The following is a 57,671-nucleotide window of genomic DNA, read 5'->3' as shown; positions in this document are numbered from 1 at the left end:
AGCTCACGCGCGAGCCGTCGGGAGCGACCTTGGGTTTCATCAGCGTCGGGCCGGACAACGGCAACGGGCCGGTGATGGCATCGAGGGTGAGTTTTTCGGCGTGGGCGGTGGTGATCGTGCTGAGCATGAGGGCAAGGGCGGCGAACAGGGCGCGCATCGAAGATCCTGTCTTGAGATAACGCACAGGATGCGGGCGCGTGGGGTGTTTGAGAAGCGCGGCGGGTGATGGCGCGCGTGGACGTCCTGCCATTGGTGCACGCGGCGCTAAAGCGCGCGGACCGTACCCTCACCCCAACCCCTCTCCCGGGGGGAGAGGGGCTCAAGGCGCCCGGGTTTGTATCGCACCCGGTTGATGCAAGCGCGTGCCGCTGCTAACTCCTGATGCTGTTTGCTGTTGTTGTTGCTGCGCAGTTGCAATAGTTGTCGCTATCGCCGCATGTACTGTTACGCCACAGTTCCTGCCGCCTTGCCTCAGCGCTTGCCGAACAGATGCTTGCGCTCTTCCTCGCTCAGCGGCTTGTCGGCATCGGGGTTGACCTGCTCCTTGAGCGCATACGCACGTTGCGTGGCCGGGCGCGCGGCGATGGCGTCGTGCCAGCGCTTGAGATGCGGGAAGTCGGCGTAATCGGGGCGGATGCCGGCGTAGACCTCGATCCAGGGATAGCTGGCCATATCGGCGATGCCGTATTCGGGGCCGGCCAGGAACGCATGCTCGGCCAGGCGCTTGTCGAGCACGCCATGCAGGCGACGCACCTCGGCGTTGTAGCGTTCGATGGCGTAGGGAATCTTTTCCGGCGCGTAGACGTTGAAGTGGCCCATCTGGCCGCTCATCGGCCCCAGCCCGCCCATCTGCCAGAACAGCCATTCCAGCGCAGCGATGCGGCCACGCGCATCGCGCGGCAGGAAGCGGCTGGTCTTCTCGGCCAGGTACAACAGGATGGCGCCGGATTCGAACACGCTCTGCGCGGGGCCGCCGTCAGCCGGTGCGTGGTCGACAATCGCCGGCATCTTGTTGTTGGGCGAGATCTGCAGGAAGGCCGGCTCGAACTGCTCGCCCTTGCCGATGTTGACCGGCTTGAGCGTGTAGTCCAGCCCGGCTTCTTCCAGGAACAAGGTGACCTTGTGGCCGTTGGGGGTGGGCCAGTAGTACAGGTCGATCATCGTGCGCTCCAGTTCGGCAGGGGATGGCACGCGGCTGCGCGCCTTGACGACCGATGGTACGACCAAGCCCGCGACCTGCGCGTGCGCTGGCCATGGTGCTGACTGGAACGATGTGTGACGCGATTGCTCGCGGCCGATGCTGCAGTGCAAGTTGACTTGGTTAAGGCTGCGCTCACAAATGCTCCATTGTTTCATCGACCTTCGCCTGTCCCGCCTGGGGCCGGCTTATCTTCACTTGGGGAAGAATCATCGTGAGAGAGCCACGCACCCTGCCGCGCACGCGGCGTCTGACGTCTGCCCTGCTGTTTGCCTTGTCGACGCCGCTGGCCGCGCAGACCGCACCGGCGCCACAGTCCGCCTCCACCGTCCCGGGCGCGAGCCAGGCCGATCCGGCCACGCTCGATGCGGTCCAGGTCACCGGCATCCGCGGCAGCCTCACCTCGTCGATGAACGTCAAGCGCGATGCGCAAGGCATCGTCGACGGCATCGTGGCCGAGGACATCGGCAAGTTCCCCGATACCAATCTGGCCGAATCGCTGCAACGCATCAGCGGCGTGTCGATCGACCGTTCGCTGGGCGAAGGCTCGCGCGTCACCGTGCGCGGCGTCGGCCCGGACTTCAACCTGGTGCTGTTGAACGGTCGGCAGATGCCGGGCGCCAGCATCGAGGAATCCAACGCCTCCAACTCGCGCGCGTTCGACTTCGCCAACCTGGCGTCGGAGTCGATCTCCGGCATCGAGGTGTTCAAGACCAGCCGCGCCAGCACGCCCACCGGCGGCATCGGTGCGACCATCAACATCAAGACCAGCCGGCCGCTGGACAACCCGGGCCTGCATGCCAACGTCGGCCTCAAGGGCGTGCACGACAGTTCCAACGAAAACCTGCCCGGACGCCTGCAGGGCGATGCGCTGACACCGGAAATCTCCGGCATCTTCAGCAACACCTCGGCCGATGGGCGCTTTGGCGTGTCGCTGAGCGGCAGCTACCAAGAACGCGACTTCGGCTATAGCCAGGTCGGCGTGCCCAACGGCTGGCGTTCGTTCCGCGGCGATTCCACCGCCTACGGCACCATCCCGCAGCCGGGTGCGCCGGGCTCGGAGAACATCGTCAACCGCCCTGGCCCGAACGATATCTATTCGGTGCCGCAGAACCTCAACTACCGCGTGGTCGGCGTGGAGCGCCAGCGCACCAACGGTCAGTTGACGCTGCAGTACAAGCCGCTGGACAACGTCACCACGACGCTGGATTACACCTATTCGGAAAACAAGATCCAGCAGCAGCGCAACGAGATGTCGGTGTGGTTCAACTACGGGCCCTCGGCCAGCGCCTGGACCAACGGCCCGGTCGCCGGGCCGGTGACCTATTCGGAAATCGTCGATCCGGCCACCAGCGATCTGGCCACCGCCGGCTCCAATGCGGCCACGCGCAACCAGAACAAGTCGCTGGGCTTCAACGTCGATTGGGCGGTCAACGATCAGTTCAAGCTCAACTTCGACATCCACCGCTCCACCGCCGAAGCCGGTGCGGACAGCCCGTACGGCTCGAGCAATTCGCTGGGCGTCTCGGGCTTTTACCGCGGCACCTCGGTGGTGGATTTCAGCAAGGATTTCCCGGTGTTGCAGCAGCAACTGGGCTTTGGCCTGAACGGCCTGGATCCGTCGCGCACCTTGGTCACCGGCTCGGCATTCCGCAACAGCTACATGAAGTCGGAGATCGACCAGGCCCAGGTCAACGGCGACTTCACCTTCGAAAATTATTCGCAGTTGAAGTTCGGTATCGGCAGCACCGAGGTCAAGAACCGCTCGGCGTTCTCCAACGTGCAGCGCGATACCTGGGGCGGCAACGGCACCGCGGCCGATTATCCGGACGATCTGTGGATTCCGAGCTCGTTCGCGCAGTATTTCGATGCGATCGATGGCAGCGGCAACCCGGCGCAGTTCGATCAACTGTTCCTGTTCGACTTCGAACGCGCCCGCCAAGCGGCTGCACAGGTGGCCGGCGACGATGCGCTGTACCGCACCTCGCCGGTGTTCACTACCGACCGCCGCGTGACCGAAAAATCCAAGAATGCCTACCTGCAGTGGAACAACAGCTGGGACGAGTTGCGCGTGCCGATCAGCCTGGCCGCCGGTGTGCGTTACGAAGAAACCAAGGTGGACGCGCAGGCGCTGGTGCCGGTGGCGGTGGGGATCGACTGGGTCGCCAACAACGAGTTGCCGATCCGCCTGGCCGACTCGGCATTCGCCAGCGGCAGCGGCAAGTACGAATACTGGCTGCCCAGCCTGGACCTGAGCTTCAAGCTCACCGAGGACCTGGTGCTGCGCGGCAGCTACGGCGAAACCATCGGCCGGCCCGGTTGGGGCGACATCCAGGGTGGGCAGACGCTCAACCAGATCGCGCGCCTGGAAGGCGGCACCGGCCAGGAGGGCAACCCCGGCCTCAAGCCGCTGCTCTCGCACAACATCGATTTCTCGCTGGAGTGGTACTACAGCGATGCCAGCTACGCCTCGGTGGGCTTCTTCCGCAAGAACATCGACAACTACATCGGCGTGACCACGCGCAACGACACCTCGCTGGGATTGAACACCCCGGTGGGCGGTACGTACTGGAACGAAGCGCTGGGCAACGGCTGCGCCTCGGCCGACCTGACCTGTATCCGCAACTACATCTTCCGCAACCGCGGCGGCGCGCCCGGCGTGGTGCGCGGAGCCGACGATGCCAACGGCAACGCCACCGGTGTGATCAGCGGGCAGCCGGGCGACCCGGTGGCCAACTTCGCCATCACCGCGCCGGCCAACCAGCGCTCGGCCTCGCTGGATGGCTGGGAGTTCAACCTGCAGCACATGTTCGGAGACAGCGGCTTCGGCGTGTCGGCCAACTACACCATGGTCGACTCCGGGCTGACCTACAACAACGCAGTGATCGGCGAGCAATTCGCGTTGGAAGGCTTAAGCGATTCGGCCAACGTGGTCGGCTTCTACGACCGGGACAAGTGGCAGGTGCGTGCGGCCTACAACTGGCGCGACGAATTCTTGGCCGCGCGTTTCGACGGCAGCGGCCAGCCCAATCCGGTCTATACCGAAGCCTACGGCCAGCTGGATCTGAGCATCGGCTACCAATGGACCGAGAACCTGTCGTTGAGCCTGGAGGCGATCAACCTCACCGACGAGGTGCAGCGTCAGCACGGCCGTCACCCGAACCAGATCATCTACGCCACCCAGACCGGCCCGCGCTACATGCTGGGTGTGCGCTACAAGTTCTGGTGATGCAGCGCTGTGGTCATGCAGTGATGTTCTTTTTTTAAGCGCTCCCGGCAGTGAGTCTGCCGGGGCGTTTCGCACGGCTCTCTCGTGGCGTTTCCCGGATGTGTCGCATCCGGGACTTGCCATGCCGAAGCAACTGTCCAAGCATGGGCCACGCGCCCCGCGTGATGTGTCTTTCCCCCATGACCAATGCCGTGTTGTTGAACAACCTCGATCACCGCGACCTGCGCGTGATCACTGCGCACGGCGCCGCCTACGGCGACGACGTGATGTCGGCTGCGACCTTTCCGCAGGAATTTCGCCAACTGCAGGCGCAATACCCGATCGTGTTCCATCGCAGCGGCGAGCGCAGTTTTCAGCCGCTGGCATTGCTGGGATTACGCCTGGGCGAGAACCTGTTCCTGGACGGCGCGCGCTGGGATGCGCCGTATGTGCCGCTGGCGATCCAGCGGCAACCGTTTCTGATCGGCGAGCAGGCGGACGGACCGATGGTGCACGTGGATCTGGACAGCCCGCGCATCAGCCGCAGCGAAGGCGAGGTGCTGTTTCGCGAACACGGCGGCACCACCGCGTTTCTCGACCACATCAGCCAGGTGTTGCGCACCTTGCACGATGGCCTGACCGCGAGCGAGGCCTTCGTCGCACGCTTGCTCAGCTACGATCTGCTGGAACCGTTCGTGTTCGAGGCCACGCTGGAAAACGGCCTGGAATGCCGCCTGGCAGGGCTCTACGCAGTGCACGAAGAACGCCTGCGCGCGCTCGACGATGCGGCGTTGCTCAAGTTGCACCGGCACGGCGATCTGGAACCGCTGTACATGGCGGTGGCCTCGATCGCGCAGTTCCGCCACCTGCTCGACCGCCTGCAGCGCCGCCATGCTGGCTGAGCCGCGCGCCATCGAAGAATTGCACGGACTGGACCCGCAACAGCTGGACCCGGCCGTGCTGCGCTCGACAACGCCGTTGGTATTGCGCGGGCTGGTCCGCGCCTGGCCATTGGCGCAGGCCGGCGCCACCTCTGCACACGCGGCGGCCGCGTATCTGCGCGGTTTCGATCGCGGCGAGGCAGTGGTGGCGCAGGTCGGTCCGCCGGACATCGGTGGGCGCTTCTTCTACAACGCGGACATGAGCGGCTTCAATTTTCGCCCCGAACGCGTGCCGCTGAGCGTGGTGCTGGAGACCTTGCTGCGCGATCTGCACAACCCGCAACCACCGGCGATCTATGTCGGTTCCACCACGCTGGACACCTACCTGCCGGGCCTGCGCGCGCACAACCCGATCGCGCTGCCGCAGCGCGAGCCGCTGGCCAGCATCTGGATCGGCAACCGCACCCGCATCGCCGCCCACCAGGACCTGCCCGACAACCTGGCCTGCGTGGTCGCCGGGCGCCGCCGCTTTACCCTGTTTCCACCGCAGCAGCTGGTCAATCTGTATATCGGCCCGCTCGATCTCACCCCGGCCGGGCAGCCGGTCAGCCTGGTCGATATCGCCGCGCCGGATCTGCAGCGCTTTCCACGCTATGCGCAGGCGCTGGAACACGCGCTGGTGGCCGAGCTGGAACCGGGCGATGCATTGTTCATTCCCAGCATGTGGTGGCATCACGTCGAAGCGCTGACACCGTTCAACGTGCTGGTGAATTTCTGGTGGCGGCAGAGCCCGGCCTACATGGATTCGCCGATGAACGCGCTGATGCTGGCGCTGCTCACCCTCCGCGACCTGCCCGCCGAACAGCGCGCCATCTGGCAGGACGTGTTCGACCATTACGTGTTCGATGCCGACACCGACACCGCCGCCCACATGCCGGAGTCTGCGCGCGGCGTCCTGGCGCCGATGGACGAGACCCGTGCCCGCAGCCTGCGCGCGCGGTTGCTGCAACGCCTGAATCGCTGAGGATCTGACGCCATGACCGACACCGCCCCTTCCGACCCACAACAGCGCCCGGTGCGCCGCGTCGTCGTCGCCGGTGGCGGCACCGCCGGCTGGATGGCCGCCGCCGCGTTATCCAAGGTGCTGGGCCGGCACCTGCAGATCACCCTGGTGGAATCGGACGAGATCGGCACGGTGGGCGTGGGCGAAGCCACCATCCCCAGCCTGGTCACCTTCCACCGCTTGCTGGAGATCGACGAGGCCGCGTTCATGGCCGCCACCCAGGCCACCATCAAGCTCGGCATCGGCTTCGAACACTGGCGCGATGTCGACCGGCACTACATCCACTCCTTCGGCCATACCGGCACCGATCACTGGAGCGCCGGCTTCCAGCATTTCTGGTTGAAGGGCCGGCAGCGTGGCGTGGCACGCGACTTCGGCGACTACTGTCTCGAGCTGCGCGCCGCGCAGGAAGGCCGCTTCGCGCATCTGCCCAACGGCGGCATGAATTACGCCTATCACTTGGATGCCGGCCTGTATGCGCGCTTCCTGCGCCGCTTCAGCGAAGGCTTCGGCGTACAGCGCATCGAAGGCCGCATCGGCCGCGTGGAGACCGATGCGCACAGCGGCTATCTCACCGCGCTGACGCTGGACAACGGCACGCGGGTGGAAGGCGATCTGTTCCTGGATTGCACCGGCTTTGCCGGCCTGCTGATCGGCAAGACGCTGGGCGTGGGCACGGACGATTGGTCGCAGTGGCTGTTTGCCGACAGCGCGCTGGCGGTGCAGACCGAATCGGTCGGCGCGCCGGTGCCTTACACCCGCTCGCGCGCCGATCAGGCCGGCTGGATGTGGCGCATTCCGCTGCAGCACCGGGTCGGCAACGGCATCGTGTACTCCAGCCGCTACATGGACCAGGACAGCGCCGCGCAGGTGCTGCAGCGCAATCTCAGCGGCTGGGCACTGACCCAGCCGCGCGCACTGCGCTTCACGCCCAATCAGCGGCATCGGGTGTGGGAAAAGAACTGCGTGGCGCTGGGGCTGGCCAGCGGCTTTCTGGAGCCATTGGAATCGACCAACATCCATCTGATCCAGCGCGGCATCATCCGGCTGATGCAGACCTTTCCGCAGGTCATCAACGCGGTCGACATCGCCGAATACAACCGCCAGGCCGCCGCCGAAATCACCCATATCCGCGATTTCGTGATCCTGCATTACCACGCCACCGACCGCCGCGACACGCCGTTCTGGCGCGATTGCGCGGCGATGGACATCCCCGACACGCTACGCCATCGGGTGGAGTTGTTCCGCCAGAGCGGGCGGGTGTTCCATCAGGCCAACGAGCTGTTCGCGGAAAATTCCTGGGTGCAGGTGATGCTGGGCCAGGGCATCACGCCGAAGCAGCACCACCCGGTGGCCGACCTGATGGGCGATGCCGAGCTGAGTCATTTTCTGGAGACCATCCGCACGCGTGTCGATGCTGCCTTGGTGCGGCTGCCTGCGCATGCGGACTTCCTGCGGCGCTATTGCCCGGCACCGCTGCCCGACCCGGCAACGCGGCTGCCGGCCGACGCGGCACTGGCCACCGGGGCGGGATGAATGTCGCGCCCGGCAGGCGCCCCCTTGGCTTAGACCGCCCCAGCAATGCTAGATTGCCGCTTTGCCGTCCATTGCGGGAACAGTGGCCGGCGCTCGCCGCAGCAACGTTATCTTTCGCACTCGGGGTAAGGGGCACGCATGTTGGATCTGACACAGGGCCGTATGGCGCGCCGGATCGCGCCGGTCATTTTGCTGGTGGGCTTGGCTGCCTGCTCCAAGCAGGACGACAAGGCCGCCACCGGCGCCACGCCTGCGGCATCGGCCGCCGCGCCGACCCCGGCCACTGCGGTGTCGCCGCAGGTGCAGTCGATGGCCGCCAACCAGCTGCGCGAATCGGCCACCAAGGCCTTGCAGGACAATCGTATGTACGCCCCGGCCGGCGACAACGCGGTGGAGTACTACCTGGCCTTGCGCGAAAAGCAACCGCAGGACGCCACCGTCAACAGCGCGCTGACCGATCTGCTGCCGTACACGCTGATCGCCGCCGAACAAAGCATCAGCCGCGAAGAATTTCCCGAAGCGCAGCGGCTGATCGCGCTGATCGAAAAGGTCGACCCCAAGGCCCCGGCACTGCCGCGCCTGAAGAGCGGCCTGGAAACCGGCATCAAGACCGCCGCCAGCCGCTCCGAGCAGGATGCCGAACAGGCCAAGAAGCTGGTCGAAGACAAGGCAAAGCAGGCGGCCGAGCAGAAGCGTCTGGCCGAGCAGCAGACCCGCGAGGCGACCGCTGCGCAGCAGATCGCCGCGCAACAGGAAGCCACGCGCCAGCAGACCGCCGAGGCCGAACGCCAGGCCGCCGCGCGCCGTCAGGCCGAAACCCCGGCGCCGGTGCAGGCCGCCCCGCGCCCGGCACCGGCGGCCGCTGCAGCCGCACCGGCCGCGCAGTCGCTGCGCCCGATCAGCACCCCGGCGCCACGTTACCCAACAGAAGCGCTACGCGCCGGCACCTCCGGCGAAGTGCTGGTGGAGATCACCGTCGGCACCGACGGCTCGATCACCGCCTCGCGCGTGCTGCGCGCCACTCCGCCGCGCGTGTTCGATCGCGAAGCGCTCAATGCGGTCAAGCGCTGGCGCTTCGAACCGGTGGCCGCACCGGTGACCACGCGGCGCACGCTGTCGTTCAACCCGGGTGGTTGAGTGGGCCGTTAGGCGATCGAGTAGTGCTGCACGCGGGCAAGTGAGTCCGCTGGTCGTCGATCGTTTGATGGCTGATGGCTGATGGCTGCCGATGATCGATGCACTGCACTCCCGGCGAATGTCGGGCGCCAGACAAAAAGCCCGCAGCGATGCGGGCTTTTTTTGTTGGCTGGTCATCCGTACCCTCATCCGCCCTTCGGGCACCTTCTCCCGAAGGGAGAAGGAATTGCTGACCCTCTCCTGCGGGAGAGGGGTTGGGGTGAGGGTACGACCACCGAAGTGAACATCACGAACGTCATAGACAACAGCCACATTCAACCATTCGCGACCAACATCGCCAACAGTAACCGTGCATTCGTACTGGCAATCCGCACCCTCATCCGGCGCTACGCGCCCCCTTTTCCCGGTGGGAGAAGGGACATCATCCGGAAATCGCCAGCCGCTCCTGGTGATAGCGCCGCACCGCCGCGTACCACAGCACCGCCGCCACACCGAAGCCCGCCAGCAGATACACCGCCCAGGTCTGCGCGTTGATCTGCTCATGGCGGATCACCTTGAGCAGCATCTGGTTCTGCGCCAGAAACGGCACCGCGAAATGCCACAGCTGCGTCTTCAACGGATACGCCATCAGCGCATAGCCCGGCAGCATCGGCAGCAGCAACAGCCAGGTCATATGCGCCTGCGCTTCTTTCATGCTCTTGGCGGCGGCGGCCAGATAGGTCAGCAGCGAGGTGCCGATGAACAGCATCGGCACCAGGATGAACAGCATCTGCAGCATCGGCACGACGCCGACGTTGAGCTGGCGCCCCAGGTTCGAGGTGGACAGCTGCGCACTCAACTTGAAGGCCAGCAGGGTCAGCAGCAACGACACCATGCCGACCACGCAGGCGGCGGCGATCTTGCCGCTGACGATGGCACTGCGCGGCGCCGGCGTGGCCAGCAAGGGTTCCAGCGACTGGCGTTCGCGCTCGCCGGCGGTGGCATCCAGAATCAACGAGGCGCCACCCAGGAACGAGGTGATCACCAGCAGCACCGGCAGCAGCATCGCCATCATCTGCCCGCGCTTGGCGTCGGCGGTGGCCAGATCCTGCGCGGCGATTTCCAGCGGCCTGCCCACCTGCGCATCGATGCCGCGCGCCAGCAGCCGCAGTGCGCCGACCTGCTGGCTATAGCTGCTGAGCGCAGCCTGCAGGCGCAGGCTCGGCACATCGGCCTCGCGCCGCGTGCTGTCCTTGATCACCTCCACCAGGGCCGGGCGCCCGGCGCGCCAATCGTCGGCGTAGCTGGCGCTGATGCGTAGTGCCACATCCACATCCTGATTGCGGATTGCGGCGGTCAGATCGGCCGGCGCATCGACCGCATTGAGCCCCTGCGCGGCCAGAAAGCGCACCAGATTGGGCGCGTTCTCGCGGCCGAGCATGGGGATCTCCAACGGCTTGTCGATCTGCGTACGCACGCGGCTTTCGCTCAATGCGCCCATGCCAAGGATCAGGATCGGATACAGCAAGGGCGACAGCAGCAAGGCCAGCGCCAGCGTGCGGCGATCGCGGCCGATGTCGCGCAATTCCCTGCGCAGCACCGTCCACAGCGTGGACAACGATAATGTGGTGCTCATGCGTGCAGCCCCTCGTCCGAGCCGATCGCCTTGACGAAGGCGTCTTCCAGATTGTCTTCACCGGTGGCGGCGCGCACTTCGTCGGCGCTGCCGCAAGCCACCACGGTGCCCTTGGCGACGATGACGATGCGATCGCACAGCGCCGCCACCTCCTGCATGATGTGGCTGGAAAAAATCACGCAGCGGCCCTCGGCCCGCAGTTGCTGCAGAAAGCCGCGCATGGCGCGCGTGGTCATCACATCCAGCCCGTTGGTGGGCTCGTCGAGGATGACGTTGCGCGGGTCGTGCACCAGCGCACGCGCAATCGCGGTCTTGGTGCGCTGGCCCTGGCTGAAGCCTTCGGTCTGGCGATCGAGAATGTCGTCCATGTCCAACGCTGCCGACAGCAGGCGCGTGCGCTCGGCGATCCGAGTGCGCGACAACCCGTGCAGCTCACCGAAATAGGCGATGTTCTCGCGCGCGGTCAGCCGCTTGTAGACGCCGCGCGCATCCGGCAACACGCCCAGCGCGCGTCGCACCCTCACCGGGTCGCGGGCGGCATCCACGCCATCGACGCTGACGCTGCCCTGGTCCGGCGACATCAGCGTGTAGAGCATACGCAAGGTGGTGGTCTTGCCGGCGCCGTTGGGGCCGAGCAGGCCGGTGATCTGGCCATCGGCAGCACTGAAGCTGACCCCATCGACCGCCTTCACCAGCCCGGTCTTGGTCTTGAACGATTTGTGCAGGTTGTCGACGACGATCATGCGTGCGCCTCCGTGGCGTGGTCGGTGCGGCTCATGGTTCCCATCCATTGAACGAGGTAAACGCGGGCACGTTGTTGAGATCGGCAACGCAGTGCGCGTCCAGCGCACCGGCGTTGGCGGTTTCCATGAACTGCGCCATCAGTTTGGGCATGCAGCCCAGCGCCATGACACTGTGTCCCTGGCCGGGCGCAACCAGATGCCGTCCATTGGGCAGTCCCTTGAGCACGGTGTCGGCATAGCGTGGCGGCGTGACCGGATCCAGCTGACCGGACAACAGCAAGGCCGGAACCTGCGAGCGCAGTGGCGCGGTGAAGTCTGCGGCACGCTTGCCGGTGGGCCACACAGGGCATGCGGCAAAGACGCTGCGTGGGACATCCTCGCCCAGCAGCAGTGACTGATGTTCGGGTGCCGGACGATAGCGGTCGGCATCTTCGGCGCACACCACCGACCATTGCATGGGCTGGTTGATCTGCATGTCCATGTGCGACAACGCCATCAACGGCGCGTAGCGACCTGCGGCGGCTTCATCCAGCACCAGCGGCAGCAGGGCAGCACTCTGCGGTGCGTAGGAGAACGTAAAGGCCAGACCGATCACCGCGTCGGCGGTCACCCGGTCGCGCTTGATGGCGTTGGTGCGCAGATCGCGATACTCCACCTCCGGCGATTCGGCCTTCAACCGGTCCATGACGGTGCGCAGCTGCGTGCGCACATCGGTGGGAAAGCGCGCGCGACAAGCGGCGATGGCACGGCATTGTTCGGACTGCAGGATCAGTGCGTCTTCGAAGGTGCGTGCAAACTCGCCGCTGATCACCAGATCGCTGGGCGCAACGCCATCGAGCACGATGGCACGCGTCTGTGCGGGATAGCGTTTGGCATAGTGCTGCGCCACGCGCGTGCCGTAAGACACACCGACCAGATCGATGCGTGGCACACCCAGAGCGGCTCTGACGGCATCCAGATCGCCGATGGCTTCGGCGGTGGTGTAGTAGCGCGGGTCGGCACGGCCTTGCAAGCCCTCGGCGCACTGCCGGGCATAGGCCATCAATGCTTCCGGACTGGACGCCATGCCGGCCTGCAACGGCTTGCCATCGGCAGTCTCGCACCGCAGTGGGTGCGATCCCCCGGTGCCGCGTTGATCGACCAGAAAGATGTCGCGCTTTTTGCGCACTTCGCGCAAGGCAGCCGCGGCGATGACGGCAACCTCGGTCGCCGACTGCCCCGGCCCACCGGCGATGAAGAACACCGGATCCGGCGTGCTGCCCGCGCCGGCATCGCTTTCCAGCCAGGCGATCTTCAAGTCGATGCTGCGCCCTGTCGGCGCGGCCGGGTTTTCCGGTACGCGCAGGCTGGCGCACTGCGCTTCGATATTGCCGGCCGCGCTGCCGGAACTCAGCGTGCACGGTGCAAATTGCAATGTGCCGTAGCGATTGCCGGCAACGGTGCCGGTCTGCGTCTTCGCTGCACGTGACTGCGCGGTACTGGGCGCAGTGGCGCCAGCCTTGGTTACGGCAGCGGCGTTTTCGGCAGGCTTGTCTGCACGCTGACATCCGGCAGCCAGCATCGCAATCAGCAATGCCGCCACCACTGTGGGTTGCTTCACCATGTCCACCATCTCTCCTGGTATTCCCTATCCCCTGACACCGCAGCCGGTCGGGTGTGACCGGTGCGACTATTGCCCGTCTTCATAAAGAAAAACGTGCTCGATCGATTCCCCGAACAAGCGCGCGATGCGGAACGCCAATGGCAGACTGGGATCGTACTTGCCGGTCTCCAGCGCATTGATGGTCTGCCGCGACACTCCCAAGCGTTCGCCCAGCTCGCCTTGCGACCAGCCGTTGGCCTCGCGCAGTTCGCGCACCCGGCTATTCATTCGAACCGTCGGGCATTGATGCTTCTGGTGACGCCGTAGATGGCGCACAACATCGGAAACACCCACAACATCGCCACCATCGCGAGGATGTCGATCAGCTCGGCGGCCTGCAGAAGTCCACCGGTCATATACGCGCCGCTGACCAGGCCGGCGGCAACGGCGATCGACTCCAGTTCGATGCGTCGCTGCATCGGTGATAGCGCCGCGCCAGCAGCGGCCGCGTGCTGTCGCGCAGGCTGCCGCGCGACAGCCAGCGCAGCAGCGCCAGCATCATGCAGGACACACCCACGCCGGCACACAGCCCGGCGAGGTGAGCACTCAGCGGCAGCCGCCGCCAATGGCAGAGCGCGCCAACGGCGAGCAGGCCCGTGCCCAGGCAGAGCGCTATCAACGCGTTGCGATTGCAGCGGGTCATGCGCAGCGACTCGCGCGCGCCAATGCACACGATGGCAGGCCAATGTCCCCGATCCGGGCATCGCTGCGCATCGGCCACTGCGCCGACCACGCCGGTGTGCAATCCCATTGCCGATGCTGCCGACGCATTCCTTTCGCCTGTCAAGTCAACTTGACAGGCACGATGCGCCTGGCACGACCATCTGTCAAGCACCCTTTACACATTCGATCGTGTGCAATCCCTCCCCATCGCCACGCAACGGTGGCGGCAGCAAGATGCAAGTACCCCCGGTCCGCGGCGCTGGGCCCGAGCTGGATATCGATTTCGTCCGCACCCTCACCCATTGAGTGCGGACGGCGCGGAGGAGCCGTAGTGCAGGCGTGGTACATGCCGATTCCGGACACCGGCCGCGCCCACCTTGCGGTGAGCGCAGTCGTTTTGATGGCCGCTCTTACTTGAGATACGTCTTGAGAATGGCGGCGATGTCGTCGACCGCCAGCTCACGCTCGCCCAGCGCCTCCGGTGCTGCGACGTGGTGCTTCAGATGCTCGCTGAGCAGCTCGACCATCAAGCCCTGCGCAGCGCCACGAAACGCCGCTACCTGCGTCAGCAACGCGGTGCAGTCCACGTCCTGCGCCAGCGCTTTCTCCAGCCCCTCTACTTGTCCACGGATCCTGCGCACGCGGGCGAGCAGTTTGGATTTGTCCTGATTCAGATGTGCCATTGCCATATACCCCCTGGGGGTATCTGAGATACCATAGGGGGGTATCGTAGCCAGAGCCCCTTCCGATGTCGATCACGCACGCCGCGCCGCACTGCGCGCAGTCGCACACCTTCGCCAGCGCCAACCCGCTCGCCGAGCGCAGCACCCGCAAGGCCGTCATCCTGACCGTGGTCATGATGGTGGTGGAGATCGTCGGCGGCTGGACGCTCAACTCCATGGCCTTGCTCGCCGATGGCTGGCATATGAGCTCGCACGCGCTGGCGCTGGGCCTGGCGTTGTTCGCCTACCGCTTCGCGCGGCGCAATGCCAACGACCTGCGTTTCAGCTTCGGCACCTGGAAAGTCGAAGTGCTCGGGGGCTACACCAGCGCGATTCTGCTGCTGGGCGTTGCCGGCCTGATGGCGTTCCAATCGGTGGAACGGCTGTTCTCGCCCAAGCCCATCCAGTACCAGGAAGCCACCGTCATCGCCGTCGTCGGCTTGCTGGTCAACCTGATCTGCGCGTGGTGGTTGCGCGACTCGCATGGCCATGCGCATGGCCATCACCACGGTCACGACCACGCGCATGACAGTCATGGTCATGGTCATGGTCATGGTCATCACCACGATGGGCATGCCGATCTCAACCTGCGCGCCGCATATCTGCACGTGGTGGCCGATGCCGCGACCTCGGTCCTGGCGATTGTCGCGCTGCTCGCCGGCATGTACTGGGGCGTGACCTGGCTGGATCCGATCATGGGCATCGTCGGCGCGGTGCTGGTCACCGTGTGGGCGTGGGGACTGCTGCGCAGTACCGGCCGCGTGCTGCTGGATGCGGAGATGGATGCGCCGGTGGTGGAAGAAGTGAAGCAGGTCATCGCCGAGCTGCCGCATGCCATCGACATCGACGACCTGCATGTCTGGCGTGTAGCCAGCGATCGTTATGCCTGCGTCGTCAGTCTGATCACTGCGGCCGACATCGATGCGGACCTGGTCCGCGCTGCCTTGCAGATCCACGAAGAACTGGTGCACATCACCGTCGAGTTGCGGCGCCCGCCAGCGGCGCGTGCTGCGGCATAGCGTTTGGCAGCGCGCTGCATTCTTCGGCCTGCGGTGCTCAGTGCGGAAGCCGGCGATACGGGCATCAGGACCTGGCCGTCGGCTCGATCTTGCGCACGGCCAAGCGCCACTGCGCGCATCGTCAGGCCGGCGCTGCCAATGCGTGGAGTCGGCATGTCGCATGTGTACGTTCCGGCTCCTGCGCGCCATCCGCCCGGTCATCGCGACGTTTTGCCGGCCACGCTGCGCATCAATCGTCTTGCTCCGAGCACCACGCCGGTCAGCGAGAAGGCCAGCCCGAGCAGCAGCGGCCCGAGTTGCACGATGCGCCTGATCACAGGATGCGACTGCAGCAGCGGAAAGTTGGTGGTATGGATGGCCAGATACAGCCAGGCATACGCGCGGCGACTGGCATCCAGCGCCAGCAACGGCGCACCGCTGGCGGGGTCGAAGTACAGCGCGGTGCGCGCGGGCGCTGCCACCGTCAGCCGTAGCGCATCGGCGGCAATCGCGTCGGCCTGGCGGTACAGCGCTTCAGCACTGCCTGGTGCCGTCGGCTCGCGATCCAGCATCCAGGCACGCGCTGCCGCATGCCGGATCGTATCGGGCGACAGCCGGGTGCCGGTGATGCGCCCGGGCATGCCTTCGCTCACCGATGGACCGGCCGGGCCGCGTCCCACCGCAACAGGACGGCCGCCGACCGCAGCGAAGTCGATCTGGGTGGCGCCGGACAGGCAGCGCACTGCACCGGCATCGATGCCTGCCAGCACCGTCGGCAAGGGCGCGCCGGCATAACGCGCGACCTGGACCGGATCCGGAATGCCCTTGGAAAACAGCCTGCCGTGATCCATCGACAGCCAGCCGCTGAAGATCCAGCCCAGCACGAACACTGCAGCGACCAGGCCCAACCCGTGATGCCAGCGAAGCCAGCCGCGGAAGCCCGACCACGCAGGCTTGGGGCTATGCGCGCGTTGCCAGCTGCGATATACGCCCAGCACCGTGCCGGCGCCGGCACTGCACAACGCCGCCAACGCCAGCCACCAGACGGTTCGATCCCACGCGGTGAAACTGCGCCGCAACTGGGTGAAATACAGCCAGTGCGGAACCGACCCGACCCAGTTCCATGCCCGTTCGCCGGCATGGGTGCGCTGCACCACTTCGCCGGTCCGCGCAGAGACGTACAGCACCGTGCCCAGGTCGTCCTGCAGCGCTGCGCGATAGAACGGCCGCCACGGATCGAACTTCTGATGCACGCTCCATTGATCGTCCTGCAGCGGGCCATCCAGTCGCTGCACCCTGGCATGGCCGAAGGCAGCGGCAATCGCGTTGGCGGCCTCTGGACTCAGCAACCCACGCACCTGTCCATCGATTCCATCGACGGCAACCGTCGCAGTCGCGCTGCCGACGACATAAGCGGGGCGCCCGCCGATCGACACCAGCCGTACTGCCGTCGCATCGCGCACGCTGCGCAGTGCCTGCGCCGGCGCAACCGTCAGCCTGGACAAGTCGATCCGCTCGGCGTCGCTCCAGCGTTGTTGGGGACTCAACGCAGGAAACGGCACGAACGCCAGCACCAGACCGCTGGCGAACCACACCGCGAACATCAGGCAGAACGCCACGCCGGTCCAGCGATGCAGCCAGACCAGCCAGAACATCTTCGGCCGGCGCCGCGCGGCCCGATCAGAAGCGTGCATGCAGGCTCAGCTCCAGCGTCCTGGGCAATCCCAGGATGACCTGGCCCGGGTAGAACACATCGGCCCACTGCACATAGTCGGTGTCGAACAGATTGTCGGCGTGCAGCGACAACGCGACCTCCGAGCTCAGATCGTAGGTCGCATACGCATTGGTCAGGGTGTACGACTCCAGCCGCAGCGTATTGGCCAGGTTTCCGTAGCGCGTTCCGACATGTCGCACCGACAGGCCCAGCTCCAGCGGCAGGCCGGCCACGTTTCTCACACTGGTCCAGGCATTGAACAGCGCTCTGGGCACGTTGGTCGGGCGATTGCCGGAGGCGTCCAGGCCGGTAGTGCTGTCGATGAACTGCGCGTACTCGGCATCGACGTAGGCGTAGTTGGCGCTCGCGCTCCACTGCGATGCCAGCTGCGCATCCACGCTGAGTTCGAACCCGCGCGAGGTTTGCTGCCCGATATTGCTGAGCGCATCCTGCGCGGTCAGCGCCAGGATGTTGTTGCGCTTGATGTCGTAGACCGCCAAGGTGCCGCTGAGCCGTTGGTCCAGGGTGGCGGCCTTGAGGCCCACTTCCACTTGCCGGGATTTGCTCAACGCAAAATCCTGCCCCGCATTGACGATGAAGATATTGGAGCCGGCCGGATCGGTGGCGGTGGTGTAGGACGCGTACGGCGTGATGGCCGGGGTGAGCGCGTAGACCAGACCGATACGTCCATTGGCGGGGCGATAGGTTCTGGAAAAACTCGACGCCGCCTGAAACTCCCCATCCGGTCCGAAGTTCTTGCGATCCAGTTCGAGAGACTCGTAGCGCCCACCGAGCACCAGTTTGGCCTTGTCGGTCACATCCAGGGCGTCTTCGACGAACAGCGCCGCGTTGGTCCACGTGGTCGGGCTGCGCCGACGCACGCGCTCGCCGAAGGCGCCACTCGGCCCTCGCGCAGCCAGCGCCACGCTGTCGCCATCGGGGAAACCGCGGTTCCTGACGAACTCCAGGCGACTGTAGTCCAGGCCCACCACCAGGCGATTTTTCATTCCGGCGATGGGCTGGTCGAACGTGGCACTGGTCTGATTCCCCCATAGCGTCTGATCGTGATACACGAAGAACCGGTCGCGATCGATCAGGCCCGTCTGCGCGTTGTAGGCGTAACTTTCCGAGTTCAGCCAGCGACGATCGGCATGAAAGTAATAGGCCATGTTCTGCAAGGTGACGGCGTCGGAAAGTTTCCACTTCACGTAGGCCTGCGGCCAGAGCTGACGCGAGTCGATGCTGGCGTCGGCCACGTTGTAGTTGTTGCGGCGGTTGGCGCCATCGACCACATCGCCGTTGGGCGCGCGCAGGATGCCGTCGAGGGGAGCGCGTGCCACCGTGGCCGGCACCAGCGGCGTGCCGAAATAGGTCGAGGGCTGATCCTTTGCATAATCCAGCGAGAATTGCGCGCTGATGTCCTGGCGCGGGTGCCAGAGCAGCGACACGGTGGCATTGAGCGCGCTGGAAGCGGCGCCATGCACATACCCATCGGACGACACCCGACTGATATCGGCGCGATAGGCCCAGTTGTCGTTGAGCCCTCCTCCGGCGCCCAGACCCCAGACCCGGCCGCCGTAGCTGGATGCCCCGGCCAGCAGTTCGTACGTGCCGGCACCGAAGGTCGGCGCCTTGTTGGTCACGTTCACCGCGCCCCCCACCGCGCCCTGGCCGTAGATCACCGACGCCGGCCCTTTCAGGACTTCGACAGATTGCAGATTGAAGCTGTTCTGTGGCCGGTTGGTCATGTTCGACGGCCCCAGATACAGGCCGTTGTGCAGGATGGTGATCTGGCCATCGGTGAAGCCCCGCATCGAGAAGGTCGCCGGGTTGCCCGGCGAGCCGCCGGTGTTCACGCCCGGCAGGCTCTCGGCCGCCTTTTCCACGCTGCGTAAACCGCGCGCGTCGATCGCGGCGGCATTGATCGCATCCAGCGTGCCCGGCGTGTCGCGCGCCGACAGATTGAGCCGGCTGCCGGTCGGGGTGAATTGTTCCAGCGACCGCAGGCGCCCGCTCACCACCACCTGGTCCAACGTGGTTGCCTTGGTGGCTTGTCCCGTTCCGGCCTGTTGCGCGCGTGCCGTTCCCATGCAGCTCAATGCGGCGGTGATCGACAAGGACAGCAGCGTGGCTTGCGTGTACGTCATGTGCGTTCTCCAGAGAGGACTGTGGAAGACCGGCTCAGCGCTCGCCTCAGCGCTGCCGCGCAACCGCGAAGCGCTGCGACAGGTACGCGCGAATCGCCGCCTCGTCGTCGATCACGCGACACTGCCCGGCCTGCTTGCTGCCGGCCGGGTGGTCCACTGCAGTGGCGGCCAGGACCAGCACCGGAAGCGATTGATACGGCTCGCCCAGCAGCGCGACCAACGCCTGCCGGGGCCGCGGGAAGGCCAGACGCCGGATGTCCAGCCCCTCGGCAATGGACGGGGACAGGCTGAGCAGCCCTTCGATGGCGATGCAGTCGCCACAGTAGAACGGGCCATCGCCGTCGACGGCGAACGCCGTCTCGGCCAGGAACAGGGTGTCGCGCACAGGGGGCTTGCTCACCGATCACTCTCCAGCGTGGGGACGAGCCAGGCAACGGCTGAGCTCGTATGACAGGACCAGGGCCATGTTGCGCAGCAGCAGGCGATGGGTGAAAGTGGCGTCAATGCCATCTATCGTGCATTTCATGCCAACTTCGAAGAAACGCCTGCGTCGCGATGCGTTGCCGCCGTTGGTGGTGGTGGTCGCGTACGACCAGCTCGGCCTGTTCGAATTCGGAATCGCTACTGAAATCTTCGGATTGCCGCGGCCGGAAGCGGGCCCGGGCTGGTATCGGTTTGCCATTGCCGCGGCCGAACCCGGCCCGCTGCGTGCGTTGGGCGGCCTACGTATCGAAGTGGATGGCGGACTCGATCTGCTCGATGCCGCCCATACCATCGTCATTCCCAGCTGGAGAGATACCAGAGCGTCGGCACCGGATGCACTGATCAAGGCGCTGCAACGTGCGCATAAACGCAAGACCCGGATCGTCTCGATCTGCGCCGGCGCCTTTGTGCTTGCCCAGGCCGGTCTGCTGCAGGGGCGCAGGGCCACCACGCATTGGCGCAACGCCGACGTGCTGGCCAGCGGCTACCCGCAGATCGCCGTGGAGCCGGGCGTGCTGTACGTGGACGAGGGCGACATCCTCACCTCCGCCGGCAGCGCCGCCGGGATCGATCTGTGCCTGCATATCGTCCGCGCCGACTTCGGCCCGGCCATCGCCAATCAGGTCGCCAAACGCCTGGTGATGCCGGTCCATCGCGATGGCGGGCAAGCCCAGTTCATCGACCGGCCGGTGCCGCCGCTGCATGAAAGTACCCGGCTTGGACCCTTGCTCGATCGCATCAATCAGGACCTCACCGCCAACCACTGCGTGGCGTCGCTGGCCGCCGCGGCGGGCATGAGCCGCAGGACCTTTCTACGGCGGTTCCAGGCCACCACCGGCATGTCGCCGGGCAAATGGGTGGCCAACGAACGCCTCAACCGCGCGCGCGAGATGCTGGAAACCTCGGGAGCCGACATCGAACAGATTGCAACACGCTGCGGCTTCGGCTCGGCCGAGACGCTCAGGCACCATTTCCGGCGCGTACTGGCGCTGTCGCCGACGCAATACCGGCGCGTGTTCGGCGGGCATCGCGATGCCGGTGACGGGCCTTGAACGCGCCGGGCGCAGGCGGACCAGGCGCGATCAGCGGTGCCGAGCAAGACCAGCTCGGCGCCTGCCCGATGACTTCAGGCCTTTGCCGGTGCCGGGCTGACGTATTTCTCGCGGCGGATCTGCGCGTTCGGCAGGCCGGCTGCCTTCAACGCCTCGATGCAGCTGTCCACCATGTCCGGGTTGCCGCACAGGTAGGCGATATCGCCTTGCGCATCGGGCGCGAACTCGGCCAGTTGCTGCTGCACGTACCCCTGCCGCACATCGGCGTGCGGCTGCTCGGGCAGTGCGCGCGAGAAACACGGCACATAGCGGAACTGCGGATGCGCATCGGCAAACGCGCGGAAGTCGTCGCCATACAACAGCTCGGCCGGCGTACGTGCGCCCTGCAGCAGCAGCACCTGCACGCCGCGGGTGGCGATCGCCTCGGCCAGCAGCGGCAGCATCGAGCGGTACGGGGTGACGCCGGTGCCAGTGGCGATCAGCACATAGCGCCGGTTGTGGTCGCCCGGCGGCAGGCAGAAACGGCCGTAGGGACCGCTGGCCTGCAACTGGTCGCCGATCTGCAGGCCTTCGAACAGCGCGGTGGCCGAGCCGCCGGGCACGAAGCTCACCGCGATATCCACCGCCTCGCCCGGTCCGAACGCATGGTCGTGGATGGTCGCCAGCGAATAGCTGCGCTTGCTCGGCGTGCCGTCGGCGGCGCTGAAATGGATCTGGATGAACTGCCCGGGCTGGAAATCCAGCGGCTGCCCGTCGTCACGCAGGAACTGGCAGTGGGCCACGGTGGGCGCAATCATGCGCCGGTCGACAAGCTTGAGGGGGAATTGAACGGGCACGAACGTATTTAGGACAGTCTGTGATCGGGGCTTGCCCCCCGCGGGCTTCTATAATAACGGCCTGCAACTCGCTGCGCCGTCACGCTGACGCGAAGGAACACCTTGAATTCCCCATCTCCGATCACCGCACCCGCGCTGCGTGTGTGCGATCTGCGCAAGACCTACGACAACGGCACCCAGGCGCTCAAGGGCGTCTCGCTGGACGTGGCGCCAGGCGACTTCTTCGCCCTGCTCGGCCCCAATGGCGCCGGCAAATCCACCCTGATCGGCATCATCAGCTCGCTGGTGAACCTGTCCGCCGGCCAGGTGGAAGTGTTCGGCACCGACCTGGTCGGCCAGCGCAGCGATGCGATGCGCCTGATCGGCCTGGTCCCGCAGGAGGTCAACTTCAACCTGTTCGAGAAACCCTTCGACATCCTGGTCAACTACGCCGGTTTCTACGGCATGCCGCGCGCCGAGGCCGAGCGCCTGGCCGAAGCGGAGCTGCGCCGCTCGCACCTGTGGGAAAAGGCCCAGGTGATGAGCCGCACGCTGTCCGGCGGCATGAAGCGCCGGCTGATGATCGCCCGCGCCATGATGACCCAGCCGCGCCTGCTGATCCTGGACGAGCCTACCGCCGGCGTGGACATCGAGATCCGCCGCGACATGTGGCGCGTGCTCAAGGAAATCAACGCCGCCGGCACCACCATCATCCTGACCACGCACTACCTGGAAGAAGCCGAGCACCTGTGCCGCAACCTGGCCATCATCAACCATGGCCAGATCGTCACCCAGGGCCCGATGCGCGAGCTGCTGGCCAAGCTCGACGTGGAAGGCTTCCTGTTCGATATCGACGGCGAGCTGCCGGCCGAACTGCCGGTGATCGAAGGCACCACGCTCACCGCCATCGACGGCCACACGCTGGACCTGGACATGCCGCGCGCGATGGACCTCAACCGCGTGTTCGCCACGCTCGGCAGCGCCGGCATCCGGGTGCGCTCGATGCGCACCAAGAGCAATCGGCTGGAAGAGCTGTTCGTGCGCCTGACCGGTGACGCCCCGGCACCGGCCGATGCAGCCGCCACCGCACCCACGCCTGTCGTGCCTCACGGCACGCCGCCAGCGCAGCCGCGCAGCGGAGGCCAGCCATGAACGAGATCCGCACCGTGACCGAACCCACCAACGCACGCCGCAACTGGATTGCGCTGGGCACCATCGTGCGCCGCGAAGTGCAGCGCATCCTGCGCATCTGGGGCCAGACCCTGGTGCCGCCGGCCATCACCATGACGCTGTACTTTTTGATCTTCGGCGGGCTGATCGGCTCGCGCGTGGGTGACATGGGCGGCTATTCGTACATGCAGTTCATCGTGCCGGGCCTGGTGATGATGAGCGTGATCCAGAACAGCTACGGCAACATCTCCTCCAGCTTCTTCGGCGCCAAGTTCGGCCGGCACGTGGAAGAGCTGCTGGTCAGCCCGATGCCCAACTGGGTGATCCTGTGGGGCTACGTCTCCGGCGCGGTGTTGCGCGGGGTGATGGTCGGCGCGTTGGTGCTGATCATCGCGATGTTCTTCACCCCGGTGCGCATCCCGCATCCGCTGGTCACGCTGACCACCGTGTTGCTGGGCGCGACCATTTTCTCGCTGGCCGGCTTCGTCAATGCGGTGTATGCCAGGAAGTTCGACGACGTGGCGATCGTGCCGACCTTCATCCTGACCCCGCTGACCTATCTGGGCGGCGTGTTCTATTCTGTCAAGTTGCTACCCGGCTGGGCCGAAGCGGCCACCCACGCCAATCCGATCTTCTACATGGTCAACGCGTTCCGCTATGGCCTGCTCGGCAGCTCGGACGTGCCGATCTGGGTCGCCTACACGCTGATGCTGGGCTTTGTCGCGGTCCTCAGCGCACTGGCGCTGTGGTTGCTGCGCCGTGGCGTGGGTTTGCGGAGCTGAGAGTGCCGTTCAGCGACTACATCGTGTTCGTCGATGAAAGCGGTGACCATGGGATGGCCAACATCGATGCGGCCTTCCCGTTGTTCGTACTGTCCTGCTGCCTGATCAGCAAACGCGATTACATGGCCGCAGTGGTACCGGCGATGCAACGGATCAAGTTCGCGACGTTCGGGCACGATGCCGTTGTATTGCATGAACGCGAGATACGCCGGGATATCGGGCCGTTTTCGGTGTTGCGTGATCGCGAGAAGAAACAGGCGTTCATCGATGCGCTGACAGATGCATTGGCCTCCGCACCGATGACGATTTTTGCCGCTGTCATCGACAAACGTCGCCTTCAGGATCGCCAGCGCGGGGAAAATCCGTACGAAATCTCGATGCGTTTTTGCCTTGAGCGGATGTACTACAAGCTCAGCAAGCAGGGACAGGTCGCGCAACGCGGCGCACCATTGACCACGCATGTCCTGTGCGAGGCGCGTGGGCATAACGAGGATCAGGACCTGGAGCTGGCATTTCGCCGGATCTGTGGCGGCGACAACTTTTCTGGTCTCGAACTGCCATTCGATCCGGTGATCTGCGACAAGAAAAGCAACGCGATCGGATTGCAGCTGGCTGATCTGGTCGCGCGCCCCATCGGCATGCGGCAGTTGCGCCCCGACCAACCCAATCGCGCATGGGATGTCATCGAGCAGAAGCTGGACAAGGATGCCACTGGCCGTTATCTCGGCTACGGGTTGAAGTGCTACCCGTGAAAAAACAAAAGGCCCCGGCGATTCCGCCAGAGCCTGATGCCGACCGAGAATCCCCAATCCGGCCAGGAGCTTAACACCCTGCCCTGACACACTCCAACCATCAAGCTGAATGGAGATTTTGATGCATATCCTCATCCTCGGTGCCGGCGGCACCGGCGGCTATTTCGGCGGGCGTCTGGCGCAGGCCGGTGTCGATGTCACCTTTCTGGTGCGCGATGCGCGGGCGGCGCAGCTGCAGGCCGATGGCTTGCGTATTCGCAGTCTGTTGGGCGATGCGGATCTGCCGGTGGCGCATGTCACCGCGCAGGACCTGCCGGCCCTGGTGGCGCAGCGGCCGTTCGATCTGGTGATCCTCAGCTGCAAGGCCTACGACCTGGAGAGCGCGATCGAGGCGATTGCGCCGGCGGTGGGCGAGCACACCACGGTGCTGCCGATCCTCAACGGCCTGCGTCATTACCCTGCGCTGGACGAACGTTTCGGTGCGGCACGCGTGCTGGGCGGGCTGTGCTTCATCAGCGCGACCAAGGGCGAGCACGGGCAGATCCTGCACCTGGGCAAGCCGGCGGCGATGACCTTTGGCGAGCGCGATGGCGGCGCCGCCTCGGCACGGGTGCAGGCGTTTGCGGCTGCCTGCGCGCAGGCCGGCATCGATCATGTGGCCAGCGAGCAGATCGCGCAGGAGCAGTGGATCAAGTACAGCTTCCTCACCGCGCTGGCCGCGGCCACCTGCCTGATGCGCGCGCCGGTTGGGGCGATCGTCGCCACCGACGACGGCCGCGCGTTGATCAACGGCTTGTACAACGAATGTCTGTGGGCCGCCGACGCGGCCGGCCAGCCGATTCCGGAAGCTGCGCGCGCCAAGGCGCTGCAGACCTTGTTGCAGGTGGATTCGCCGTTGAAGGCGTCGATGCTGCGCGACCTGGAAGCCGGCCAGGAAGTGGAAGCGGCGCAGATCGTTGGCGACATGCTCAGGCGCGTGCGCGAAACCGGACGCAACGCGCCACTGCTGATGGCCGCCAATGTGCATCTGCTGGCGTATCAGGTGTTGCGGCAGAGCTGATGGGTATGGCGGGCGACCGTGCGCATGCTGCGCATGCATTGCCCCCATCCGCCCTTCGGGCACCTTCCCCCGCAGGCGGGAGAAGGGAGTGGTAGCTACCGCTGCGTCATTGGGCGAGCAAACTTCTCGCCACTGCGCCGCTTGCTCACGCAGATCCCTTCTCCCGCCTGCGGGAGAAGGTGGCGCAAAGCGCCGGATGAGGGCACGTCCGGTCGGCGCAGCCTTCGCACCGCCACAGCGACCTCCTTGCCACTGCGCCGCTTGCTCACGCAGATCCCTTCTCCCGCGTGCGGGAGAAGGTGGCGCAAAGCGCCGGATGAGGGCACGTCCGGTCGGCGCAGCCTTCGCGCCGCCACAGCGACCTCCTTGCCACTGCGCCGCTTGCTCACGCAGATCTCTTCTCCCGCCTGCGGGAGAAGGTGGCGCAAAGCGCCGGATGAGGGCACGTCCGGTCGGCGCAGCCTTCGCGCCGCCACGACGCCACGCACACGATGCTCTGCATCCCTCCATCGCCGTCGTCATCATGAAACTGCTCAGCCACCTGTTCCGTGCCGGTCACTTCGTGATCCTGGCGTTTTTCGTGCTGTGCGCGGCGGGTCTGGTGGCGATGGCCGGGCTGGAGCTGTGGCATGGCTTTACCCCAGGCGGCGACATGGTGGTGCGCGACCGCTTCAACGTGGTGCTGGAGGCGATCGGTCTGCTCACCGTGGCGCTGGTGACGCTGGAACTGGGCCAGACCATCTTCGAGGAAGAGATCCTGCGCGACGTCAAGGTCAGCGGCCCCACGCGCGTGCGGCGCTATCTGTCGCGATTCTTCGTGGTGATCGTGATTGCGCTGGCGATCGAGACGCTGGTGTCGATCTTCGAGCTGATGCACGAGGACCCGGCCAAGCTGCCGTATGCGGCGGCGGTGGGCCTGTGCGCGGCGCTGTTGCTGATCGCCTGGGGCGTCTTCGTCAAACTCAATCGCAGCGCCGAGGAGCTGGAGCCCGAGGCGATGGCGGAAACCAAGCGCGAGGACCGCGAGGTCGAGGAATGACCGCCGTCAGGCGCCGGTAACGGACAGCGGCGGCACCGTGGTCGGCTTGCCGTCGTCGCCGAGCGCGATCATCACGAAGTGGCCGCGCGTGCACAGCTCGCGTGCGCCGCTGAGCAGATCCTCGGCGATCAGTTCCACTTCCACCTTGATCGAACTGCGCCCCACCGACACCACCCGCGCGATGGTTTCCACCATCTGGCCCTGGCGGATCGGCAGCTTGAAATCCACCTGGTCCGAGCGCGCGGTCACCACCGCACGCCGCGCATAGCGCGATGCCGCCAGAAACGCGGCCTTGTCCATCCACGCCAGCGCCTGGCCACCGAACAGCGTGCCCATGTGGTTGGTGTGGTTGGGAAACACGATCTCGGCCATGCGCGCTTCGATCGGTGGCTGGGTCTGCAAGCTGTCTGACATCGTGGGATCCAAGTTAAGGAGGGACAAACGGCGAGCAGGGAACGCAGCCGAGGCCGATGTGTGGCACGCACGCTTTCGACATGCTTCGCGTGTCGGAAGCACAACGATAGCCTGATCAACGCGATGCGCAGGCGATGATGCTACGCAATGCGGGGCATTCGTGCTGTCTGGGGTGGTCATGCCGTTGCCGCGTGCGACTGGCAAGCAAACGACCAGGCACGTGCGCGTCCATGCGCACGCCACGGTGTCGGTGTCGCGAACGTCGCGAACGTCGCGAAAGCGTAAGGGCGACCTTGGACAGCTATCGTGGCCGGGTCCGCTCCTACGAGAGCGCGATGCGCACTAGCGCTTGGCCGTGCGCGCGCGCCGCGCCCGCAATCGCTCAGAGGCTGCTCTTGACCGCGGTTTCCACCTGCGCCGGCGACTGGAAGCCCGGCAGGCGCGCCACCTCGTTGCCATCGCGGTAAAGCGCCAGGGTCGGGGTCTGGCGCAGGCCGAGATCGCGGAAGAATTCCTCGCCCACCACTTCCAGCTTGACCTTCAACAAGGCCACACCCTCGGCGGCATCGCTGTTGGCGAACTTGTCCAACGACATGTCCAGCATGCGGCAGCCGGGGCAGTTGTCCTTGTAGAAATCCACCAGCGCGCGCGGATGCGCGGCCAGGGTGGCGGTGTAGTGCTCAGGCGACGTGACGGTAATGGTGTGCATCATGGGGATCGTGTTGGCATTGGGCCAGGACCTCGTCGGTCCAGGCGGCGATGGCTTGCGCGTCGCGCTGGCCGTGGGGCATCTGTTCGATGGTCAAACGCGGAAACGGGCTGGCGAAGAACTGGGCGATGCGATGCACCGCACCGCAAAAATAGTCCTCGCCCCACTGCGTTTCGCCGGTGCCGAACACCGCCACCCGCGGTGGCTTGCCCAGCGTCTGGACCAACTCGACGATGAAGCGTTTCATCTCTGCCGGCGTACGGCCACCGTTGTCGGTCCAGCTACCGAGCAGAAACAGCTCGTACTGTCCTGGCGCATGCGGCACCTGTGCCAGGGTCTGCAGATCGGTTTCCACCCAGGTCACCGCATGCCCAGCGGCTTCGCAGCGCCGTGCAACACTGCGCGCGACATCACGCGTGTTACCGCTCAACGAGGCCAGTGCGAGCAGGATGTTCATCTAGGCGGGGAATGGGGAGTCGGGAATGGGGAATCGGAAGAGCATGGTGTGACTGGCTGTTGCGATTCCCGATTCCCGATTACTCACAGATCGTCGAAGCCGTTATCGGAGTTGGTCTTCTTGTACGACGCATTGCGCATCTCGAAGAAGTCGGTCTTGGTTTCGGTGAAGTTGTCGGCGTAGGCCTTGATCCACGGCATCACGTTGTCGTTGGCGCCTTCGTACAGCTTCTCGATGCCCAGCATGCCGGCCATCTTGTTGGCGCGGTACTTCACGTAGCGGATCATCTCGTCCACGTCGATGCCGTCGATGCCGTCCAGCACTTCGGCGGTCCACTGGGTTTCCAGGTCGATCGCGTGCTCGAAGGCCTTGTGCACGTAGTCGGTGAGCTGGTCGCCCTGCAGCGCCTGGTTCTCGCCGATGATGGCGCGAATCAGCTCGCTGATGAACTTGGAGTGGGCCAGCTCGTCGCGGTTGATGAAGCTGATGATCTTGCCGGTGCCGGTCATGCGGTTCTGGCGGACCAGATTGTAGAAATACGCGAAGCCGGAATAGAAGTTGATGCCTTCCAGGATCGAGGACTGGATCAGCGCGCGGATCAGCGTTTCGGCCGTCTTGTCGCGCATGAAGTCTTCGTAGGCGCCCATGATCGGCGCATTGCGCTTGATGATGGTCGGGTGCGTGCGCGCGATCTCGAACACGCGGTTCTGATCGGCCAGGCCGGTGATCGAGGCCAGTACGTAACTGTAGCTCTCGTTATGGATCACTTCCTGCTGGCCGATGATGGCGGCATTGGCATGCGCGGCCGGGTCGGTGATGTATTCGGCCACGTTGTAGATGAAGCGCGTCTGCGGCGAATCCAGCGTGGCCAGCAAACCGATGATCGAGTCGTAGGCGTTCTTCTCGCGCGCCGACAGCTCGTTGTACTGGCGCGCGTCGCCCTTCATGTCCACTTCGTCGGGGATCCAGAAGTTGGTCGACAGCTCCTTGTACGCCCGATAGAAGGACGGGTACGGGATGTCGTTCCAGTTGAGGATGCCGGACGTGGAGCCATTGATGATGGCGGTGGAGCGGTTCGGGTGACGCGGCTCCAGGATCTTGATGCGCTCAAGCGGTGTTGCGGACATGGGTTTCTACTCGTGTTTCAGGCGTCGCCCGCGCGTGCAGCGGGGACGGCGGCAGCAATCGTTCTGGAGGAAAGCCCCTGAGTCAGGGGGCGCGCCGAAGGCGCGGGGTGTGGGAGCTGGTGAAGCAGGGTCCGCGGTTCGCAACGCGAACCGTGGAAGCGAAGCGCGAATGCACTTAGCTACTGCACCACTCGCACTCGCTGATGTCGATATCGTTGGAACGCACGTAGTACGTGGTCTTCAGGCCTTCGCGCCAGGCGGTCATGTGCAGGTCCAGCAAGGTGCTGGCACGGATGGTGCTGGGCACGTAGAAGTTGAAGCTGATCGACTGGTCAACGTGCCGCTGGCGACGCGCGTTCTGGCGCACGCTGGCGAACTGGTCGACCTTGTAGGCGCCCTTTTCGTAGTACGGCCAAGTGTCCAGCGACAGGCCGGGCGCGGCGACCGGACGACGGAAGTCCTTCTTTTCCTCGTAGTAGAACGCGCTGTAGATCGGGTCGATCGAGGCGGTGGAACCGGCGATCTGCGCGGTGCTCATGTTCGGCGCCACCGCCAGCATCCAGGCATTGCGCACGCCGTTGACGGCCACCTGCGCGGACAGCTCCAGCCACTGCGGGCTGTTGTAGTCGCGCGCACGGAAGTACTCGCCGGTGTGCCAGTCGCTGCCGCGGAACACGCTGTAGGTGCCCTTTTCCTTGGCCAGCTCCATGCTCGCCTGGACGGTCAGATAGTTGATGCGCTCGTACAGCTCGTCGCTGTAGTCCTCGGCTTCCTTGGCATTCCAGTGGATGGCCTTCTGTGCAAGCAGATGGTGCCAGCCGAAGGTGCCCAGGCCGATGGCGCGGTACTTCTGATTGGTGATGGTGGCCTGCGGCACCGGCAACTGATTCAGATCGATCACGTTGTCGAGCATGCGCACCTGGATCGGGATCAACCGCTCCAGCACGTCGGCGCCCAGCAGATCGGCCTGGTCTGCCTGCACGGTGATCGCGCGGCCCAGGTTGATCGAGGACAGGTTGCACACGACGAAGTCGCCCGCCTTCTTGGTGGTGACGATCTGATTGCCGCTGATGATCTCCTGCATCATCCGCGTTGGGCTCATGTTCTGCAGGATCTCGGTGCACAGGTTGGACGAATAGACCATGCCCTCGTGCTTGTTCGGGTTCTTGCGATTGACTTCGTCGCGGTAGAACATGAACGGGTTGCCGGTTTCCAGCTGGCTGACCATGATCCGCTTGAAGATCTCGATCGCCTTGACCGTCTTGCGGGTGATGCGCTCGTCGGCAACCACTTCCTCGTACTTGCGCCGGAAGCTGCTGTTGGCGTCGCCCTTCTTCTCGTCGTAGAAGTCCTGCAGGTACCAGCCCTTGATCCGCTTCACTTCGTGCGGATCGAACAGATACCAGTCGCCGCGACGCTCGACCGCTTCCATGAACAGGTCGGGGATGCACACCGAGGTGAACACGTCATGCGCGCGCAGGCGCTGGTCGCCGTTGTTCAGGCGCAGATCCAGGAACGACTCGATGTCGCGGTGGAAGATGTCCAGATAGACCGCGATGGCGCCCTTGCGCTGGCCCAGCTGATCCACCGACACCGCAGTGTTGTTGAGCTGCTTGATCCACGGCACCACGCCGCCGGAGGAATTGGACACGCCGCGGATCGCCGAACCGGACGAACGCACATAGCCCAGGTACGCGCCCACGCCGCCGCCGTGCTTGGACACGCGCGCCACGTCGGTGTTGGAGTCGTAGATGCCCTGCAGGCTGTCGTCGACGGTGTCGATGAAGCAGCTCGACAGCTGGCCGCCGACCTTGCCGGCATTGGCCAGCGTCGGGGTGGCCACGGTCATGTACAGGTTGGACAGCGCCCAGTAGGCCTCGCCGACCAGCTGCATGCGGCGCTCGCGGCTGCCCTTGCCGTTGCCGATCTCGTCCTGCATCAGGTACAGCGCGATGGTCAGCCAACGCTCCTGCGGCAGCTCGAACACGCCGCGCGAGTTGTCGGTGGCCAGGTAGCGCGTGGCCAGCAGGTACAAGCCGTTGTACGCGAACAGCTTGTCGCGCTCCGGCTCGATCATCTTGCCGGCTTCGATCAGTTCGTCCTTGGAGTAGCGGCGCAGGATGTCGTTGGAATAGACATTGCGGTCGGCCAGGCTCTCCTGCAGGCCGACGAACGAGCCGTACTTCTGGCCGGCGTCGTAGAAACGGTTGCGGCTGGCGCGCTTGTACAGGCGACGCAGGTACAGACGCGCGGCGAAGTGCTCCCACTCCGGGGTGGTCAGATCGACGCGGGCCTCGGCCTCGCGGATCAGATGGTCGACCAGGTCGTCGGCGTTGACGCTGTCCTTGCGGTCGACGAAGCCGAACACCGAACGCTTGTAATCGGCCACGTCCAGCTGCGGGAATTCGGCATGGATCTGGTCGATGGCGCGCTCCAGGCGCTCCGGCTCGAACGGGATCCTGCGGTTGCCGGCTTCCTTGGTGATCCAGGTGGCGACGGCTTGTTCTTCGATGGTCTGTGCGTGCATTGCAATGGCTTGGCGGGGAGGCGGCACGATGTCCGACGGGTCGGTCAATTCCGGCGCGCCGCAACCGGGCACGCTGACACTGGCGGGAACGCTGGTGGGTGTTGCGGTACCGGCGGCGATCGCGGCAAGGGTGTCGTTGGTGGTCATGCGTCCTCCATGCGTAGGCACACGAACCCGGCTGGGGACGGGTTGCGGCCGGATCCGGATTCCCTGGACAGCGATGGCGGTGCGCGACGACCAGCACGCAAGACCCACGGTCTGCGGCGGCATCGCCTTCACCAGCCATCTCCTTACCGGAGATTCCACGGCCGCCACCGCGCGGTGTGCTGTCGCGCAGTGGTCGGTGGCGAAACAACCGCGGCGCAACGAAACCACGCCGCCCGCTCCAGGCAACGCCCGGATGGCTGTGATCGTTCATCGCTGCCGCCGCGGAGAGGCGTTTGATTGGCAACCTGCTGCAAATCATGCTCTCACTGGTCCGGACGCCTTGGGGCGACCAACCACCGACTCCCCCAAGATAGTGGGGTCACCCGGAGGGGTCAACACCAAATGTAGGAAATTCCCGAAAACCCTTACAGCACAAAGCACTGTCTGACGAACGGTCGGCGGGAGGCTGCCAACCCGTCCAACTGGACTGCGCAGTCAAGGCCCAAACCGGCAATTCTGTCGATCAGTTGGGTCCGGTTGGGTTGGCCGCGACACACATCGATGCTGAAGCCAGTCAGTTGGCCGCGACCGCCTCAAGCGGCACCGCACGCCTGGCGGGCCGCTCCTCCGGCACGCCCAAGCTGCGGAAGCAAACTCGCCACTGCCGAATCCGGGTGTGCGCTGCCGTTCTCTCTTTGGACGTTGCGGTCGAGGCCTCTGCAGCAAGAACGCGCAGCGTCGAGGGCGCGGTGCCCTCGCCGCTTGCGGGACACGCCGTGAACCCATCCCTCGGGGCTCGGTGGCGGCATCCATGCCGCCACACGGTCCCGCAACCGGCAAGGACACCGCACCAGACAGTTGGTCGGCTCTTGTTTGAAGAGCTGTCTGTCGCGCGGTGCGCATCAGACGTGGACACGATGCTTCACGATCGAACAAGGCGCATCAGGCGCTGCTCTTACTTTGCGTACCGACCATCTCGACTGGTCCTTGCCCGCTCACCGTCGCGGGACCTTGAGCGGCATGGATGCCGCGCCAGAGCCTACAGGGACGTACTTGCGGCGTGTCCCGCGAGGGTGGGCGGGCAAGGGCCTTGCAGCCAAGCCACAGACCTAGCGACGCCCGCCCGTCCGTCCGTCCGTCAGCAGCGTCCACCCGATGACCGCGAAGACGCTTGCGAGCCGCTCTCAAGTGAACAGCGTGACGCTTTAGCGCGGCCAATGCGCGAGATCAGATCTCGGTCGGGCCGATGTGGTGGCGCTTGCGGTAGCGGATCGACGACCACACCGAGGCGGCGATGAAGGCCACGCCGATCAGGCCGGTCAGCACTTCCGGCACGTGGTACACGGTGCCGACCAACATGATGATCGCCAGCACGCCGATGGCGTAATGGGCCCCGTGCTCCAGGAACACGAACTCGTCCAGCGTGCCCTTGTGCACCAGATAGACCGTCATCGAACGCACGAACATCGCGCCGATCGCCAGGCCCAGCATGATGATGACCACATCGCGGGTGATCGCGAACGCGCCGATCACCCCGTCGAACGAGAACGAGGCGTCCAGCACTTCCAGGTAAAGGAAGGCGGCAATGCCCGAGCGCTTGGCCGGGCCCATGCCGTCCTCGCCCTCTTCGGCCTCGAACAGCGCATCCACGCTGCCAACCAGCAGGTACAGCAGGATGCCGCCCAGGCCGGCGAACAGCACGCTCTGGAAGATGGCGTCGGGCAGGAACAGCTTGGTGCCCAGCAGGACCGACACCGCCACGATCACCGACATCGCATCGGCCTTGCCCAGCTTGCCGACCAGCCGCTCCACCGGGCCGAGCCAGTGCAGCTTGCGCTCCTGGTCGAACAGGAAGTTCAGGAACACCAGCAGCAGGAACATGCCACCGAAGGCGGCGATGGACGGGTAGTTGTCGGTCAGCACCTGGCTGTAGCGGTCCGGCTCCTTCAGCGCCATCTGCATTACCGGCACCAGGCCCATGCCGGTGGCCACCGACACGATCACGATCGGGAACACCAGGCGCATGCCGAACACCGCGATCAGGATGCCGACGGTGAGGAACAGCTTCTGCCAGAACGCGTTCATGTGTTTGAGCACGCCGGCGTTGACCACCGCGTTGTCGAACGACAGCGACACTTCCAGCACGCTCAGCACCAGGCATAGCCACAGGGCCTGCCAGATGCCCATCGCGGAGGTATGACCCCACCAGGCGGCCAGGCCCAGGCAGATCGCTGTGACCAAGAACGACATTCTGAAATCGCGAAACATTGACACTCCCAGGCGGGCCGAGACGACAGCCGGAGCAACGGGCCGGGGCGAGGCCCGGCAGATCCGGCATGCGGTGAGGAGGGGACCGCGGCGTGACCCAAGGTCAGGCCGGGCGTGGCTCGCCCATTATAGGGAGTGTCACCGCCATCAGGGTCGCATCCTCCGGATCCGGGCGTACCCCGAAGCCCAGGCTCTGGCACATCGCCAGCATGGTGCGGTTCTCGCGCAGCACCTGGCCTTCGATCTGCTTCAGGCCCAGCCAGCGCGCGTACTCGATCATGATGCGCATCAGCTGCCAGCCGATGCCGTGGCCCTTGAGGTCGGAGCGGATCAGGATGCCGTATTCGCCACGCTCGTAGTCGGCGTCGGCATGCAGCCGCACCGCGCCGAGCATGTCGCCGGTCTTGGGGTCGATGGCCACCAGCGCGATCGAGCGCGCGTAGTCGAGCTGGGTCAGCCGCGCGATGAATTCGTGGCTGAAATGCTTGACCGACTGGAAGAAGCGCAGTCGCAGGTCTTCGTCGGTGACCCGCGCGAAGAACGCGCGGAACAATGCGTCGTCCTCCGGGCGCACCGGGCGCACCAGCGCGTGCGTGCCATCGCCCAGCCCGATCTGGCGCTCCCATTGCTTCGGATACGGGAAGATCGCAAAGCGCGGATGGCCGCGGCCCTTGTGCAGCTTGCGCGCCGGCGCCACCGCCACGCGCGCGTCCAGCGCGATCACGCCATCGCGGTCGGCCAGTAGCGGGTTGATATCCAGTTCGGTGATTTCGGGGATGTCGGCGGCCAGCTGCGCCAGCTTGACCAGCACCAGCGCCACCGCGCGCTCGTCGGCGGCCGGCACGTCGCGGTAGGCCTTGAGGATGCGCGACACCCGCGTGCGCCCGATCAGCTCGTGGGCCAGGCGCAGATCCAGCGGCGGCAACGCCAGCTCGCGGTCGTTGATCACTTCCACCGCAGTGCCGCCGCGCCCGAACACGATCGCCGGGCCGAACACCGGGTCGTCGGCGATGCCGGCGATCAGTTCACGCGCCTTGGGCCGCAGCACGGTGGGCTGCACGATCACACCCTCGATCACCGCGTTGGGGAGCGCGGCGCGCGCACGCGCCAGGATGCCGGTCGCCGCTTCGCGTACCGCTGCCACGCTGGACAGGTTCAGGCGCACGCCATCCACATCGGACTTGTGCGCGATGTCGCTGGACAGCACCTTCAAGGTCACCGTGCGGCCGACGGCCAACAAGGGATCGGCCAGCAATGCGGCCTCGTTGGCGGTAGCGGCCACCTGCAGCGTCACGATCGGGATGCCGTAGGCGGCCAGCAGGCGGTTGGTGGCGACAGGGTCCAGCCAGCGCCGACCGGCGGCCAAGGCTTCGTCGACCACCGCGCGGGCGATGCCGGCATCCACCACGAAATCTTCCGGCAGGCTGGGCGGGGTCTCCATCAACGCCGCCTGCGCCTCGCGATAGCGCACCAGGTGGGTGAAGCCGCGCACCGCGTCCGATTCGGTCGCGTAAGTGGGCACGCGCGCGGCATTGAGCGCGGCGATGGCCGCATCGTCCTGGCCCAGCCACACCGCAAACACCGGCTTTCCGCGCTGGTAGCGGTCGCGTTGGTCCAGCGCGCGGGTCAGCGCCTTGGCCGCATCGGCCGAGGAGGTGAACGCAGTGGGCACGTTGACCACCAGCAACGCGTCGTTCTCCGGGTCGTCCAGCAAGGCCTCGATCGCTGCGGCATACCGCGGCCCATCTGCATCGACGATGATGTCGACCGGATTGCTGCGCGACCACCCCTGCGGCAGCGACTGATCCAGCCGCTCCAGGGTCTTGGCCGACAACTCGGCCAGGGTGCCGCCGCGCAGCACCAGCTGGTCCACCGCCAGCTGCCCCACCCCGCCGCCGTTGCTGAGGATGGCCAGGCGCCGGCCGGGAAAACTGCCGAGCCGGCCCAGGGTTTCGGCAGCGGCGAACAATTCGTCCAGCGCGCCCACCCGCAACAGGCCGGCACGCGCGAATGCCGCGCCATACACCGCATCCGAGCCGGCCAGCGCCTGCGCATGCGTATCGGCGTTGGGATTGATGCGGAACTGGCGCCCGGACTTGACCACCACCACCGGTTTGGCGCGCGCGGCGGCGCGTGCGGCCGACATGAACTTGCGCGCATCGCCGATGCGTTCGACATACAGCAGGATCGCGCGGGTGCGGTAGTCGGTGGCGAAGTAGTCGAGCAGATCGCCGAAATCCACATCCAGCGTATCGCCCAGCGACACCACCGCCGAGAACCCGACCGAGCGCGCCACGCCCCATTCCACCAGTGCGGCGGCAATCGCGCTGGATTCGGAAATCAGCGCCAGGTCGCCGGCCTGCGGGCAATGCGCGGCGATGCTGGCGTTGAGCCGCGCATGCGGGGCGATCACGCCCAGGCAGTGCGGGCCGAGGATGCGCATGCCCTTGGCGCGCGCGGCCGCTTCCATGCGGGCGGCCGGCGAGCCGGGGCCGTTGCCCAGCCCGGCGGTGAGGATGATCGCCGCAGCCACCCCGCGCCGCGCGGCGATGGAGACGATGCGCGGCACGATGCGCGCCGGCGCGGTGATCACCACCAGGTCCGGCACCCAGGGCAGATCGGTCAGCCGCGCCACCGTGCGCACGCCGTCGATCTCGGTATAGCGCGGGCTCACCCAGCCGATCTGCCCGGGAAACCCGGCCGCGCGCAGATTGCGCACCACCGCCCGCCCGGCCGAGCGATCGCGCGGGCTGCCGCCGACCACCGCCACGGTGGTGGGACGAAAGACCTGCTGCAGGTGGTAGGTACTCATGGCGAAGAGGCGGCGGGAAAACGGACACGGTACACGTCGGCCCGAGCGCACGTCATCGATCCCGCGGCGGACAAGAGCGACGCAGTGCCTATTATTGTTGTGAACGATTCGCATTTTCGTTAATATCGTGTGGTCAGCCAGCTTCCTGCGCCGCCCCGCGCCCTGCCGCCAGCGACCCACTCGGAACAGGGCCCCCCATGAAACTGCTGACCTTGTCGGCGCTGCTGCTCGCTGCCTCCGCCTCTGCGCACACCCCTTATCTGGCACCCAACACCTTTGCGCCCCAGCCCGGCCAGAAGGTGACTCTGGACGCGGCCTTCGCCGAGACCTTCTTCGTCCCGGAAGCGGCATTCGACCAGAGTCACTTCATCATCACCGGGCCCGACGGCCGCGATGTCGCGCCGGCCCGGGTGCAGGCGCTCGACACCCGTACCGTGGTCGAACACCCCCTGGGCAAGCAGCCCGGCACCTACCGGGTCAGCACCGGCCTGCGCGTGGGCGCGCAATTCCGCACCTGGGAGCTGGATGGCAAACGGCAGACCGTGCGCGACCCCAACGTGGCCATGCCCAAGGGCGCCACGCTGCTTGCCAGCTTCCAGTCGCGCACCCTGGCCGACACCTATCTGAGCGTCGGCAAGCCCGATCGCACCGCGCTGGCGCCGCGCAACCGTGGCCTGGAACTGGTGCCGGTCTCGCATCCCAACGACCTGTACGTCGGCGAGAGCTTCGTCTTCACGGTGCAGTACGACGGCGTGCCGCTGGCCAGGCAGACCGTGGACATCAGCGAGGCGGTCTGGACTTCCGACCGCACCCCGACGCTGGTCAGCCTGACCACGGACGCGGCCGGCCGCGCCACGATGAAGCTTGACCGCGCCGGCACCTGGCTGGCGCTGTCCCGCCACCGCACCCCGGCCCCGGCCGACGCCCCGGTGCGCGAGTACAGCAACAGCACCACGCTCACCTTCCAGGTGCTGGAGCCGTAGCGCCGCGCAACCGCTGCGGCGGTTGCATTGCCCCACTGGCCCGACTTCACCGGCGCGGTGTCTCCGCCCGGCGTACCGACACGCCTGCAGGCCCAGCCAGCGCCACGGCCCGGCACCGTTTCTCCCCTCAAGAGGCAATCCATGAACACTGGCTCCCTGGCCGGCGCGTATCTGTGCGCGCTGTTACTTCCTGCCACCGCTCTCGCCCAATCTGACCCGCGCCCGCTGCTCGGCGGTCACGGCAACAACGTGCAGGCCTTCATCACCCAGCACGACGACGACCGCGACGGCCGCATCACCGCCGCCGACTTCGCCGCCTTTCGCCGCGCCCGCTTCGACGCCACCGACCGCAATCACGACGGTAGCGTCGACGAGGACGAATACGTGGCCGAGTTCCGCCAGCGCCGCCAGCGTGCGCTGGAGCAGGAACGCGGCGCACAGGCGGCACAGGGCCGGACCCGCTTTGCCGCCCTGGATGCCGATGGCGACGGGCAGGTGTCGCGCGCCGAATTCGACACGGCCGGCGCGCAGGACTGGACGCGCGGTCAGGCGGCGCTGGCGGCAGCGGCCAAGGATGCGCCTGCCGATCGGACGCAGGCCTTCGACCGCGACGGCGGCCGCCCGGGCATGCCCGACAGCCAGTCGGCCGAGGGCTTCCTCGCGCTTTACGACGAGAACGGCGACGACAAGGTGGGCCGCAAGGAATACGCCGGCCTGCGCGCTGCGCAGTTCGCCAGCGCCGACGGCGACCGCAACGCGGCGCTGTCGCCGGACGAGTACCGGGTGGAGTTCGAAGACCGCCTCAACCGCCGCCTCACCGCGCTCGAACAGGCCGACGACCGCCAGGTGCATGTGCGTTTCAAGGTGCTCGACACCGACAAGGACCAGCGCATGAGCTTTGCCGAATATCAGGCGTCGGGCCTGCGCACCTTCGCCCGCGTCGACCGCAACCACGACGGCGTGGTCGATGCCAGCGATGCCGCGCTGCCGCCGCCGGCGCCTGCGACCGCGCCGGCCACCACGCCGGCCCGGGCCGACTGACCTGCTGCGCGGGCCCTGGCGCCCGCGCCACCTGGCCCGCCGCTGGCGGGCCCACCCAGCCAAGCGACTGCGGTGTTCTGCCGCTTGCAGCCAGGTCCGCGCCGTCCGGCGCTCCTTCCTCTTCCTGACTGTGGACTCCTCGATGACCTTGACACCGACCCTGCTGGCCCTGGCGATCGCCGCCGGCCTGGCCTTCCCGCTGCATGCCGAACAGGCACCCGCCGACGCCACCACCTTCGACCCGGTCGAAGTCAAGGCCGCGCGCGACAAGCGCGCCTCCAGCAACCAGAACGTCACCACCCTCGACACCGCGCAGCTGCAGCAGGAACAGGCCGAGAGCATGGAGGATCTGGTGCGCTACATCCCCGGCGTGAGCATCGCCGACATGGGCCGCTTCGGCGAAAACGGCTTCAACATTCGCGGCCTGGAAGGCGACCGGGTGGCGATGACCATCGACGGTCTGTCGATGGCCGAGGGCGTGGAGACCGCGCGCGACTACGAGTTCTTCCGCGCCGGCCGCGGCGGCGTGGACGTCGATTCGCTCAAGCGGGTGGACATCGTCAAGGGTGCCGATTCCATCAGCGCCGGCAGCGGCGCGCTCGGCGGCGCGGTGGTGTTCACCACCAAGGACCCCTACGACTACCTCAAGGCCCAGGGCAACGACAGCCATGTCGGCCTGAAGACCGGCTACACCGGCCACAACGACCAATGGCTGGGCAACCTCACCGTCGCCAACCGCAGCGGCATCGTCGAATCGATGCTGAGCTACACCCGCCGCGAGGGCCACGCATCGGAGGGCTGGTATTCCAGCACCGGGATCGACACCGGCAGCGCGCGGCGCACGCCCGACCCGATCGACAACGAAAGCGACAACGTGCTGGCCAAGCTCGACGTGGTGCCCAATGCGCAGCACCGCTTCGGCGTGGTGTACGAGCGCAACCGCGCGCAGAACCGGGTCGACAACCTGAGTCGCGTCAGCGCGCCCAGCTACGCCGAACGCGTTGGCGACGACCGCAACGACCGTGACCGCTACGGCCTGCGCTACCTCTGGAACGCCGACAATGCCCTGTTCGACACCCTGCAGGCGCAGCTGGACCGCCAGCAGACCGACAGCCGTGGCACCACCCGCATCCTTACTCAAAGCGGCAGCTCGAGCACGCCGGCCACCGCCGCCACCACGCGCTGCACGGTGGCGCTGCCGTGTCGCCGGGCCGAAGACCGCGACACCGAGCAGACCCTGGACCGCATCGCGGTCGACTTCGACAAGCAGTTGCATGGCAACGGCTGGGCGCAGGCACTGCTATACGGGGCGGCCTGGCAGCGTCGCAGCATCGACTACAGCGCGATCGACTACCGCTGGAACAACGCCGGCACGCTGGACACCGCCACCATCGACCCGGCGCAGGTGCCCAAGACCGATGCCGACAGCTGGAACGTGTACCTGCGCGATCGCATCGGCCTGCTCGACGACCGCCTGCAGCTGACCCTGGGTGCGCGCTACGACCACTATCGCTACGCGCCGACGCTGTCGCCTACCTTCGTCGACAGCACCGGCACGGTGCGCGAGGTGACGTTCTCCTCGCCCACCTGGCAGGCCGGCATCAGCTACGCCTTCACCCCGCAGCAGACGCTGTGGTTCCAGGCCGGGCGCGGCTTCCGTGCCCCGACCACGGCCGAGATGTATGCCCCGACCAGCATCACCGCGCTGACCCGGGTGGACACCGGCGCCACCGTCAACGTGCCGACGGTGGCCGCCAATCCCGCGCTGGAGGCCGAGCGCAGCCTCAACCTGGAACTGGGCTGGCGCTGGGAGAGCGACTGGGCGCGCGTGGGCCTGTCGGTGTTCCGCGACCGCTACGACGACTTCATCCAGAGCGAAACCGTCACCACCGATGCCGGCACGCTCTACCAGACCTGTACCCGCGGCGTGTGCACCACGCGCAACGGCTACGCCTACACCACGCTGCGCAATGTCGGCCAGGTCGAGGTCAAGGGTGTGGAACTGGATGCGCAGTTCAGGCTCGGCGATGCATGGCTGCTGCGCGCGGCATGGACCCACAACCAGGGCGAGCTTGAGGACGGCCGCCCGCTGGACAGCATCAATCCGGATCGCGGCGTGCTTGGCCTGAGCTGGCAGGGCCTGGACGAGCGCCTGCGTGTCACCGCCAACATCACCCATGCGCTGGCCAAGCAGGCCAAGGACGTCACTGTCGAGAACGACATCTTCGGTGCTGCGGCCGAGCCGTTCCTCAGCGATGCCTACAGCGTGGTCGACCTGTTCGGCAGCTACCGTTTCAACGCGCACGTACGCGTCAATCTCGGCGTCTACAACCTGTTCGACGAGCGTTACTACCAGTGGGCGCGTATCCGCAATGTCACCCGCGGCGATTTCTATCTGTACGGCTATGCCACCGACGACGGCATCGGCCGCTACAGCGAACCGGGCCGCAACCTGCGCGCCACGCTGTATGTGACCTTCTGAGGCGCAATCGCCGCTGCGCATCGCTCCACGGTGGGCCGTGCAGCGATGCAGGCTGGACCGCCGGTACGGCCTGGCCCGGCACCGGCCGCGTTGTGCCGAGTGCCGAGTGCCGAGTGCCGAGTGTCGAGACGCAGCGTCAACGACCGGGCGAGGTGCCGCAATGCGTGCGGCTTCCCGACCGGAGCATGGCGGGGCGCAATTCCTCGCGCCCCCCGCGCACCGCCTGCGGCGCTACAACAAGGTGCCGCTGAGGATCGCCGCGGCAATGCTGAAATAGATCACCAGGCCGGTGACATCCACCAGGGTCGCCACGAACGGCGCCGAGGCGCTGGCCGGATCGAAGCCGAGCCGTTGCAGCACGAACGGCAGCATCGAGCCGGACAGCGAGCCGAAGGTGACGATGCCGATCAGCGCCGCACCGATGGTCAGCGCCACCATCTGCCAGTGCGGGCCGTAGTCGTACAGGCCGGCGGTCTGCCAGAGGGTGATGCGCACGATCGCCAGGATGCCCAGGATGGCGCCCAGGGTGAGCCCGGTCGGCAGTTCGCGCAGGGCCACCTTCCACCAGTCGCCCAGGCGCAGTTCGCGCAGTGCCAGCGAGCGGATCAGCAGCGAGGTGGCCTGCGAGCCGGAGTTGCCGCCCGAGCTCATGATCAGCGGAATGAACAGGGTCAGCACCACCGCCTTGGACAGCTCGTCCTCGAAGTGCTGCATCGCGCTGGCGGTGAGCATTTCGCCCAGGAACAGCACGCTCAGCCAACCGGCGCGCTTCTTGATCATCTGGCCGAAGCCGATCTGCATGTAGGGCTTGTCCAGCGCCTCCATGCCGCCAAACTTGTGCACGTCCTCGGTGGATTCGGCGATCAATGCGTCCAGCACATCGTCCACGGTGACGATGCCCAGCACATGGCCGTGCGCATCCACCACCGGGATCGCCAGCAGGTCGTGGCGGCGGATCAGCCGGGCGACTTCTTCCTGGTCCAGCGCCGGGCCCACCGTGACCGGCGGGTTGACCTGTGCCACCTCCAGGATCGGCGCATCCGGCGCGCCGGTGATCAGCCGGCGCATGGTGACCACCTGGGTCAGCACGCGGCTGTGCGGGTCGAGCAGGTAGATCGCATAGACCGTCTCGCGGCTGCGCTCCACCTCGCGGATGTGCTGTAGGGTGCGGCCCACCGTCCAGTTGGCTGGCACCGCCACGAACTCGGTGGTCATCAGCGCGCCGGCGGTGTTGGGCGGATAGCGCATCAACGCCTGGATCGACAGCCGCGCCTCGGCACTGAGCAGCCACAGCAACGCCTGGCGCTGCTCGGCATCCAGGCCGTGGAAGATGTCGGTGGCGCGGTCGTCGGCCATCTGCCCGAGCAGGGAGGCGGCCTGCTCGGCCGGCAGTTGCGCGACCAGGGCGCTGGCGGCGTGCAGCTCGGGTTGTTCGAGCACCTTCACCGCACGCGGCTGCGGCAGCGCGGCCAGCACCAGTGCGGCCTCGTCGCGGTCGAGGGTGTTGAGGTACTCCACCGCATCGGCCGTGTTGAAGTCGGCCATGGGTGCGATCAAGGCATCGACGCCTTGGGCAAGGCGCAGGGTTTCGTTGTACATGGGGTTCGCCTGGTGACGACCGTCGTCGATGACAGCCGGCGAACCTTGAAGTCTCAGGCGCGCGCCAGCTGGGTCATCGACCCGGGTCTAGGGTGACTGTCGCTGGACATGAGAAAGGGCTCCGAGAGTGCGTACCGACCGGTGCTCCGGGCGGCGGCGCGGCGCAGTCTGCGCGCCTGAGCTGGCGTGGTCAATGCCCTGCGCTGGCTGCGCTCAGCGCGCATCCAGGCGACGGTGCACGGCATGGCTTCAATGGCTTGATCGGGCGGCTGGGCATCGGATGCAATGCCTGAGGTTGGCGCGTACGCCGCGCCGCAGGCTGCCCCGGCGCTCCCTGGCGAGTGCCGCCCGCTGGCGGCGATCGCCCGCAGCGTCGCAGGCAGGACACGCTGATCCAGGCCGACATGTCGCCAGCGGCGGCATAATGCGCATCTCAACGGAGAGTGCGCATGCATAGCGGTGGTCTGGAACTGGCTCTGGTGCTGATGCTGGCCGCCATCGTGGCGGTGCCGGTGTTCAAGCGTTTCGGCCTGGGTGCGGTGTTGGCCTATCTGGTCGCCGGTGTGGTGCTCGGGCCCGACGGTGTGGGCGTGGTGCAGGATGCCGAGCGCATCAGCGGCGCGGCCGAGATCGGCGTGGTGATGCTGCTGTTCGTGATCGGCCTGGAACTGTCGCCGGCCCGCCTGAAGGTGATGCGGCATTCGGTGTTCGGGGCCGGCGCCACCCAGGTGGTGGTGACCACGCTGATCCTGGGCGGCCTGCTGATGCTCGGCAACCTGGGCTGGAAAAGCGCGTTGATCGTCGGCGTGGCGCTGGCGTTGTCGTCCACCGCGGTGGGCCTGCAACTGCTGGCCGAGCGCAAGGCGCTCAATAGCGACTACGGGCGCCTGGCGTTCGCCATCCTGCTGTTTCAGGATCTGATCGCCATTCCGTTGCTGGCGGCCATACCGCTGCTCGGCGGCAGCAAGAACGCTACCCTGGAATGGCAGGACGTGGCCAAGGCGGTGGCGGCGGTGGCGCTGGTGATCCTGTGCGGGCGCTTCGTGCTGCGCTATCTGTTCAACATGGTGGCGCGCACGCGCATGCCGGAGGTGTTCACCGCCAGCGCCTTGCTGGTGGTGCTGGGCACCGCCTGGATCATGCAGGAAGCCGGCTTGAGCGCCAGCCTGGGCGCGTTTCTGGCCGGCGTGCTGCTGGCCGATTCGGAATTCCGCCACGAGCTCGAATCGCAGATCGAGCCGTTCGAAGGTTTGCTGCTGGGGCTGTTCTTCATCTCGGTCGGCATGGGCATCGATCTGAACCGGGTGGTCGCCGAGCCGTGGCTGATCGCCAGCGGCGTGGCGATCCTGCTGGTGGTGAAGTTCTCGCTGCTGGTCGGGATCGGCAGCGTGGCCAGACTGCCGCTGCGCAGCAGCCTGATGCTGGGCAGTGTGTTGTGGCTGGGCGGCGAGTTCGCCTTTGTGGTGTTCAACGAGGCCGATCGTGTCGGCTTGCTGGAGCGCGCCAATCACGACCGGCTGGTGGCCATTGTCGGCGTGTCGATGGCGCTGACGCCGCTGTTGCTGCTCGGCATGCAGCGCATCCTCAACGGGCCGCTGCGGCTGCATGCGCCCAAGTCCGATCGCCCGTTCGACACCATCGATGCGCAAACGCCCAAGGTGCTGGTCGCCGGCATGGGCCGCTTCGGTCAGGTCGTCGCGCGCCTGCTCACCGCGCGGCATGTGCCGTTCGTGGCGCTGGAACACAACCCGGACACCGTGGAGGATTTGCGCCGCTTCGGCAGCCAGCTGTACTACGGCGACCCCACCCGCCCGGAACTGCTGCGCGCCGCCGGTGCCGACCGCATCAAGGTGTTCGTGATCGCGGTGGACGACCCGGAAACCAACATCAAGGCGGTGCGGTTGATCCGCCGCCTGTACCCGCAGGCCACGGTGCTGGCACGTGCACGCAATCGCCAGCACGCCTGGAAACTGATGGACCTGGGCGCCGAACCGTTCCGCGAGGTGTTTGCCTCCAGCCTGGAACTGAGCGAACGCGTGCTGACCTCGCTCGGACTGGGCGAGGCGGTTGCCAGGGATCACGTCGAACGGTTCCGCCAGCACGACGAAGAGTTGCTGCATCGCCAGCACCTGGTCTATGACGACGAAGCCAAGGTGATCCAGACCTCGCGCGATGCACGCGCGGATCTGATGCATCTGTTCGAAGCCGACGTCAAGGCCGATGTTGACGGCGAGCCCGCGCCCACCACGCAGGATCGCTGAGCCTTTCGTAGGAGCGTGCCTGCGCGCGACCAGGCGTTACCGGTAAAGCCCGTCGCGCGCAGGCACGCTCCTACGCGGATGCGTGCATCGTTCGTCAGCGGTAGCTGCGCAGTCGATGCCTTGGCGACGACCTGCACGCGAGCGTTCGACCGCGTCCAAGTCATCAGTCGATGTGGATGGCGAACCCGCGCCAACCACCCACAATCGCGGCGCTGTTCGTAGGAGCGTGCCTGCGCGCGACCAGGCGTTACCGGTAAAGCCCCGCCGCGCGCGGGCACGCTCCTACGTGGATCTGCGACGGCTGTGTGTCGACCGCATCCCTCAGCGGCGCGGTGTACGCGCTGCGGTCTTGCTGGTCGACTTCTTCGCTGCGCCCTTGCCCGCCGCGGTTTTGCCGACGGTCTTTGCGACCTTGCCGGTTGCGCGTTTGCCCACGGCTTTCTTGGCCGCGCTGCCCGGCGACGTAGCCGCATCCAGCGATGGTCTTGCTGCAGCCGCGGATGCGCGTTTGGCCGGCGCCTTGGTGATTTTCCTGGCTGGCGCCTCAGTGATCTTCCTGGCCGGCGCCTTGGCGGCCTTCTTGGCCGTCTTCCCGGTGGCTTTCTTGATCGGCGTGGTGGCGCTGCTGCGCGCTTCCGGTGCGCGGCGCGGTGGTGGCTTGCGGCCCGGGGTGAGCGCGCGCCAGGCGTGTCCGCCGTTCATGGCCAGCAAGGCATCGGCGGCCGAGGGGCCGGCGCTGCCGGCGGCATAATTGGGAAAATCGCTGGGCGGTTGCTTCCAGGCATCCAGGATCGGTTGCACGATGCGCCAGGCACCTTCCACCATCGCCGCATCCTGGAACAGGCCGGCCTCTCCGTTCATGCAGTCCTGCAGCAGGCGCTCGTAGCCCACCGTGTATTCCTTGGGGAACCAGTCGCGGTAGCGGAAGTCCATGCGCACCGGTGCCAGACTGACCTGCGCGCCGGGGCGCTTGACGTCGAACTGCAGCGAGATGCCTTCGTCGGGCTGGATGTGCAGCACCAGCCAGTCGGGGCCGTAGCCGCCCACTTCGGTGCTGCGAAACGGCGCCAGCGGCGCAGGCTTGAAGCGGATCGCGATCTCGGTGGTGCGCTCGCGCAGACGCTTGCCGGTGCGCAGGTAGAACGGCACGCCGGCCCAGCGCCAGGTGTCGACCTGCAGCTTCATCGCCACATAGGTTTCGGTTTCCGAATCGTCCGGCACGGTGTCTTCTTCGCGATAGCCCGGCACCGCGCTGCGGTTGACCGCACCGGAGGCGTACTGGCCGCGCACCACGTCTTCGGGCTTGATCGGGCGCACCGCTTCGATCACTTCGGCGCGGCGGCGGTGCATCGCCTCGGTGGTGAAGGCGGCTGGCGGTTCCATCGCAATCATCGCCAGCAACTGGAACAGGTGATTGGGCACCATGTCGCGCAGACAGCCGGTGGGATCGTAGAAGCGTCCGCGCCCCTCCACCCCGATGGTTTCGGCGGCGGTGATCTGTACGTGATCGATGCGGTCGCGGTTCCACACCGGCTCGAACAGGCCATTGGCGAAACGGAACGCCAAGATGTTCTGCACGGTTTCCTTGCCGAGGAAGTGGTCGATACGGAACACCTGGTCCTCATGCAGGACCTTGGCGACGGTAGCGTTGAGCGCGACGGCGCTGGGCAGATCGTGGCCGAAGGGTTTTTCCACGATGACCCGACGCCAGCCCTCGCCATCGCGTTGCCTGACCAGCCCGGCTTCGCCCAGGTTGAGCAACACCGGCTCGAAGAAACGCGCGGCAGTGGCCAGGTAGAACAGCACATTGCCCTGGGTACCGTAGCGCTTGTGCAGTTTCTCCAGCGCGCCATCCAGGGTTTGATAGGCGCCCAGGTCGGTGAAATCGCCGCGCAGATAATGCATGCGCTCGCGCAGCCACTCCCAGGTGTCGGTATCGAATTGGTCGGTCTGGAATTCGGCGTCGCGGCTGCTGAGCAGCTCGGTCATCGACTGGCCCATCATCGTGCGCCACGAACGCTCGCTGATATCGCCGTGATCCATGCCGACGATGGCGAACTGCTCGCCCAGCGCGCCGGAGCGACGCAGGTTGTACAGCGCCGGCATCACCAGGCGCTTGGTCAGATCGCCGCGTGCGCCGAACACCACGATGATGCACGGCGGGGTTGTGGCTTGTTCGTTCATGGATGTGTTTCCTCTTCGCCCATGCGTCCGTGCAGGCGCAATGCCGCATTGACCAGAGCCACGTGGGAATACCCTTGCGGGAAGTTGCCAAGCATGCGTTTGCTGCGCGGGTCGTACTCTTCGGCGAGCAGGCCCACGTCGTTGCACAGCCCGAGCAGACGCTCGAGCAGGACACGTGCCTGCTCGGTGCGCCCGAGCAGGGCGTAGTTTTCCACCAGCCAGAAGCTGCAGGCAAGGAAGGTGCCCTCGCCGGCCGGCAAGCCGTCAGCGCTGTCGTCGGTGCGATAACGTTCGACCAATCCATCGATGGTCAACTCGCGTGCGATCGCATCGGCGGTCGCGGCGATGCGCGGATCCTCCGCGGGCAGGAATCCCACGATCGGAATCAGCAACAACGCCGCATCCAGGCGATCGGAGCCGTAGCTCTGGACGAAGTGACCGTCCGGGTGCACGCCCTTTTCCAGCACTTCGGCGCGGATCTCGTCGGCAATGCGGCCCCAGTGCGCGCGCTTGGCCGCATCGGCGTTGGTGATGCCATCGCGCGCGCCGCAATCGAATGCCAGCCAGGCCATCACTTTGGAATGCACGAAATGACGGCGCTCGTCGCGGATTTCCCAGATGCCTTCGTCGGGCAGGCGCCACAGCGTTTCCAGCGTCTCCAGCACGTTTTCCAGCAACGATGCCGACGAGCCATCATCGTCGGACAGCGGTGCCACGCCCTTTTCGCGCGCGTAGTGGAACGCGCCGATCAACTCGCCGTACACGTCGAGCTGGAACTGATCCACCGCGCCGTTGCCGATACGCACCGGGCCGGAGTTTTCATGGCCGGGCAGCCAGGGCGCTTCCCATTCCTGCAGCCGGCGCTCGCCGGCGATGCCGTAAAGCGCCTGCAACTGATCCGGCGAACCGGCGATGGCGCGTTGCACCCAGTCGCGGAAGGCCTCTGCTTCATCGCGATATCCGGCCTGCAGCAAGGCGATCAGCGTGAACACCGAATCGCGCAGCCAGCAGTAGCGGTAATCCCAGTTGCGGCTGCCGCCCAGATGCTCGGGCAGCGAAGCGGTCGGCGCGGCGACGATGCCGCCGGTGGGCAGATAGCTGAGCCCCTTCAACACCACCAGCGAGCGACGCACCTGCTCGGTCCAGGGGCCGACATCGGTGCAGCGACGTGCCCAGCCGTGCCAGAACGCGGTCGTGCGTTGCAGCGCCTGTTCCGGATCGATCGCCTTCGGCGTGGGCTGATACGACAGGCCGTGACTGAGCAGAAACCAGGTGCTTTCGCCCTGACGCAGCGTGAAGTCGGCTTCGGTTCCCATGTCCTCGCCATGCAGCGCCTGCGGCGAGCGCAGGGCGAGCTGGTCGGGCCCGGCGATGGCGCGGATACCGCCGTCGATACGCGTCACCCATGGCACGGTGCGGCCGTAGTTGAAGCGGAAGGTCAGGCGCATGTGCATCGGCACCTCGCCCTGCACGCAACGCACGATCCGCACCAGATGCTGGTGGCCGTCGCCTTCCTCGCTGGCGACCATGAAGTCGACCAGTTCCACCGTGCCGGTGCCGGTGCGCATGCGCGTGCACAACACCAGACTGTCGTCTTCGTAGGCACGTTCGCTGCGAAAGTCGCCGGCCGGCGACAACGCCCATTGCCCGTGCTGCTCATCGCCCAGCAGGGATGCGAAAAACGCATCGGAATCGAAACGTGGCAGACACAGCCAGTCGATGGTGCCGCGGTGGTCGACCAGGGCCGCGCTGTGGCAGTTGCCCAGCATGGCGTGGTCCTCGATACGCACACTCATCGTAGAGGCGCTTCCTTCGTGCGAGGGAACGCCCAGTCTTGCATGCGCGGTGTCGGGATCAGGTTACGAATGCGCCGGCAGACGCAGCAATGGTGGCACCGTGTGTTCCAGCCGACGGATCAGTGCCGGATCCATATACGCGTAGTCGTCGGGAATCTGCAGACAGATCACCCGGCAATGGCGCAGATGCGCGGCAAAGCGTTTGCGTCACAGCTGCAGATGGCGACGCTCCATCACCAGCACCAGCTGCGCCTCGTGCAGCAGCTCCGGGGTGAGCTGCACGTCCGCATCGGCGGCCAGCCCGGCCGATTGCGTCTGCACGCCCGGCCAGTCGGCGAACACGCGCTCGGCGGTGGGGCTGCGCAGGCGGTTGCGGCTGCATACGAACAGCACCCGCAGCGGTGCGCCGCCGCGCTGGCTCAGCGGCCTTCGCGCAGGAAGCGCGCCATCGAGGACACACCCGGCAAGGCGGGTTCGAACTGGCCGGCCACATCGATGAAGCCGCGCATGATCGCGATCTCGCGCGGGGTGCGGTTGAGCGCGTCGCGGCGGTCGGCATCGGCGCCGGCACGCAGCAGGCGCTGCACCAGCAACGACAGGCCGTGCAGTGCGGCCAGGTGCAATGGGCCGAAGCCGCGTTGATCGGCCACGTCCAGCGAGACGTCTTCGTCGAGCAGGCGTTCGACGCCGGCCAGCACCACCTGCTCGTCGCAGGCGGTGCCGGGTTCGGCGCGCGCCCCCAGCACCAGCAGCAGGGGGCTGACCCGGCCACCGGCCAGATACTCCGGGTCGGCGCCGGCCAGCAGCAAGGTATCCAGCAGGGCCAGCAGGCGGCTCTTGTCGCGCGCGGTGAAGCCGTACAGCGCGGCGCAATGCAGCGGCGCCAGGCCCTGGTCGTCGTTGGCGTGCACATCGGCCGCCGCGGTGAGCAGGCGCGCCACGATATCCGGCAGGCCCAGCGCGCAGGCCAGCATCAGCACGGTGACGCCGCCGGGCAGGCGGTGCTCGATCTGCGCGCCGGCCTGCAGCAACGCGGCCACGATCTCGGTCTGACGCATGCTCACCGCCGCCGACAACGGCGTGGCGCCGCTATTGGCCGCGCGTTGCGGGTCGGCGCCGCGACCGAGCAGATGCGCCACCACGCCGAGATGGCCGCCGCCGGCCGCACGCAGCAGCGCGGTGCAGCCCTGCGCATCGACGGCGTCGACCGGCAGGCCGAGATCGATCAGGCGACGCACCGCATCGGTGTCGCCGACCATCGCGGCCGCCGGCACATCCGCCTCGCGCAGGCTGCGGTGCGGCAGCGACCAGATGCGCCAGTCCAGCCAGTCGGCCAGATCGCGGCGGCCGATCGACAGCGCCACGCCCAGCGGGGTCTGCCCGTCGGCAGCGCGCGCTTCCGGCGAAGCGCCCTGCTTGACCAGCAATTTCAGCGATGCCTCGCGGCCCAGCGCGGTGGCCAGGTGCAGCGCGGTCATGCCGTGGCTGTCGCGCGCCTCGCGGTCCACGCCGTGTTCCAGCAACCACTGCTGCAGGCGCAACCAGCCCAGCCGCACCGCGAGCGACAACGGCGGATCGCCGGCCGCCGACGCGGCGAACGGGTCGGCGCCGCGTTCGAGCAATTCCAGCGCGAACTGTTCCAGCCCGCGCGATGCCGCATCGTGCTGCACGCAGGCGCTGAGCAGCCGCGTCAGACCGCCCGCACCGGCCGGCGACACGCCGTGACGCAGCAGCGCCTGCAGCGCCGGCACCGCTTCCACGCCCCGCGACAGCAGCGCAAACATCGGCACATCGCCGCAGGCATCGCGCACGTCGGCATCGGCACCATGGCGCAGCAGCCAGTCCACCGCATCGGCGTTCAAGGCCAGGTGCGCGTCGTGCAGCAGGCCGCCGAGTTCTTCCGGGCCGCACAGGCGGGCCAGCGCGACCAGACCGTCGCGTTGACCGAACTGCAGGCCTTCGCGCAGCAGCACCAGGGGCGGACGATCGGGCAGCACCGCAACGCCCGGGGTCTCGCCGTGCGCATCGCTGACCGCCGCCGGCAACGGGTAGGCGGGGTCGAGCAACTGCACGATCGCCCAGCGCCCGGCTTCGGCGGCCACATCCACCGCGCGCCGGCCGTGCGCATCGGCGCTGTCGGCCGGCACCTGCAGGTCGAGCAGGCGCCGGATCAGGGCCGGCGACACGTTGTCGGCGGCGCAGGCCAGCATCACCGCGTTGCGGCCCTCGCCATCGACGGCCAGCACATCGGCCTTGCGTGCGACCAGGCGTTCGAGCACGCCGCTGCGCGCCTGCCGCGCCGCATCCAGCCACGGCGTGCGGCCGAGCAGATCGCGCGCTTCCAGATTGGCGCCGGCCGCCAGCAGCGCCTCGACGATGTCGCCGTGCCCGGCCAATGCGGCTTCGTGCAGGGCGCTGCGGCGTTGACGATCGCGCGCATCCACGCGCGCCTTGTGCTTGAGCAGCAGTTGCACGCCGGCCGGGTCGTCTTCCTCGGTGCCGGCCGCCGCCAGCAGCACCGGCGCGCCGCCGTCCGGTTCGGAGTGCGCGCCGCGTTCCAGCAGGAACTTGGCCAGCCGCCAGTTGCCGACCTGGCAGGCCATCGCCAGCGGCGAGTGGCCTTCGTTGTTGAGCGCGTCGAGCTCGGCGGCGGCATCGCGCAGCAGCGCGGCCACGCCCGGGTCGGAACTGCGCACCGCGTGATGCAGCGGCGTATTGCCGTCGTTGTCGCTGGCGCGCGGGTCCGCGCCGTTGGCGAGCAGCGTCATCACCGCGTCCGGGCGACCGTGCCAGCTGTCGCGCGTGGCGGCCAGCAACGGGGTCATGCCGCGATGCGGCTGGTTGACGTCGACGCGGCGCACGATCAGCTCGCGCAGCAGGCGCAGATCCGGCAGCACCGCGGCCAGCGCGGGCAGGCTGCGTTGGTCGCGCCATTCCGGCAACGGCATCGCCTGCGGGTCGGCGCCGGCGTCGAGCAATTGCAGCGCGCGGTCCACGCGTCCGCTGCGCGCGGCCTCGAACAGCTCGGGCACCAGTTGATGCTGGGCCACCGGCTCCAGCGGACGCGGCTGGGCCGCCGCTTCGGAAAAGAAATCGGCCGCCTGCAAGGCCGCCGGGGCATCGCTGCGCACCGGCGCGGCGGTGCGTTGCAACAGCAGATGGGCGGCGGGCAGCAGCACGCTGGCCGCGATCGCCAGACTCCAGCGCCAACTGCTCGACAACCAGCCCGGCCAGGCCAGCGCCACCACCAGCGTGCACATCGCCAGCACCAGTGCAGCGGCCAGCAGACCGCGCCAGGCATGCAACTCCTGCGTCGCCAGCGCATGCCAACGCGGGGCCAGCGCACCGCCATCGCGTTCGACCTCGCCCCACAGCGGCCAGGTCCGCCACAGCCCGAGCAGCGCAGCGCTGACCGCCACACTCAAGGCCAGCGCGGCAGCCAGGCTGCCGCTGTCTCGCAGGGCGGTCAGCGGCCAGCTGATCAGGGCGGCCAGCGCCAGCAGGCCCACGCCCCAGACCGTCAGCAGCGGCGGCAGGGCCTGCGCAACCGCGCGCGGCGGGCTGGGCAGGGCGCGGCTACCGCGCGCCCACGACACCGCCAGCGCGAACGCCGGCTGCGCCAGCCACAGCGCCACCGCGGCAACACCGCCGCCGATGCCGCCCAGCAACGACAACGCCACGCCGGCCGCCCCGGCCAGCGCTGCGGCCCGCAGGCGTGCGGCCCGTGCGGCCTCAGTCATAGTCGCACTCGCCCGCCAGCACCACCGTCTTGGGCAGTTGCAGATAGAAGCCGTGCTTGGCGAGCGCTTCGCGCACCGTGGCCACGTCGGCCTGTGCCAGACGGCGCTCCGGCGTCAACGCCACCTCCAGCACGAACGCGAACGGCGCCAGCTGCGCGTGCACGCCGGCGGGAAGACCGGAGAAGTCGTCGCGTGTGGCGAGATAGACGAAGGTGTCCTGCTTGCGTTGGCTTTTATAGACGTAGGCGTGCATGCGCGCGTGGTCGCGCTCGATCGGCAAGTGTGTCGCAGGATTGTGTCCCAATTGCGCCGATGGCGAAAGCGCGGCAGCACGCGAAAAGTCCTGCCCCGTCAGCGACATGACCGGCACGTTCAGTTGCGCCGTCGCCGGGAGGCGGACCCGCCATCGATATACTGAGCCCACTTTTTGCCAGCCAGACCACCGTGAGCCAAGCGCAGCATTCGTCCCAGATGGCCCCGGTCGCCGTCACCGCCTTTACCTCCACCACCGCGCTCGGCGCCGGGCTCGGTGCCCAGGCCGCCGCCCTGACCGCTCGCCGCAGCGGCATGCGTCGCAACGATTTCGGCCCGCAGCCGCTGCCGTGCTGGATCGGCCGCGTCGACGGCGTGGAAGACGTGGTGTTGCCGGAGTCCCTGCAAGGCTGGGACTGCCGCAACAATCGCCTGGCCTGGCTGGCCCTGCAGCAGGACGGCATGGCCGAGGCCGTGCAGGCCGCCGCGCAGCGCTACGGGGCCGAGCGCGTGGCGGTGATCATCGGCACCTCCACCTCCAGCATCGGCGCCAGCGAAGAGGCCTACACGCGGCTGGTCGAAGACGCCGACGGCGCGCGCTTTCCCGACGATCTGGATCGCCCGATCGTGCACACCCCGCACTCGCTGGGCGACTTCGTGCAGCACGCCACCGGCCTGCGCGGCCCGAGCGTGACCGTGGCCACCGCCTGTTCGTCCAGCGCCAAGGTGTTCGCCCAGGCCGCGCGCCTGATCGACGCCGGAGTGGTGGATGCCGCCCTGGTCGGCGGCGTGGACACCTTGTGCGGCAGCGTGCTGTTCGGCTTCAACTCGCTGCAGGTGGTGGCACCGGAGCTGTGCCAGCCGTTCGATGCACGGCGGGTCGGCCTGAGCCTGGGCGAGGCCGGCGGCTTTGCCGTGCTCGAACGCACCGCCGCCGCGCCGGACGCAGCGCTGTGGCTGTACGGCTATGGCGAATCCAGCGATGCGCACCATATGTCCGCCCCGCATCCGCAGGGCCTGGGCGCGCAGCTGGCGATGCGCGGCGCGCTCGAGCGCGCAGGCCTGGAGCCGGCCGCGGTGGGCTATCTGAACCTGCACGGCACTGCCACCCCGGCCAACGACAGCGTGGAGGCGGCCGCGGTGGCGGCGATCTTCCCCGCCACCCTGCATGCCAGCTCGACCAAGGCCTGGACCGGCCATACCCTGGGCGCGGCCGGCATCGTCGAATCGGTGATCGCGCTGCTGGCGCTGCGCGACGGCGTGCTGCCTGGCACGCTCAATAGCGAAGTGCCCGACCCCGCCTGCGGCCCGCAGATCCGTTTCGACAATGCCCATTCCAAGATCGATTACGCCATGAACAACTCCTTCGGTTTCGGCGGCAACAACTGCTCGCTGCTGTTCGGGCGGGCCCGCTGATGCTGGCTGCCACCATCGAGGGGATCGGCTTCTGGACCCAGGGCCTGCCGAGCTGGGAAGCCGCTGCAGCCGTCGTGCGCGGCGGCGCGCTGCAGGACACCGGGGCACGCCCGGCACCGCAGCTGCTGGCCGCCAACGAGCGCCGTCGCGCACCGGACACGGTGGCGGTCTCGCTGGAAGCCGCCCTGGCTGCCTGCACCGCCGCCGGCCGCGACCCGGCCAGCCTGCCGTCGATCTTCACTTCCACGTATGGCGACCTGGCCATCTCCGACTACATGTGCACCACCCTGGCCAGCGACCCCACCGCGATCTCGCCGACCAAGTTCCACAACTCGGTGCACAACGCCGCGGCCGGCTACTGGACCATCGGCGCCGGGGCGATGACCCCGGCCACGGCGATCAGCGCCAGCCTGGGCAGCTTCGCGCAGGGCTTGCTGGAGGCGCTGGTCCAACGCGCCGCCGGCATGGACGCGGTGCTGCTGGCCGGCTACGACGCCCGCTCGGTCGGGCCGCTGGGTCGGGTCGCCCCCAGCCAGGGGCTGCTCGGCGGCGCGCTGGTGCTGGGCGCGCCCGGCCAGGCCGGCAAGCCGCAGCTGCGTGCGTGGCTGGACGACGGCATGCCTTCGCCGGGCGAGGGACCGTTGTCGCGGCATGCCGCCGGCAATGCGATGGCGCCGATGCTGCCGCTGTTCGACCTGATCGCCGCTGGCGGCGAACGCGTGGCGCTGTACGCCGGCCCGGGCCGGGTGTTGCGCGTGGAGCTCCAGCAGTGAGCCGGCAGCCGCTGACCCGCGAAGACACCGCGATCCTGGTGCCGGCCCTGAACGAGTCGCTGCGCATCCGCGAAGTGGTCAACGATGCGCTGACCTATTGCTCCAACGTGATCGTGATCGATGACGGCTCCGACGATGGCACCGCCGACTGCATCGCCGACCTGCCGATCACCCTGATCCGGCATCCGCAGCGCAAGGGCAAGGGCGCCGCGTTGCGCAGCGGGTTTGCGCAGGCGCAGCGGATGGGCATGCGCGCAGTGATGACCATGGACGGCGACGGCCAGCACAAGGCCGCCGATTTTCCACGTCTGTTGGCCGCGGCCAACCGCCACCCCGGCTGCGTCATCGTCGGCGCACGCATGCGCAAGCGCGCCACCCAGCCCACCATCCGCCGCATCGGCAACGATTTCGGCGACTGGGGCATCGCCTGGGCCTGCGGCTTCCAGCTGGTCGACAGCCAGAGCGGCCAGCGCCTGTATCCGGCCTCGGTGTTCACCCTGCCAGACGTGCCCGGCGAAGGCTTCGTGTTCGAAGCGCAGCTGTTGATTTCCGCCGCGCGCCAGGCCGGCGCGCGCGTGGTCGCGGTGCCGATCGAAACCCGCTACGCCGGCACCTCGCCGGGCATGTTCCGCAAGAGCCATTTCCGCCTGGTGCGCGATCTGTGGGAAATCACCTCGCATGTGGTCGTCCAGGCCTGGAGCTATGGGCATATCTGGCGCGAGTACCGCCGCGTGCGCGCCAACCCGGTGCTGATCGACGACGCTGACGGTGAATTTGCTACTGTGCCTGCGGTCACCAAGAGCAGCCAATCCCCATGAATGCACAGCGTGCCGATGTCGTTATCACCGGTGGCGGCCTGGCCGGCCTGAGTCTGGCCCTGCAGCTGCGCCAACGCGATCCCGAGCTGGCGATCACCGTGCTGGAGCGCCGTGCGCATCCGGTGCGGGAAGCCGCGTTCAAGGTCGGCGAATCCACGGTGGAAATTGGCGCGCATTATTTCGCCGACGTGCTGGGTCTGCGCGAGCATCTGGAGACCGAACAGATCCGCAAGTTCGGCTTCCGCTTCTTCTTCTCCGACAGGCGCGAGGACATCGACCGCTGCACCGAGCTGGGCGTCAGCCAGATCCTGCCGACGCCGTCGTGGCAGATCGACCGCGGCCGCTTCGAAAATTTCCTCGGCGAGCGCGCCCGCGCGCAGGGCATCGCGTTTGTGGACAGCTGCAGCGTCAAGGGCGTTGACCTGTCCGATGACGAGGCCGACCACGCCGTGCGCTACGAGCGCGCAGGCGAGCCCGGCACGCTGCGCGCACGTTGGGTGGTGGATGCCAGCGGCCGCGCCGGCCTGCTCAAGCGCAAGCTCGGCCTGGCGCAGGACAATGCGCACGATGCCAATGCGGTGTGGTGGCGCGTGGAAGGCCTGATCGACCCCAATGGCTGGTCGCAGGACAGCAGCTGGCTGCAGCGCTGCACGCCGCCGGACCGCTGGCGCTCGACCAACCACATGTGCGGGCCGGGCTACTGGTTCTGGTTGATTCCGTTGTCGTCCGGCGCGCATTCGCTGGGCATCGTCTGCGATGCGTCCATGCATCCGCTGGAGACCATGAACACCCACGCCAAGGCGATGACCTGGCTGCGCATGCATCAGCCGCAGGTCGCCGCCACCCTCGACCAGGCCGACTATCGGCTGCAGGACTTCCTGTTCCTGCGCAACTTCTCCTATGGCTGCAAGCAGGTGTTCTCGCCGCAGCGCTGGGCGCTGACCGGCGAAGCGGGCTTGTTCCTGGACCCGTTCTATTCGCCCGGCAGCGACTTCATCGCGATGTCCAACACCTACATCTGCGAACTGATCGGCCGCGACCGCGCCGGCAGGTCGCTCAGCCCGTATGTCGAACTGTACCAGCAGCTGTATTTTTCGTTCTACGAAAACACCCTGACCCTGTATCAGGACCAGTACGCCCTGTTCGGCGATGCACAGGTGATGCCGGTCAAGGTGATCTGGGATTACACCTACTACTGGTCGCTGCTGGCGCCGCTGTTCTGCTCCGGACGCATCGCCGACCTGAGCCTGCTCTCGCGCATGAAGGCAGACTTTTTCTACGCGCGCGACATGAATCTGGCGATGCAACGTGTGCTGCACGACTGGGGCCAGCACAACACTGCACAAGGCCTGGCCAGCGACGATGGGCGCCTGCTCGATCAATACCTGATCGGCTGGTTCAACGAACTCAACGGCGCCTTGCACGACACCCTCGACGACGACGCC

43 protein-coding genes and 2 pseudogenes (2 of these 45 running past the window's edge) are annotated in these 57,671 nt (G+C 66.9%); 20 read left to right on the top strand and 25 right to left on the bottom strand.

The window, feature by feature from the left end; translation table 11 throughout:
- Positions 1-157, bottom strand: partial view of a S9 family peptidase gene (locus XaplCFBP3123_RS16075; protein ID WP_172453313.1) — the 5' portion only. 2,072 nt of this gene lie to the left of the window's left edge; only the first 157 of its 2,229 coding nucleotides appear in the window; it begins with the start codon at positions 155-157; its stop codon lies off the left edge, out of view.
- Between the two features lie 314 nt (positions 158-471).
- Positions 472-1,161, bottom strand: coding sequence for a glutathione binding-like protein (locus XaplCFBP3123_RS16070; RefSeq protein WP_104535038.1), 690 nt, complete (start codon positions 1,159-1,161; stop codon positions 472-474).
- Positions 1,162-1,412: 251 nt separating this feature from the next.
- Between XaplCFBP3123_RS16070 and XaplCFBP3123_RS16065 the strand changes: the two genes are divergently transcribed.
- From XaplCFBP3123_RS16065 to XaplCFBP3123_RS16045, 5 genes are all read left to right on the top strand, one after another.
- Positions 1,413-4,427: a TonB-dependent receptor gene (locus XaplCFBP3123_RS16065; RefSeq protein WP_104534935.1), complete on the top strand. Its 3,015-nt coding sequence runs from the start codon at positions 1,413-1,415 to the stop codon at positions 4,425-4,427.
- 179 nt (positions 4,428-4,606) lie between these two features.
- Positions 4,607-5,308 (top strand): SapC family protein, encoded by a 702-nt coding sequence (locus XaplCFBP3123_RS16060; protein WP_172453326.1) that lies wholly within the window; start codon positions 4,607-4,609, stop codon positions 5,306-5,308.
- Positions 5,298-6,311 carry a cupin-like domain-containing protein gene (locus XaplCFBP3123_RS16055; protein ID WP_104534934.1) on the top strand — a complete coding sequence of 338 codons (1,014 nt, stop codon included), beginning with the start codon at positions 5,298-5,300 and terminating at the stop codon, positions 6,309-6,311. The genes XaplCFBP3123_RS16060 and XaplCFBP3123_RS16055 overlap by 11 nt, the downstream gene beginning before the upstream one ends.
- A 12-nt stretch (positions 6,312-6,323) precedes the next feature.
- Positions 6,324-7,886, top strand: coding sequence for a tryptophan halogenase family protein (locus XaplCFBP3123_RS16050; protein ID WP_104534933.1), 1,563 nt, complete (start codon positions 6,324-6,326; stop codon positions 7,884-7,886).
- Between the two features lie 138 nt (positions 7,887-8,024).
- Positions 8,025-9,023: an energy transducer TonB gene (locus tag XaplCFBP3123_RS16045; RefSeq protein WP_104534932.1), complete on the top strand. Its 999-nt coding sequence runs from the start codon at positions 8,025-8,027 to the stop codon at positions 9,021-9,023.
- Positions 9,024-9,444: 421 nt separating this feature from the next.
- On the opposite strand, the gene XaplCFBP3123_RS16040 is transcribed toward XaplCFBP3123_RS16045, so the two are convergent.
- The 6 genes and pseudogenes from XaplCFBP3123_RS16040 to XaplCFBP3123_RS16010 form a co-directional block, all read right to left on the bottom strand.
- Positions 9,445-10,638: an ABC transporter permease gene (locus XaplCFBP3123_RS16040; protein WP_104534931.1), complete on the bottom strand. Its 1,194-nt coding sequence runs from the start codon at positions 10,636-10,638 to the stop codon at positions 9,445-9,447.
- Positions 10,635-11,381: an ATP-binding cassette domain-containing protein gene (locus tag XaplCFBP3123_RS16035; RefSeq protein WP_104534930.1), complete on the bottom strand. Its 747-nt coding sequence runs from the start codon at positions 11,379-11,381 to the stop codon at positions 10,635-10,637. The genes XaplCFBP3123_RS16040 and XaplCFBP3123_RS16035 overlap by 4 nt, the downstream gene beginning before the upstream one ends.
- 31 nt (positions 11,382-11,412) lie before the next feature.
- Entirely contained in the window at positions 11,413-12,990 is a 1,578-nt protein-coding gene (locus XaplCFBP3123_RS16030) for an alpha/beta hydrolase (RefSeq protein WP_172453312.1), read from the bottom strand.
- Positions 12,991-13,050: 60 nt separating this feature from the next.
- Positions 13,051-13,251 carry a helix-turn-helix transcriptional regulator gene (locus tag XaplCFBP3123_RS16025; RefSeq protein WP_008575151.1) on the bottom strand — a complete coding sequence of 67 codons (201 nt, stop codon included), beginning with the start codon at positions 13,249-13,251 and terminating at the stop codon, positions 13,051-13,053.
- Positions 13,248-13,768 (bottom strand): annotated as a pseudogene (locus tag XaplCFBP3123_RS16020) (hypothetical protein). The gene XaplCFBP3123_RS16025 and the pseudogene XaplCFBP3123_RS16020 overlap by 4 nt, the downstream one beginning before the upstream one ends.
- A gap of 328 nt (positions 13,769-14,096) precedes the next feature.
- The gene (locus XaplCFBP3123_RS16010; RefSeq protein ID WP_104534928.1) at positions 14,097-14,369 is read right to left on the bottom strand and encodes a metal/formaldehyde-sensitive transcriptional repressor; all 273 of its coding nucleotides are present in this window, start codon (positions 14,367-14,369) and stop codon (positions 14,097-14,099) included.
- A gap of 65 nt (positions 14,370-14,434) precedes the next feature.
- Between XaplCFBP3123_RS16010 and dmeF the strand changes: the two genes are divergently transcribed.
- Entirely contained in the window at positions 14,435-15,427 is a 993-nt protein-coding gene (gene dmeF, locus XaplCFBP3123_RS16005; RefSeq protein ID WP_104534927.1) for a CDF family Co(II)/Ni(II) efflux transporter DmeF, read from the top strand.
- Positions 15,428-15,624: 197 nt separating this feature from the next.
- On the opposite strand, the gene XaplCFBP3123_RS16000 is transcribed toward dmeF, so the two are convergent.
- From XaplCFBP3123_RS16000 to XaplCFBP3123_RS15990, 3 genes are read right to left on the bottom strand one after another with little or no spacing between them, the layout of a single operon-like run.
- Positions 15,625-17,061: a PepSY domain-containing protein gene (locus XaplCFBP3123_RS16000; protein ID WP_104534926.1), complete on the bottom strand. Its 1,437-nt coding sequence runs from the start codon at positions 17,059-17,061 to the stop codon at positions 15,625-15,627.
- Between the two features lie 25 nt (positions 17,062-17,086).
- Positions 17,087-19,267, bottom strand: coding sequence for a TonB-dependent receptor (locus tag XaplCFBP3123_RS15995; RefSeq protein ID WP_104534925.1), 2,181 nt, complete (start codon positions 19,265-19,267; stop codon positions 17,087-17,089).
- Between the two features lie 46 nt (positions 19,268-19,313).
- Positions 19,314-19,667: a DUF3088 family protein gene (locus XaplCFBP3123_RS15990; protein ID WP_104534924.1), complete on the bottom strand. Its 354-nt coding sequence runs from the start codon at positions 19,665-19,667 to the stop codon at positions 19,314-19,316.
- Between the two features lie 124 nt (positions 19,668-19,791).
- On the opposite strand from XaplCFBP3123_RS15990, the gene ftrA reads away from it, so the two are divergent.
- Positions 19,792-20,802 (top strand): transcriptional regulator FtrA, encoded by a 1,011-nt coding sequence (ftrA, locus tag XaplCFBP3123_RS15985; protein WP_104534923.1) that lies wholly within the window; start codon positions 19,792-19,794, stop codon positions 20,800-20,802.
- Between the two features lie 74 nt (positions 20,803-20,876).
- On the opposite strand, the gene XaplCFBP3123_RS15980 is transcribed toward ftrA, so the two are convergent.
- On the bottom strand, positions 20,877-21,599 hold the full coding sequence (locus tag XaplCFBP3123_RS15980; protein ID WP_253254223.1) for a ferredoxin--NADP reductase: 723 nt from the start codon (positions 21,597-21,599) through the stop codon (positions 20,877-20,879).
- Between the two features lie 141 nt (positions 21,600-21,740).
- On the opposite strand from XaplCFBP3123_RS15980, the gene XaplCFBP3123_RS15975 reads away from it, so the two are divergent.
- The 5 genes from XaplCFBP3123_RS15975 (at position 21,741) to XaplCFBP3123_RS15955 (ending at position 26,420) form a co-directional block, all read left to right on the top strand.
- Complete coding sequence (locus tag XaplCFBP3123_RS15975) at positions 21,741-22,769, top strand: ABC transporter ATP-binding protein (RefSeq protein ID WP_253254222.1); 1,029 nt, start codon at positions 21,741-21,743, stop codon at positions 22,767-22,769.
- The gene (locus tag XaplCFBP3123_RS15970; protein WP_104534920.1) at positions 22,766-23,569 is read left to right on the top strand and encodes an ABC transporter permease; all 804 of its coding nucleotides are present in this window, start codon (positions 22,766-22,768) and stop codon (positions 23,567-23,569) included. Before XaplCFBP3123_RS15975 ends, XaplCFBP3123_RS15970 begins: the two co-directional genes overlap by 4 nt.
- Positions 23,570-23,571: 2 nt before the next feature.
- Positions 23,572-24,321, top strand: a complete 750-nt coding sequence (locus XaplCFBP3123_RS15965) for a DUF3800 domain-containing protein (protein ID WP_172453311.1) — start codon at positions 23,572-23,574, stop codon at positions 24,319-24,321.
- A gap of 121 nt (positions 24,322-24,442) precedes the next feature.
- Complete coding sequence (gene panE / locus XaplCFBP3123_RS15960) at positions 24,443-25,381, top strand: 2-dehydropantoate 2-reductase (protein WP_104535036.1); 939 nt, start codon at positions 24,443-24,445, stop codon at positions 25,379-25,381.
- Between the two features lie 523 nt (positions 25,382-25,904).
- Positions 25,905-26,420: a hypothetical protein gene (locus tag XaplCFBP3123_RS15955; RefSeq protein ID WP_104534918.1), complete on the top strand. Its 516-nt coding sequence runs from the start codon at positions 25,905-25,907 to the stop codon at positions 26,418-26,420.
- 6 nt (positions 26,421-26,426) lie between these two features.
- On the opposite strand, the gene XaplCFBP3123_RS15950 is transcribed toward XaplCFBP3123_RS15955, so the two are convergent.
- From XaplCFBP3123_RS15950 to XaplCFBP3123_RS15915, 7 genes are all read right to left on the bottom strand, one after another.
- Complete coding sequence (locus XaplCFBP3123_RS15950; protein ID WP_104534917.1) at positions 26,427-26,834, bottom strand: acyl-CoA thioesterase; 408 nt, start codon at positions 26,832-26,834, stop codon at positions 26,427-26,429.
- A 382-nt stretch (positions 26,835-27,216) separates the two neighbouring features.
- A complete protein-coding gene (locus tag XaplCFBP3123_RS15945; protein ID WP_104534916.1) occupies positions 27,217-27,543 on the bottom strand; it encodes a thioredoxin family protein in 327 nt (108 codons plus the stop codon).
- Positions 27,515-28,000 (bottom strand): flavodoxin, encoded by a 486-nt coding sequence (locus XaplCFBP3123_RS15940; protein ID WP_104534915.1) that lies wholly within the window; start codon positions 27,998-28,000, stop codon positions 27,515-27,517. Before XaplCFBP3123_RS15940 ends, XaplCFBP3123_RS15945 begins: the two co-directional genes overlap by 29 nt.
- Before the next feature lie 83 nt (positions 28,001-28,083).
- Entirely contained in the window at positions 28,084-29,127 is a 1,044-nt protein-coding gene (locus XaplCFBP3123_RS15935; RefSeq protein WP_104534914.1) for a ribonucleotide-diphosphate reductase subunit beta, read from the bottom strand.
- A gap of 175 nt (positions 29,128-29,302) precedes the next feature.
- The gene (locus XaplCFBP3123_RS15925; RefSeq protein WP_104534913.1) at positions 29,303-31,801 is read right to left on the bottom strand and encodes a ribonucleoside-diphosphate reductase subunit alpha; all 2,499 of its coding nucleotides are present in this window, start codon (positions 31,799-31,801) and stop codon (positions 29,303-29,305) included.
- A 1,227-nt stretch (positions 31,802-33,028) separates the two neighbouring features.
- Positions 33,029-34,069: a DUF475 domain-containing protein gene (locus XaplCFBP3123_RS15920; protein ID WP_104534912.1), complete on the bottom strand. Its 1,041-nt coding sequence runs from the start codon at positions 34,067-34,069 to the stop codon at positions 33,029-33,031.
- Positions 34,070-34,172: 103 nt separating this feature from the next.
- Positions 34,173-36,881 (bottom strand): bifunctional acetate--CoA ligase family protein/GNAT family N-acetyltransferase, encoded by a 2,709-nt coding sequence (locus XaplCFBP3123_RS15915; protein ID WP_104534911.1) that lies wholly within the window; start codon positions 36,879-36,881, stop codon positions 34,173-34,175.
- A 197-nt stretch (positions 36,882-37,078) separates the two neighbouring features.
- On the opposite strand from XaplCFBP3123_RS15915, the gene XaplCFBP3123_RS15910 reads away from it, so the two are divergent.
- The 3 genes from XaplCFBP3123_RS15910 (at position 37,079) to XaplCFBP3123_RS15900 (ending at position 41,387) form a co-directional block, all read left to right on the top strand.
- A complete protein-coding gene (locus XaplCFBP3123_RS15910; RefSeq protein ID WP_104534910.1) occupies positions 37,079-37,864 on the top strand; it encodes a DUF4198 domain-containing protein in 786 nt (261 codons plus the stop codon).
- Between the two features lie 141 nt (positions 37,865-38,005).
- On the top strand, positions 38,006-38,905 hold the full coding sequence (locus tag XaplCFBP3123_RS15905) for a hypothetical protein (RefSeq protein WP_104534909.1): 900 nt from the start codon (positions 38,006-38,008) through the stop codon (positions 38,903-38,905).
- A gap of 142 nt (positions 38,906-39,047) precedes the next feature.
- Positions 39,048-41,387 (top strand): TonB-dependent hemoglobin/transferrin/lactoferrin family receptor, encoded by a 2,340-nt coding sequence (locus XaplCFBP3123_RS15900; protein ID WP_104534908.1) that lies wholly within the window; start codon positions 39,048-39,050, stop codon positions 41,385-41,387.
- A 231-nt stretch (positions 41,388-41,618) separates the two neighbouring features.
- Here the strand turns inward: XaplCFBP3123_RS15900 and mgtE are convergent, their stop codons facing one another.
- Positions 41,619-42,986 (bottom strand): magnesium transporter, encoded by a 1,368-nt coding sequence (mgtE, locus tag XaplCFBP3123_RS15895; protein WP_104534907.1) that lies wholly within the window; start codon positions 42,984-42,986, stop codon positions 41,619-41,621.
- Positions 42,987-43,435: 449 nt separating this feature from the next.
- On the opposite strand from mgtE, the gene XaplCFBP3123_RS15885 reads away from it, so the two are divergent.
- Positions 43,436-45,247, top strand: coding sequence for a monovalent cation:proton antiporter-2 (CPA2) family protein (locus tag XaplCFBP3123_RS15885; RefSeq protein WP_102597000.1), 1,812 nt, complete (start codon positions 43,436-43,438; stop codon positions 45,245-45,247).
- Positions 45,248-45,568: 321 nt separating this feature from the next.
- Here XaplCFBP3123_RS15885 and zwf read toward each other — a convergent pair whose 3' ends face one another.
- The 5 genes and pseudogenes from zwf to XaplCFBP3123_RS15855 form a co-directional block, all read right to left on the bottom strand.
- Positions 45,569-47,431: a glucose-6-phosphate dehydrogenase gene (gene zwf / locus XaplCFBP3123_RS15875; protein WP_172453310.1), complete on the bottom strand. Its 1,863-nt coding sequence runs from the start codon at positions 47,429-47,431 to the stop codon at positions 45,569-45,571.
- Positions 47,428-49,227, bottom strand: a complete 1,800-nt coding sequence (locus tag XaplCFBP3123_RS15870) for a glycoside hydrolase family 15 protein (RefSeq protein WP_104534904.1) — start codon at positions 49,225-49,227, stop codon at positions 47,428-47,430. Before XaplCFBP3123_RS15870 ends, zwf begins: the two co-directional genes overlap by 4 nt.
- A gap of 63 nt (positions 49,228-49,290) precedes the next feature.
- Positions 49,291-49,620: pseudogene (locus tag XaplCFBP3123_RS15865) on the bottom strand (low molecular weight protein tyrosine phosphatase family protein).
- 26 nt (positions 49,621-49,646) lie between these two features.
- Positions 49,647-52,967, bottom strand: a complete 3,321-nt coding sequence (locus XaplCFBP3123_RS15860; protein WP_104534903.1) for an ankyrin repeat domain-containing protein — start codon at positions 52,965-52,967, stop codon at positions 49,647-49,649.
- On the bottom strand, positions 52,960-53,220 hold the full coding sequence (locus tag XaplCFBP3123_RS15855; protein ID WP_104535035.1) for a YcgL domain-containing protein: 261 nt from the start codon (positions 53,218-53,220) through the stop codon (positions 52,960-52,962). Before XaplCFBP3123_RS15855 ends, XaplCFBP3123_RS15860 begins: the two co-directional genes overlap by 8 nt.
- Before the next feature lie 218 nt (positions 53,221-53,438).
- Here XaplCFBP3123_RS15855 and XaplCFBP3123_RS15850 point away from each other — a divergent pair, with 218 nt between their 5' ends.
- The 4 genes in view from XaplCFBP3123_RS15850 to XaplCFBP3123_RS15835 are tightly spaced (each overlapping or abutting the next) and all read left to right on the top strand, a layout consistent with a single transcriptional unit that may run on beyond the window.
- Entirely contained in the window at positions 53,439-54,635 is a 1,197-nt protein-coding gene (locus tag XaplCFBP3123_RS15850) for a beta-ketoacyl-[acyl-carrier-protein] synthase family protein (protein WP_104534902.1), read from the top strand.
- On the top strand, positions 54,635-55,408 hold the full coding sequence (locus tag XaplCFBP3123_RS15845) for a beta-ketoacyl synthase chain length factor (RefSeq protein ID WP_104534901.1): 774 nt from the start codon (positions 54,635-54,637) through the stop codon (positions 55,406-55,408). The genes XaplCFBP3123_RS15850 and XaplCFBP3123_RS15845 overlap by 1 nt, the downstream gene beginning before the upstream one ends.
- On the top strand, positions 55,405-56,226 hold the full coding sequence (locus XaplCFBP3123_RS15840; RefSeq protein ID WP_104534900.1) for a glycosyltransferase family 2 protein: 822 nt from the start codon (positions 55,405-55,407) through the stop codon (positions 56,224-56,226). Before XaplCFBP3123_RS15845 ends, XaplCFBP3123_RS15840 begins: the two co-directional genes overlap by 4 nt.
- Positions 56,223-57,671, top strand: the 5' portion of a protein-coding gene (locus tag XaplCFBP3123_RS15835) for an NAD(P)/FAD-dependent oxidoreductase (RefSeq protein WP_104534899.1). 174 nt of this gene lie beyond the right edge of the window; the window shows 1,449 of its 1,623 coding nt (coding positions 1-1,449); it begins with the start codon at positions 56,223-56,225; its stop codon lies off the right edge, out of view. Before XaplCFBP3123_RS15840 ends, XaplCFBP3123_RS15835 begins: the two co-directional genes overlap by 4 nt.

Origin of the sequence: Xanthomonas arboricola pv. populi (assembly GCF_002939945.1) — a bacterium.
GTDB classification, from domain to species: Bacteria; Pseudomonadota; Gammaproteobacteria; order Xanthomonadales; family Xanthomonadaceae; genus Xanthomonas; species Xanthomonas arboricola_A.
The sequence above is the reverse complement of the archived record's forward strand: the minus strand, read 5'-3'. Positions and strand labels throughout refer to the sequence as shown.

Bases quoted from the DNA above. Each gene is read 5' to 3' on its own strand.
- mgtE (WP_104534907.1), bottom strand. From the start codon at position 42,986: ATGTACAACGAAACCCTGCGCCTTGCCCAAGGCGTCGATGCCTTGATC.
- XaplCFBP3123_RS15940 (WP_104534915.1), bottom strand. From the start codon at position 28,000: ATGAACATCCTGCTCGCACTGGCCTCGTTGAGCGGTAACACGCGTGAT.
- XaplCFBP3123_RS15850 (WP_104534902.1), top strand. From the start codon at position 53,439: ATGGCCCCGGTCGCCGTCACCGCCTTTACCTCCACCACCGCGCTCGGC.
- XaplCFBP3123_RS16060 (WP_172453326.1), top strand. From the start codon at position 4,607: ATGACCAATGCCGTGTTGTTGAACAACCTCGATCACCGCGACCTGCGC.
- XaplCFBP3123_RS16035 (WP_104534930.1), bottom strand. From the start codon at position 11,381: ATGATCGTCGTCGACAACCTGCACAAATCGTTCAAGACCAAGACCGGG.
- XaplCFBP3123_RS15955 (WP_104534918.1), top strand. From the start codon at position 25,905: ATGAAACTGCTCAGCCACCTGTTCCGTGCCGGTCACTTCGTGATCCTG.
- XaplCFBP3123_RS16070 (WP_104535038.1), bottom strand. From the start codon at position 1,161: ATGATCGACCTGTACTACTGGCCCACCCCCAACGGCCACAAGGTCACC.
- XaplCFBP3123_RS15995 (WP_104534925.1), bottom strand. From the start codon at position 19,267: ATGACGTACACGCAAGCCACGCTGCTGTCCTTGTCGATCACCGCCGCA.
- XaplCFBP3123_RS16045 (WP_104534932.1), top strand. From the start codon at position 8,025: ATGTTGGATCTGACACAGGGCCGTATGGCGCGCCGGATCGCGCCGGTC.
- panE (WP_104535036.1), top strand. From the start codon at position 24,443: ATGCATATCCTCATCCTCGGTGCCGGCGGCACCGGCGGCTATTTCGGC.
- XaplCFBP3123_RS15945 (WP_104534916.1), bottom strand. From the start codon at position 27,543: ATGCACACCATTACCGTCACGTCGCCTGAGCACTACACCGCCACCCTG.
- XaplCFBP3123_RS15870 (WP_104534904.1), bottom strand. From the start codon at position 49,227: ATGAGTGTGCGTATCGAGGACCACGCCATGCTGGGCAACTGCCACAGC.
- XaplCFBP3123_RS15970 (WP_104534920.1), top strand. From the start codon at position 22,766: ATGAACGAGATCCGCACCGTGACCGAACCCACCAACGCACGCCGCAAC.
- XaplCFBP3123_RS15885 (WP_102597000.1), top strand. From the start codon at position 43,436: ATGCATAGCGGTGGTCTGGAACTGGCTCTGGTGCTGATGCTGGCCGCC.
- XaplCFBP3123_RS15860 (WP_104534903.1), bottom strand. From the start codon at position 52,967: ATGACTGAGGCCGCACGGGCCGCACGCCTGCGGGCCGCAGCGCTGGCC.
- zwf (WP_172453310.1), bottom strand. From the start codon at position 47,431: ATGAACGAACAAGCCACAACCCCGCCGTGCATCATCGTGGTGTTCGGC.
- XaplCFBP3123_RS16055 (WP_104534934.1), top strand. From the start codon at position 5,298: ATGCTGGCTGAGCCGCGCGCCATCGAAGAATTGCACGGACTGGACCCG.
- XaplCFBP3123_RS15910 (WP_104534910.1), top strand. From the start codon at position 37,079: ATGAAACTGCTGACCTTGTCGGCGCTGCTGCTCGCTGCCTCCGCCTCT.
- XaplCFBP3123_RS16025 (WP_008575151.1), bottom strand. From the start codon at position 13,251: ATGAATAGCCGGGTGCGCGAACTGCGCGAGGCCAACGGCTGGTCGCAA.
- XaplCFBP3123_RS15900 (WP_104534908.1), top strand. From the start codon at position 39,048: ATGACCTTGACACCGACCCTGCTGGCCCTGGCGATCGCCGCCGGCCTG.
- XaplCFBP3123_RS15920 (WP_104534912.1), bottom strand. From the start codon at position 34,069: ATGTTTCGCGATTTCAGAATGTCGTTCTTGGTCACAGCGATCTGCCTG.
- XaplCFBP3123_RS16000 (WP_104534926.1), bottom strand. From the start codon at position 17,061: ATGTTCTGGCTGGTCTGGCTGCATCGCTGGACCGGCGTGGCGTTCTGC.
- XaplCFBP3123_RS16050 (WP_104534933.1), top strand. From the start codon at position 6,324: ATGACCGACACCGCCCCTTCCGACCCACAACAGCGCCCGGTGCGCCGC.
- XaplCFBP3123_RS15980 (WP_253254223.1), bottom strand. From the start codon at position 21,599: ATGATTGCGCCCACCGTGGCCCACTGCCAGTTCCTGCGTGACGACGGG.
- dmeF (WP_104534927.1), top strand. From the start codon at position 14,435: ATGTCGATCACGCACGCCGCGCCGCACTGCGCGCAGTCGCACACCTTC.
- XaplCFBP3123_RS15915 (WP_104534911.1), bottom strand. From the start codon at position 36,881: ATGAGTACCTACCACCTGCAGCAGGTCTTTCGTCCCACCACCGTGGCG.
- XaplCFBP3123_RS15855 (WP_104535035.1), bottom strand. From the start codon at position 53,220: ATGCACGCCTACGTCTATAAAAGCCAACGCAAGCAGGACACCTTCGTC.
- ftrA (WP_104534923.1), top strand. From the start codon at position 19,792: ATGCCAACTTCGAAGAAACGCCTGCGTCGCGATGCGTTGCCGCCGTTG.
- XaplCFBP3123_RS15935 (WP_104534914.1), bottom strand. From the start codon at position 29,127: ATGTCCGCAACACCGCTTGAGCGCATCAAGATCCTGGAGCCGCGTCAC.
- XaplCFBP3123_RS16040 (WP_104534931.1), bottom strand. From the start codon at position 10,638: ATGAGCACCACATTATCGTTGTCCACGCTGTGGACGGTGCTGCGCAGG.
- XaplCFBP3123_RS15905 (WP_104534909.1), top strand. From the start codon at position 38,006: ATGAACACTGGCTCCCTGGCCGGCGCGTATCTGTGCGCGCTGTTACTT.
- XaplCFBP3123_RS15845 (WP_104534901.1), top strand. From the start codon at position 54,635: ATGCTGGCTGCCACCATCGAGGGGATCGGCTTCTGGACCCAGGGCCTG.
- XaplCFBP3123_RS16010 (WP_104534928.1), bottom strand. From the start codon at position 14,369: ATGGCACATCTGAATCAGGACAAATCCAAACTGCTCGCCCGCGTGCGC.
- XaplCFBP3123_RS15950 (WP_104534917.1), bottom strand. From the start codon at position 26,834: ATGTCAGACAGCTTGCAGACCCAGCCACCGATCGAAGCGCGCATGGCC.
- XaplCFBP3123_RS15925 (WP_104534913.1), bottom strand. From the start codon at position 31,801: ATGACCACCAACGACACCCTTGCCGCGATCGCCGCCGGTACCGCAACA.